General features: G+C 33.2%; 53 protein-coding genes, 5 tRNA genes and 1 rRNA gene. 48 read left to right on the forward strand and 11 right to left on the reverse strand.

Annotated elements, in window-relative coordinates:
* Positions 1-97: 97 nt before the first annotated feature.
* The 13 genes from PBV87_RS14730 (at position 98) to dnaB (ending at position 8,844) form a co-directional block, all read left to right on the forward strand.
* Positions 98-169 (forward strand) — tRNA-Asn (locus PBV87_RS14730).
* 7 nt (positions 170-176) lie between these two features.
* Positions 177-248: transfer RNA gene (locus PBV87_RS14735), tRNA-Glu, on the forward strand.
* Positions 249-250: 2 nt separating this feature from the next.
* Positions 251-368 (forward strand): 5S ribosomal RNA (gene rrf, locus PBV87_RS14740).
* A 4-nt stretch (positions 369-372) separates the two neighbouring features.
* Positions 373-443: transfer RNA gene (locus tag PBV87_RS14745), tRNA-Cys, on the forward strand.
* 136 nt (positions 444-579) lie between these two features.
* Complete coding sequence (locus PBV87_RS14750) at positions 580-2,256, forward strand: putative polysaccharide biosynthesis protein (protein ID WP_271012760.1); 1,677 nt, start codon at positions 580-582, stop codon at positions 2,254-2,256.
* Positions 2,257-2,445: 189 nt separating this feature from the next.
* The gene (locus tag PBV87_RS14755) at positions 2,446-2,640 is read left to right on the forward strand and encodes a DUF951 domain-containing protein (protein WP_053982789.1); all 195 of its coding nucleotides are present in this window, start codon (positions 2,446-2,448) and stop codon (positions 2,638-2,640) included.
* A 136-nt stretch (positions 2,641-2,776) separates the two neighbouring features.
* Entirely contained in the window at positions 2,777-3,067 is a 291-nt protein-coding gene (gene rpsF / locus PBV87_RS14760; RefSeq protein ID WP_053982788.1) for a 30S ribosomal protein S6, read from the forward strand.
* Between the two features lie 28 nt (positions 3,068-3,095).
* Positions 3,096-3,551, forward strand: a complete 456-nt coding sequence (locus tag PBV87_RS14765) for a single-stranded DNA-binding protein (protein ID WP_053982787.1) — start codon at positions 3,096-3,098, stop codon at positions 3,549-3,551.
* Between the two features lie 34 nt (positions 3,552-3,585).
* A complete protein-coding gene (gene rpsR / locus PBV87_RS14770) occupies positions 3,586-3,819 on the forward strand; it encodes a 30S ribosomal protein S18 (RefSeq protein ID WP_053982786.1) in 234 nt (77 codons plus the stop codon).
* A gap of 213 nt (positions 3,820-4,032) precedes the next feature.
* Complete coding sequence (locus PBV87_RS14775) at positions 4,033-5,013, forward strand: DUF2232 domain-containing protein (protein ID WP_053982785.1); 981 nt, start codon at positions 4,033-4,035, stop codon at positions 5,011-5,013.
* Between the two features lie 17 nt (positions 5,014-5,030).
* Positions 5,031-7,037, forward strand: a complete 2,007-nt coding sequence (locus PBV87_RS14780; protein ID WP_053982784.1) for a DHH family phosphoesterase — start codon at positions 5,031-5,033, stop codon at positions 7,035-7,037.
* A 1-nt stretch (position 7,038) separates the two neighbouring features.
* Positions 7,039-7,488, forward strand: a complete 450-nt coding sequence (gene rplI, locus PBV87_RS14785) for a 50S ribosomal protein L9 (protein WP_053982783.1) — start codon at positions 7,039-7,041, stop codon at positions 7,486-7,488.
* 24 nt (positions 7,489-7,512) lie between these two features.
* The gene (gene dnaB / locus PBV87_RS14790; RefSeq protein WP_053982782.1) at positions 7,513-8,844 is read left to right on the forward strand and encodes a replicative DNA helicase; all 1,332 of its coding nucleotides are present in this window, start codon (positions 7,513-7,515) and stop codon (positions 8,842-8,844) included.
* Between the two features lie 124 nt (positions 8,845-8,968).
* Here dnaB and PBV87_RS14795 read toward each other — a convergent pair whose 3' ends face one another.
* Positions 8,969-10,024, reverse strand: coding sequence for an NAD(P)H-dependent flavin oxidoreductase (locus PBV87_RS14795; protein ID WP_271012761.1), 1,056 nt, complete (start codon positions 10,022-10,024; stop codon positions 8,969-8,971).
* A gap of 178 nt (positions 10,025-10,202) precedes the next feature.
* Between PBV87_RS14795 and PBV87_RS14800 the strand changes: the two genes are divergently transcribed.
* Positions 10,203-10,862 carry a helix-turn-helix domain-containing protein gene (locus tag PBV87_RS14800; protein WP_271012762.1) on the forward strand — a complete coding sequence of 220 codons (660 nt, stop codon included), beginning with the start codon at positions 10,203-10,205 and terminating at the stop codon, positions 10,860-10,862.
* 44 nt (positions 10,863-10,906) lie between these two features.
* Here PBV87_RS14800 and pflA read toward each other — a convergent pair whose 3' ends face one another.
* Together pflA and pflB are read right to left on the reverse strand one after the other, a co-directional pair.
* Positions 10,907-11,635 carry a pyruvate formate-lyase-activating protein gene (pflA, locus tag PBV87_RS14805; RefSeq protein ID WP_053982779.1) on the reverse strand — a complete coding sequence of 243 codons (729 nt, stop codon included), beginning with the start codon at positions 11,633-11,635 and terminating at the stop codon, positions 10,907-10,909.
* Between the two features lie 73 nt (positions 11,636-11,708).
* Positions 11,709-13,937, reverse strand: a complete 2,229-nt coding sequence (gene pflB, locus PBV87_RS14810; protein WP_053982778.1) for a formate C-acetyltransferase — start codon at positions 13,935-13,937, stop codon at positions 11,709-11,711.
* Positions 13,938-14,304: 367 nt separating this feature from the next.
* Here pflB and PBV87_RS14815 point away from each other — a divergent pair, with 367 nt between their 5' ends.
* The 3 genes from PBV87_RS14815 (at position 14,305) to PBV87_RS14825 (ending at position 17,119) form a co-directional block, all read left to right on the forward strand.
* Entirely contained in the window at positions 14,305-15,114 is an 810-nt protein-coding gene (locus PBV87_RS14815) for a DUF368 domain-containing protein (protein WP_053982777.1), read from the forward strand.
* A gap of 74 nt (positions 15,115-15,188) precedes the next feature.
* Positions 15,189-16,820 carry a putative manganese-dependent inorganic diphosphatase gene (locus PBV87_RS14820; RefSeq protein ID WP_053982776.1) on the forward strand — a complete coding sequence of 544 codons (1,632 nt, stop codon included), beginning with the start codon at positions 15,189-15,191 and terminating at the stop codon, positions 16,818-16,820.
* A gap of 86 nt (positions 16,821-16,906) precedes the next feature.
* Complete coding sequence (locus PBV87_RS14825; RefSeq protein WP_053982775.1) at positions 16,907-17,119, forward strand: DUF1858 domain-containing protein; 213 nt, start codon at positions 16,907-16,909, stop codon at positions 17,117-17,119.
* 42 nt (positions 17,120-17,161) lie between these two features.
* Here the strand turns inward: PBV87_RS14825 and PBV87_RS14830 are convergent, their stop codons facing one another.
* The gene (locus tag PBV87_RS14830; protein ID WP_271012763.1) at positions 17,162-17,866 is read right to left on the reverse strand and encodes an adaptor protein MecA; all 705 of its coding nucleotides are present in this window, start codon (positions 17,864-17,866) and stop codon (positions 17,162-17,164) included.
* Between the two features lie 289 nt (positions 17,867-18,155).
* Here PBV87_RS14830 and PBV87_RS14835 point away from each other — a divergent pair, with 289 nt between their 5' ends.
* From PBV87_RS14835 to cwlD, 4 genes are all read left to right on the forward strand, one after another.
* The gene (locus PBV87_RS14835) at positions 18,156-19,832 is read left to right on the forward strand and encodes a glycosyl hydrolase family 18 protein (RefSeq protein WP_271012764.1); all 1,677 of its coding nucleotides are present in this window, start codon (positions 18,156-18,158) and stop codon (positions 19,830-19,832) included.
* 17 nt (positions 19,833-19,849) lie between these two features.
* On the forward strand, positions 19,850-20,839 hold the full coding sequence (locus tag PBV87_RS14840; RefSeq protein ID WP_271012765.1) for an aldo/keto reductase: 990 nt from the start codon (positions 19,850-19,852) through the stop codon (positions 20,837-20,839).
* 192 nt (positions 20,840-21,031) lie between these two features.
* On the forward strand, positions 21,032-22,204 hold the full coding sequence (locus PBV87_RS14845; protein WP_271012766.1) for an MFS transporter: 1,173 nt from the start codon (positions 21,032-21,034) through the stop codon (positions 22,202-22,204).
* Between the two features lie 77 nt (positions 22,205-22,281).
* Positions 22,282-22,995 carry an N-acetylmuramoyl-L-alanine amidase CwlD gene (gene cwlD, locus PBV87_RS14850; RefSeq protein WP_242847637.1) on the forward strand — a complete coding sequence of 238 codons (714 nt, stop codon included), beginning with the start codon at positions 22,282-22,284 and terminating at the stop codon, positions 22,993-22,995.
* A gap of 70 nt (positions 22,996-23,065) precedes the next feature.
* Here cwlD and PBV87_RS14855 read toward each other — a convergent pair whose 3' ends face one another.
* From PBV87_RS14855 to murC, 4 genes are all read right to left on the reverse strand, one after another.
* A complete protein-coding gene (locus PBV87_RS14855) occupies positions 23,066-24,394 on the reverse strand; it encodes an aminotransferase-like domain-containing protein (protein ID WP_271012767.1) in 1,329 nt (442 codons plus the stop codon).
* A gap of 110 nt (positions 24,395-24,504) precedes the next feature.
* Positions 24,505-25,557 (reverse strand): ATP-binding protein, encoded by a 1,053-nt coding sequence (locus PBV87_RS14860; RefSeq protein WP_271012768.1) that lies wholly within the window; start codon positions 25,555-25,557, stop codon positions 24,505-24,507.
* A gap of 3 nt (positions 25,558-25,560) precedes the next feature.
* Entirely contained in the window at positions 25,561-26,631 is a 1,071-nt protein-coding gene (locus tag PBV87_RS14865; protein WP_271012769.1) for a DnaD domain protein, read from the reverse strand.
* 182 nt (positions 26,632-26,813) lie between these two features.
* Positions 26,814-28,196, reverse strand: coding sequence for a UDP-N-acetylmuramate--L-alanine ligase (murC, locus tag PBV87_RS14870; RefSeq protein WP_271012770.1), 1,383 nt, complete (start codon positions 28,194-28,196; stop codon positions 26,814-26,816).
* A gap of 188 nt (positions 28,197-28,384) precedes the next feature.
* On the opposite strand from murC, the gene purR reads away from it, so the two are divergent.
* The 20 genes from purR (at position 28,385) to PBV87_RS14970 (ending at position 46,554) form a co-directional block, all read left to right on the forward strand.
* Positions 28,385-29,197 (forward strand): pur operon repressor, encoded by an 813-nt coding sequence (purR, locus tag PBV87_RS14875; protein WP_053982766.1) that lies wholly within the window; start codon positions 28,385-28,387, stop codon positions 29,195-29,197.
* A 220-nt stretch (positions 29,198-29,417) separates the two neighbouring features.
* Complete coding sequence (locus PBV87_RS14880; protein WP_271012771.1) at positions 29,418-30,680, forward strand: glucose-1-phosphate adenylyltransferase; 1,263 nt, start codon at positions 29,418-29,420, stop codon at positions 30,678-30,680.
* A 10-nt stretch (positions 30,681-30,690) separates the two neighbouring features.
* Positions 30,691-31,800, forward strand: coding sequence for a glucose-1-phosphate adenylyltransferase subunit GlgD (glgD, locus tag PBV87_RS14885; protein ID WP_053982764.1), 1,110 nt, complete (start codon positions 30,691-30,693; stop codon positions 31,798-31,800).
* 176 nt (positions 31,801-31,976) lie between these two features.
* A complete protein-coding gene (spoVG, locus tag PBV87_RS14890) occupies positions 31,977-32,282 on the forward strand; it encodes a septation regulator SpoVG (RefSeq protein WP_053982763.1) in 306 nt (101 codons plus the stop codon).
* 127 nt (positions 32,283-32,409) lie between these two features.
* A complete protein-coding gene (gene glmU / locus PBV87_RS14895) occupies positions 32,410-33,774 on the forward strand; it encodes a bifunctional UDP-N-acetylglucosamine diphosphorylase/glucosamine-1-phosphate N-acetyltransferase GlmU (protein WP_271012772.1) in 1,365 nt (454 codons plus the stop codon).
* Positions 33,775-33,888: 114 nt separating this feature from the next.
* The gene (locus tag PBV87_RS14900; protein ID WP_053982762.1) at positions 33,889-34,845 is read left to right on the forward strand and encodes a ribose-phosphate diphosphokinase; all 957 of its coding nucleotides are present in this window, start codon (positions 33,889-33,891) and stop codon (positions 34,843-34,845) included.
* Positions 34,846-34,964: 119 nt separating this feature from the next.
* Entirely contained in the window at positions 34,965-35,537 is a 573-nt protein-coding gene (gene pth, locus PBV87_RS14905; RefSeq protein ID WP_053982761.1) for an aminoacyl-tRNA hydrolase, read from the forward strand.
* 4 nt (positions 35,538-35,541) lie between these two features.
* The gene (gene mfd / locus PBV87_RS14910; protein ID WP_271012773.1) at positions 35,542-39,072 is read left to right on the forward strand and encodes a transcription-repair coupling factor; all 3,531 of its coding nucleotides are present in this window, start codon (positions 35,542-35,544) and stop codon (positions 39,070-39,072) included.
* Between the two features lie 73 nt (positions 39,073-39,145).
* A complete protein-coding gene (locus PBV87_RS14915; protein WP_271012774.1) occupies positions 39,146-40,204 on the forward strand; it encodes a peptidylprolyl isomerase in 1,059 nt (352 codons plus the stop codon).
* Between the two features lie 142 nt (positions 40,205-40,346).
* Positions 40,347-40,898 carry a stage V sporulation protein T gene (spoVT, locus tag PBV87_RS14920; protein WP_053982758.1) on the forward strand — a complete coding sequence of 184 codons (552 nt, stop codon included), beginning with the start codon at positions 40,347-40,349 and terminating at the stop codon, positions 40,896-40,898.
* 135 nt (positions 40,899-41,033) lie between these two features.
* The gene (gene mazG, locus PBV87_RS14925) at positions 41,034-41,831 is read left to right on the forward strand and encodes a nucleoside triphosphate pyrophosphohydrolase (RefSeq protein WP_053982757.1); all 798 of its coding nucleotides are present in this window, start codon (positions 41,034-41,036) and stop codon (positions 41,829-41,831) included.
* Between the two features lie 52 nt (positions 41,832-41,883).
* Positions 41,884-42,159 carry an HU family DNA-binding protein gene (locus tag PBV87_RS14930; RefSeq protein WP_053982756.1) on the forward strand — a complete coding sequence of 92 codons (276 nt, stop codon included), beginning with the start codon at positions 41,884-41,886 and terminating at the stop codon, positions 42,157-42,159.
* Positions 42,160-42,226: 67 nt separating this feature from the next.
* Positions 42,227-42,466 carry an RNA-binding S4 domain-containing protein gene (locus tag PBV87_RS14935; protein WP_053982755.1) on the forward strand — a complete coding sequence of 80 codons (240 nt, stop codon included), beginning with the start codon at positions 42,227-42,229 and terminating at the stop codon, positions 42,464-42,466.
* A gap of 65 nt (positions 42,467-42,531) precedes the next feature.
* Positions 42,532-42,810, forward strand: coding sequence for a sporulation protein YabP (gene yabP / locus PBV87_RS14940; RefSeq protein ID WP_053982754.1), 279 nt, complete (start codon positions 42,532-42,534; stop codon positions 42,808-42,810).
* Positions 42,811-42,822: 12 nt separating this feature from the next.
* Positions 42,823-43,341, forward strand: a complete 519-nt coding sequence (gene yabQ / locus PBV87_RS14945; RefSeq protein ID WP_082238543.1) for a spore cortex biosynthesis protein YabQ — start codon at positions 42,823-42,825, stop codon at positions 43,339-43,341.
* A 60-nt stretch (positions 43,342-43,401) separates the two neighbouring features.
* A complete protein-coding gene (locus PBV87_RS14950) occupies positions 43,402-43,677 on the forward strand; it encodes a septum formation initiator family protein (RefSeq protein ID WP_053982752.1) in 276 nt (91 codons plus the stop codon).
* Positions 43,678-43,848: 171 nt separating this feature from the next.
* Positions 43,849-44,718: a patatin-like phospholipase family protein gene (locus PBV87_RS14955; RefSeq protein WP_053982751.1), complete on the forward strand. Its 870-nt coding sequence runs from the start codon at positions 43,849-43,851 to the stop codon at positions 44,716-44,718.
* 88 nt (positions 44,719-44,806) lie between these two features.
* Positions 44,807-46,225 carry an MATE family efflux transporter gene (locus tag PBV87_RS14960; protein WP_082238541.1) on the forward strand — a complete coding sequence of 473 codons (1,419 nt, stop codon included), beginning with the start codon at positions 44,807-44,809 and terminating at the stop codon, positions 46,223-46,225.
* A gap of 178 nt (positions 46,226-46,403) precedes the next feature.
* A tRNA-Met gene (locus tag PBV87_RS14965) sits at positions 46,404-46,477 on the forward strand.
* Positions 46,478-46,481: 4 nt separating this feature from the next.
* Positions 46,482-46,554 (forward strand) — tRNA-Val (locus tag PBV87_RS14970).
* A gap of 52 nt (positions 46,555-46,606) precedes the next feature.
* On the opposite strand, the gene PBV87_RS14975 is transcribed toward PBV87_RS14970, so the two are convergent.
* From PBV87_RS14975 to PBV87_RS14985, 3 genes are all read right to left on the reverse strand, one after another.
* Positions 46,607-47,158 carry a copper amine oxidase N-terminal domain-containing protein gene (locus PBV87_RS14975; RefSeq protein ID WP_053982749.1) on the reverse strand — a complete coding sequence of 184 codons (552 nt, stop codon included), beginning with the start codon at positions 47,156-47,158 and terminating at the stop codon, positions 46,607-46,609.
* 66 nt (positions 47,159-47,224) lie between these two features.
* Positions 47,225-47,611: a hypothetical protein gene (locus tag PBV87_RS14980; RefSeq protein WP_053982748.1), complete on the reverse strand. Its 387-nt coding sequence runs from the start codon at positions 47,609-47,611 to the stop codon at positions 47,225-47,227.
* A gap of 135 nt (positions 47,612-47,746) precedes the next feature.
* On the reverse strand, positions 47,747-48,487 hold the full coding sequence (locus PBV87_RS14985; RefSeq protein WP_053982747.1) for a peptidylprolyl isomerase: 741 nt from the start codon (positions 48,485-48,487) through the stop codon (positions 47,747-47,749).
* Between the two features lie 110 nt (positions 48,488-48,597).
* Between PBV87_RS14985 and PBV87_RS14990 the strand changes: the two genes are divergently transcribed.
* The 7 genes from PBV87_RS14990 to PBV87_RS15020 all read left to right on the forward strand — a co-directional run.
* On the forward strand, positions 48,598-49,638 hold the full coding sequence (locus tag PBV87_RS14990) for an amidase domain-containing protein (protein ID WP_271012775.1): 1,041 nt from the start codon (positions 48,598-48,600) through the stop codon (positions 49,636-49,638).
* Positions 49,639-49,753: 115 nt separating this feature from the next.
* Positions 49,754-52,096, forward strand: coding sequence for a SpoIIE family protein phosphatase (locus PBV87_RS14995; protein WP_271012776.1), 2,343 nt, complete (start codon positions 49,754-49,756; stop codon positions 52,094-52,096).
* 71 nt (positions 52,097-52,167) lie between these two features.
* Positions 52,168-52,422 carry a hypothetical protein gene (locus PBV87_RS15000; RefSeq protein WP_053982744.1) on the forward strand — a complete coding sequence of 85 codons (255 nt, stop codon included), beginning with the start codon at positions 52,168-52,170 and terminating at the stop codon, positions 52,420-52,422.
* Between the two features lie 99 nt (positions 52,423-52,521).
* The gene (gene tilS, locus PBV87_RS15005; protein WP_053982743.1) at positions 52,522-53,892 is read left to right on the forward strand and encodes a tRNA lysidine(34) synthetase TilS; all 1,371 of its coding nucleotides are present in this window, start codon (positions 52,522-52,524) and stop codon (positions 53,890-53,892) included.
* Positions 53,893-53,911: 19 nt separating this feature from the next.
* Entirely contained in the window at positions 53,912-54,433 is a 522-nt protein-coding gene (gene hpt, locus PBV87_RS15010; RefSeq protein ID WP_053982742.1) for a hypoxanthine phosphoribosyltransferase, read from the forward strand.
* 35 nt (positions 54,434-54,468) lie between these two features.
* The gene (ftsH, locus tag PBV87_RS15015) at positions 54,469-56,439 is read left to right on the forward strand and encodes an ATP-dependent zinc metalloprotease FtsH (protein ID WP_271012777.1); all 1,971 of its coding nucleotides are present in this window, start codon (positions 54,469-54,471) and stop codon (positions 56,437-56,439) included.
* Positions 56,440-56,527: 88 nt separating this feature from the next.
* The coding region (locus tag PBV87_RS15020) for a helix-turn-helix domain-containing protein (RefSeq protein WP_271012778.1) at positions 56,528-57,087 on the forward strand (560 nt) is incomplete at its 3' end.

Genomic DNA, 57,087 nt, shown 5'->3' on the forward strand with positions numbered 1-57,087 from the left:
GGTTATGTTTAGTTTTGAAAGTATAATGCATAAAATAAAATTTATTGCATATACTTTAAGAGTAACCCCTTAATTAGTGGGCCTCTTAAAATAATATTCCTCGATAGCTCAGCGGCAGAGCATTCGGCTGTTAACCGAAGGGTCGTAGGTTCGAACCCTACTCGGGGAGTTTGTAAGGCCCATTGGTCAAGCGGTTAAGACACCGCCCTTTCACGGCGGTAACAGGAGTTCGATTCTCCTATGGGTCATTTTTGGTGACGATGCGACTTAGGGACACACCCGTTCCCATACCGAACACGTAGGTTAAGACTAAGTCGGCTGATGGTACTTGGCTGGAGACGGCCCGGGAGAGTAAGTGGTTGCCAAATTTACGGCGGCATAGCCAAGTGGTAAGGCAGAGGTCTGCAACACCTTCATCACCAGTTCAAATCTGGTTGCCGCCTTTAAAAACAGCTTAGATAATATCTAAGCTGTTTTTTGTTATGTAGAAAGTTATATTGGCTAGACATTTAAAGAGTACCATATTATAATCCATAGATAGAACTTGAAAGAAGATATAATTGGAATAGAGGCCAAGAGATGGAAGAGAAAATTACAGGTAAGCAAGTTGCTAAAGGTATTCTTATTTTAAGTATTGCAACAGTTATAAGTAAGATAATAGGAGTGCTGTATCGAATTCCTATTGTTAACATATTGGGGGATGTAGGAAATGCCATATATGGGCTTGCATATCAAGTATATATATTAATCATCACAATAAGTTGTTTAGGGATTCCCAATGCTGTTGCTAGATTAATTGCAGAATGTATAAGCCTTAAAGCTTATAATGATGCTAAGAAGATCTTTAAAATTACATTTATTTATACAGCTGGTATAAGTGTAATTTTAGCTTTAAGCTTATGGTCTGGAGCTGATAAAATAGCTCATCTTTTAAAAGGAGGGGAAGATATAGTCCTTCCTCTAAAAGCACTAGCACCAACAGTTGTTATAGTAAGTTTGATGGCAGTCATGAGGGGATATTTTCAAGGAATGGGTAATATGATGCCTACAGCTATTTCACAGACAGTAGAGCAACTTTTTAATGCTATTTTCAGTGTAGTATTAGCTTCATTGTTCCTTCCATATGGTGTTAAAGTAGCTGCTATGGGAAGTACATTAGGAACAGGAATAGGAGCTATAGCAGGAACTATAACGATAGCTGTTATATATAAAATGACAGCTTCTCAATATAATAAAATAGAAGATATAGGTGTAACTAAATCTATATATCCAACGAATAGACATATTATAAAGCAACTACTTATTACTGTTATACCTATCGTAATGACAGCGGCTTTATTTGCATTAATGACATTAATAGATAATACAATGCTCTTTCATTATTTACCTGGTACGGTAGAATATCTGAGGGGGGCAGGGGAGATTAGTAGGATACCGGTTACAAATGCTGCTCTCATGGATACACAGACGATAGTTACAAGTTTATCAGGGCAATTTCTAAGTAAGTATACGCAGTTTATTAATATACCAGTAGGGATTATTGTTGTAATTGTAACTTCTACAATTCCTGCTATAGCAGGTGATTATGCTAGAAAAGATCAACAGGGACTGACACACAAAATCAATAGAATACTAAAGATGGGTATGCTTATTGCAATGCCAGCAACAGTTGGCTTAACCTTATTTGGAGAGCCAATTATGCAATTGATTTATGCTTCAGCTCCGGATGGTGGTAGCCTATTTACAGTAGGATCAATAGCTATTATATTTATGACCATATCTCAACTTACCACAGGTGTATTACAAGCAATAGGTAAACAATATTATGTAACAATATATGTAATGATAGCGTTGGTGGTAAAAATAATTTTAAATATAGCATTATTATCTAATCCTGCTATTCATATTTATGGAATAACTATTAGTACAACTATTTGCTATATGATTTATACAATACTTAACCTAATAGCTATTAAAAGAATATTGAAGGTTAAGATAGAATGGAAACAAGTAATCACAAAACCTATGATTACTTCAATAGGTATGGGTGTAATGAGTTTCTTCCTATATAAAGGGTTTATAATAGTTACACATAGTGTAATAAGATCCACATTAATTATAGTTCCAGTAGCAGTTTTAATTTATGGTATAGGATGTATATTAACTAAAACAATTACATTAGATGATATTCAATATATCCCACTAGCTAATAAATATATAAAGAAATTCAAAGATAGAAATGTAAAAAATATATAAGTTAAAAAGTAGGCTTAACAGTCTACTTTTTAATATTCAAAGGTAATTACATTATAAAGTTAGATAATGAGATTATTTTTATAATAGTGAAGTTCTCTTTTTTATTATAAAGGGATTTAATTTATAATTCTTGAGGAATCATGTATAATAAGAATTAAAAATGGTAATTAATCAAAGGAGGGTAAAGAAGTGAACTATCAAATTGGAGATGTAGTGCAAATGAAGAAGCCGCACCCTTGTGGAACTAATGCCTGGGAAGTTCTACGAGTGGGAGCGGACTTCAAATTGCGCTGCCAACAATGTCAGCATATTATTATGTTGCCTCGCGAGAAATTTGAAAAAAGTGTAAAAAAATTAATTAAAAGTGCCGACATACAAGCTTAAAAAGTAACATTATCCAGTATTATTTTTATCTAAAGTGCTTGTATAAAGAATATAATTATGATATCATATTAAACTGTAATGTTAATCCTTGCTCTACACACAGATGTAGGGCCAAAGTCCAAAAGGAGGTGCCAAGATGAAAAACTACGAATTAGCACTAGTATTTATCCCAACTTTAAGTGAAGAAGAAAAATTAGCTAACCTTGAAAAAGTGAAAGAATTAATCACTCGTTTCGGTGGTGAAGTTACTAATGTTGATGATTGGGGCAAAAGAAAACTTGCTTACGAAATCAACAAACAAAAAGAAGGTTTCTACTACTTTATCCAATTCAATGCTGAAACAGCTACACCAGCTGAGCTTGAAAGCAGACTTCGTATTACAGAAACTGTTCTTCGTTACTTAATCGTACGTCTTGACGAAAAATAATAAATAACCATGAGAAGGAGGTTATGATATGAATAAAGTTATCCTTATGGGACGCTTAACTCGTGATCCAGAAGTTCGTTATTCACAATCAGCCAATCCAGTTGCAGTAGCAAGATATGGACTAGCTGTTAGAAAACAATTTGCAAAACAAGGAGAACCCGATGTGGATTTCTTCAATATAGTTGCTTTTGGAAAAGCTGGCGAATTTGCCGAGAAGTTCTTTAGAAAAGGACAGATGGTTTCAGTCGTAGGTAGACTCCAAACTAATAGTTGGGAAGACCAACAAAAAGTTAAACATACATCGGTTGATATCGTTGTTGAAGAGCAGCATTTTGCAGAGAGTAAAAATTCAGCTGAATCAAGAGGCGTTATGACAAATAGCCCACTTGATACTATGTCACCTGTGTCTACTCCTCCTTCAACTAGTCCGGTAGATGGGTTTATGCCTACTACTATGGAAGAAGACGACGATTTACCATTTTAACTAAAACATTTAAAATGTAAAGGAGGGAAATACAATGGCAATGCAAAAAAGACGTGGTCGTAGAAGACGTAAAGTTAATCAATTTGCTGGTGATAATATCAAAAAGATTAATTATAAAGATATTAATACACTTAAAAAGTTTATCTCTGAAAGAGGTAAAATTCTTCCTAGAAGAATTACTGGTAACTCTGCAAAAGCACAACGTAAACTTACAGTTGCAATCAAACGTGCTAGACATATCGCAATTTTACCATACACTCAAGATTAATTAGTAATTATTAGATTCAATTCAGCACTATATAGAGAGACAAATAAGCGCACACACAATATGCACACGCACTGCCTTTGGCAGTGCTTTTTTTTATTGTCTAGAAACCCTAAAACACAGGGGGTATATATAATTTCTGATTTATGATATAATATGAAAATATATGAGTAGATACATGGCAACTTATACGCAGTATAGGAGGCTTAAGAGACTATGAATCAACAAGTAAAGCAAAATTTAAAATTAGTATTGATGATAACAATATATATTTTATTAGGAGTAATAGGGATATACTCTACTACTTTGATCTTTTTGACACCAATACTCATGGTGCCTATGGCAATCTTTTTAATGAGTAATAAGAAAAACTATAAAAGAGACTTACTTATACATTTGATTATTTCAATTATGTTATACCTTTTAACAAGAAGTATAGCTGAACCATTATTATATATTATAAGTGTGGCAGTTCCTGCTCATATATTTGTAACTTGTTATAGAAATAAATTAGCACTACCACAAGTAGCTATGTACACAGGTGTTTGTACGGTAGGAGTATTTTGTTTTTATGCTATAGGAATGAAGTATTTTAACATTGATTATATACAAATGTATAATACTTTTTTAGATACTGCAAAAGAGCAATATACAGCTTTAATTAATCAAGCAATGAAGATACAAAATCAACCTATATCTAACGATATGGAAGAGCAACTTTTACTTATGAGAAAACAATTTAGTATGAGTGTAGATATGCTAAAATATTTGTATCCATCATTATTACTTCAGATAGGAATAATAATAGGGGTTGTAAGCACAATATTTATGACACTCATGGGGCGTATTAAAAAGTGGAGAATGTTACCACTTAGCCAATTTGTACAGTTTAAGTTTTCTAGATGGATGGGTATCCTTTTAGTAATATCTAGTTTTATTGCATTATTCGTGGGGGAGGACTCTATGACTACAGCAGCATTAGCTATGAATCTATATTCCTTTACAGTATATTTATTACAGATAGTAGGCTTTATAGCTTTAATTATGCTGATTAGAAAAAGCAAGCTCAACAGTACAACTAAGACAATGAGTATTGTATTGTCTGTATTAGTATTCTTTATGATGCCTTTTATAATGATGCTAGTAGGCCTTGCAGATACCTTATTTAATTTTAGAAAAGTTGATATTATCGTTTAGTTAGGAAGGTAGTGAATATGAGTACAAAGAGAAAGAATTCGTTAGGTTATATGGCATATATCCTAAGATTTACTCAAATTGGCTTTATTATAGGGATTTTACAAGGAATCATAAGTATTTATTTTAATACTTTTATTGGAATATTTACTGCATTAGTATTTGTAGGGATGCTAGCCTATAGTTTTATACTAGAAAATAGGCTTATGCTCAAAATGCAAAAGGAAATTACCAATCAGGTAGATGTATTAAGCAAGATAAAAAAAGATATGTTCGTTGATTCTCCTATACCAGTAGTGGTACTAGATAAAATAGGAGCCATATGTTGGGGCAATCATTCTTTTAAAGAAATGATAGGAGAAGAGGAAGTAGCAGACAAGCATATTCGATCTATTTTTTCTGATTTGCAAATAGAAAATTTCCCTAAGCAAGATGAAATATATGAACGAGAAGTGATTAAAGACAGTAAGCATTATCAGCTCATCTGTAACAAAATTCTTTGGGATGCCAATAATACAGGTTATCAATATGTCATTTATTTTATGGATACAACAGACCATAAATTATTGGAAGAAGAAGTTCAAAAACAACGTTGTATGATTGGTTATATATATGTAGATAATTATGAAGAGATCATGCAAAGTATTGAAGAAGTAAGAAGACCAATGCTAGGTGCGATTATTGATAGAAAGATTAATGTATGGTTTAAAAACAACGATGTTGCAGTATGTAAGTTTGATAGGGATCGTTATATGATCTTCTTTACTCAAGATAGCTTAGAGAAAATGCAAAGTCGTAAGTTTGATATACTAGATGAACTGAGACATATTCAAGTTGGAAATGATTTACCTGTTACCGTAAGTATTGGGATAGGACGTAACTTTAATTCACTTACTGAATCAAAAGATGATGCAAGAGCTGCATTTGACCTTGCTATAGGTAGAGGTGGCGATCAAGCTATTATCAAACGTAGTGATAAATATACATTCTATGGTGGTAAAACAAAAGAAGTTGAAAAAAGTACACGAGTTAAGGTTAGAATTAAGGCATATGCTTTTAAGGAATTACTTCATGATGCTGATAAGGTTCTTATCATGGGGCATAAAAATATTGATATGGACTGCCTTGGAGCTGCTATGGGTGTTTATAGAGCTGCAACGCTTATGGGCAAGAAAGCACATATCATATTAAATGAATCTACCTTTGCAGTACAAGAGCTTTACAACCGTATTATGGAACAATCTGAGTACCAAGATTTATTTATTACAAGTGATAAGGCAGACCAGGAATTAACTAAGCAAACATTACTTGTAATGGTAGACGTGCATAGAAAGAGTTATGTAGAACATCCAGAACTTATTGATAAAGCGGAAAATGTAGTTGTATTTGACCATCATAGGTTAAGTACGGATTATATTGAAGATGCAGTGCTCACATATATTGAGCCATTTATCTCTTCTACATGTGAGATGATTTCTGAGATTCTTATCTATCTAACAGATAAGGTTAAATTAACACAAATAGAAGCAGATGCCCTTTTAGCAGGTATTACAGTTGATACTAAGAACTTTGCTTTTAAAGCTGGAGTTAGAACATTTGAGGCGGCAGCGTTCTTGAGAAGAGCAGGGGCTGATAGTACAAGAGTGCGTATGTTGTTCCAAAATGATATGGAAACTTACAAAATAAAAGCAGCATCTATTAAAGAAGCTGAAATATGGGAAGAAGATACAGCGGTAGCTGTTGTATTAGGCAAGCATGAGCATTCTAATATTATAGCAGCACAGGTAGCAGATGAACTTCTAACCATAAAAGGTATTCAAACTACATTCGTTATTACTGAAGGTGGTGAAGGACTTATGATTAGTGCACGAGCATTAGGAGATACTAATGTTCAACGTATTATGGAGATGTTAGGTGGCGGTGGTCACAAAAACATTGCTGGTGCACAGCTTAAGGACTGTACAATTGAAGATGTGAAGATTAAACTAAAAGAAGCGATTCAAGATTATAAACAGGAAGGTGAATAAGATGAAAGTTATATTAACACAAGATGTAAAAAAAGTAGGTAAAAAAGGTGATATTTTAGAGGTTAAAGATGGATATGCACGTAATGCTCTTTTCCCAAAAGGGTTAGCAGTAGAAGCGAATGCAGTTAACATGAATCAAAGAAAAGTAGAACAACGCTCAGAAGATAAGAAAAAGCAAGAAGAATTAGATCATGCGAATGAATTAAAAGCATCTATTAATGATAAAAAAGTAATCATTCCTATTAAAACAGGTGAAGGTGGAAGAGTATTTGGTTCTGTAACAACAAAAGAAATTGCAGAAAGTATTGAAGCTGTATTTGGAGTAAAAGTAGATAAGAAAAAAATTCAACTTTCACAACCTATTAAAGCAATTGGTACTAAAACTGTAGAAATTAAATTACATGCAAAAGTTACAGCTGAAGTAACAGTAGAAACAGTTGAATCTAAATAATAAGGAAGAAAGTGAGGAACGTTTATGGATGAAACACAAATAATGCGTATTCCTCCACACAATATAGAAGCAGAGCAATCTGTTCTTGGTGCGATTATTATGGACCATGAAGCCTTAATAGTGGCAACAGAAAGTTTAAAACCAAGAGATTTTTATAGACCTGATCATCAACAAATTTATGAAGCTATGGTAGAACTACATACTTCTAATAGCCCTGTAGATTTGGTAACAATACAAAATAGATTAGATGAAAAAGGTGTATTAGAACAAGTTGGAGGAATTAGTTACTTAGCAGAGCTTGCAACCATAGTACCAACTTCAGCACATATTAAAGAATATGCTAAAATTGTTCAAGAAAAAGCGATGCTTAGAAGGCTTATTAAAGCCAGTCAAGATATTAGTGCTAAGAGTTATGAAGGCGATGAAGGTATTCATGATATCATGGGATTTGCTGAAAAGCAGATTTTTGATATTACACAAAATGTACAAACAGATGCCTTCTCTCACATTAATGAAATTGTTGTAACAGCAATTGACAAAATTGAGGAAGCCCATACAACCAAAGGTGGTATTACAGGTGTACCTACTGGATTTATAGATTTAGACTATAAGACAGCAGGGATGCAACCTTCAGATTTAATTCTAGTTGCAGCTAGACCATCTATGGGGAAAACAGCCTTTTCACTTAATATAATTCAAACTGCGGCAGTTAAGTATAAGAAAAAAGTTGCTGTATTTAGCCTGGAAATGGCGAAGGACCAGTTAGTAAACCGTATGTTATGTGCGGAAGCATTAGTAGATGCTCAAAAGGTAAGAACAGGTAACTTAGATCCTGAAGACTGGGACCGTATCGCTATGGCTATTCCTAATCTAAGTGCAGCAGATGTATTTATAGATGACACACCAGGTATTTCTATAATGGAGATGCGTGCAAAATGCCGTAGATTAAAAATGGAAAAAGGCCTCGATTTGATCATGATTGACTACTTACAATTGATGTCAGGAAATGCTAAAGGAGATTCTAGACAACAAGAAATCTCTGAAATCTCTCGTGGACTTAAAGCACTTGCTCGTGAGATGCAGGCACCGGTAATAGCACTATCTCAGCTTTCTCGTGCCTGTGAAGCCCGTGCAGACCATAGACCTATGTTATCTGACTTAAGGGAGTCAGGAGCGATTGAGCAGGATGCTGACGTTGTTATGTTCCTTTATCGTGATGAATATTATCATGCAGATTCTGAGAAGAAAAATATCGGTGAAGTTATTATTGCTAAACAAAGAAATGGTCCAACAGGTACAGTAGAACTTGTATGGCTTGGACAATATACTAAGTTTGCCAATAAAGACCGTGAATAATAAAAAGATAAGCACTCTATAGCTATATTGTATAGCATAGGGTGCTTATCTTTTTATTAATAATATTATTTGCGAGAGATCATCTTATACAAATAAGTAATAAGAGTATTTAAGTGAATGAAAATTAGGCGATTACAAGAGCAGATTCAATTTCATTAAAGATATCTTCAACATATTCTAACTTAGTAGCTTTATAAGCATTGCTACCACAGAAGAGAAGAGCGTTATCAACATCTCCTGTAACAGCATTAATAAGTGCTTTAGAGATACAGTAGGGAATATCTGTTACACCACACTTATGAAGGCAATCAAAGAAACAAGCTTTATTACCTTGTGGAGAAGTAATATAGGTGTTAAGGATAGCCCTTCCTGGCATTCCTACGGGACTTTTAACAATACCTATAGTCTCTTCAGTAGAGTTAATATAAGCTTCTTTAAAGGCTAATGAGGCATCACATTCATGGGTTGTAACAAAGCGAGTAGCCATTTGTACGCCATCAGCCCCTTTTTCTAACATCTTAGCTACATCTTCGCCATTATAAATACCACCAGCAGCAATAACAGGGATAGATTTATTGTATTTTTCACTGTATTCTTTTACTACTTCTTTAACTTCTAGAATAATATCTTCAAGTAGTGGAGAATTTTCTAAGTGAGCAGCTGAGAAACCTAAATGTCCACCGGCAAGAGGACCTTCCACTATAATTGCATCGGGTGCAAAATTATATTTACGGTCCCATTGTTTACAGATGATAGTAGCAGCTTTTGCTGAGGAAACAATAGGTACAGCTTTAGTATCACTATCTTTTGTATATTTAGGAAGGTCTAGAGGAAGTCCAGCACCTGATATAATAAGGTCTATTTTAGCTTCTACAGCAGCTTTTACATACTCAGCATAGTGTTTCATGGCTACCATTAAGTTAACGCCAATAATGCCGTTAGAAGCAATTTCACGCGCTTGCTTAATTTCTTGTTTTAAAGCAACTAAATTGGCATGTAGAGGATCTTTTATAAAATCTTTATCTCTATAACCGATTTGAGCACCAGAAATAATTCCAATGCCTCCACACTTAGCTACATGACCTGCAAGTGAGCTTAGTGAAATACCAACTCCCATACCGCCTTGAATGACTGGAAATGTCGGTTTAAGATTACCTATAATAAGTTGTTTATTAAACATAAATCACCTCAATTAATAAAATTTGATTTACAAATAATTTGAAATTCAAAGTATATAACTAGTATAAATACTAAATAAAAAGATGATATGAAGAGAAAAAGTAAATAATATTGAAAAAATGGAATAATATGGTATAATTTAATAAAAGAGTGTGTTACTAAAGCTGAGGGGGATTGAGATGAACGAAAAGATTTATACTATCAAAGAAGTAGCTACAATTTTAGACATTGAAGCGTATGTATTGAGGTATTACGAGAAAGAGTTAGATTTACAAATACATAGAAATCCACAAGGACATCGTATTTATACACAAAAAGATATAGTAGTACTACAACAAATTAAAGAGTTACGCGAGCAAGGGTTAGAATTAAAGGGAATTAGAAATGTGATTCATACATTAGATGAAGAAGGGATTGAATCATTATCACAAGTAAGTGCAACATCGATAAAAGGAATAACACATCCACGTCCAGCAACAGTTGCAGATATAGATATAGATATTACAGATAAAGATGATCAAAAGGTAAAACAGTTTAGTTTAATTATTAAAGAAATGTTAAAGCAGACATTGGTAGAGTATGGGGAAGAGAATAAGATACAGCTTAAAAATGAATTAAGTCAAGAGATGGATATTATGATGAGCAAGAAGATTATGGAACTTGAAGAAGCACAACAGCTCAAAGATGAAGAGTATTATAAGAGAATAGATGAGACAATGCGAGAAATGCAAGTAATGAGAAAGCAATTAGCAGATTTAGAGCAAGTCGGACAAAAGACATCAGTATGGAAGAAAATTTTTAAAGGAAAATCACCAGGAATAGAAGAAAAGAGTATGTAGGGGCAAACTACATACTCTTTTCTTTTTAACATATTAAAAGGTTTTTATACAAATACAGGTAAGTTATGCTTTTTAAAGATACTTTTAGCATGTTCAACTGATTCTTTTGAAGGTTGCTCAGTATCCATTAAGGAATACTCATATCCAAGTTGTTCCCATTTAAACTCACCCATTTTGTGGAATGGTAAAATATCTACACGTTGAACGTTATTTAGTGTAGTTAAGAATTGTGCTAAATCTTCAATGTCTTGTTCATTATCTGTTATATTAGGAACAAATACATAACGAATCCATACAGGAATATTACGTTCATTAAGATGTTTAGCAAAAGCTAATGTAGGGTCTAAAGGAACCCCTGTTAATTCTTTAAATACAGTAGGGTTATATGACTTAATATCAAGTAACACAAGATCAGTATAATCAAGTACAGGATTAGCTTTTTCGATATCAACAAATCCAGAGGTATCCAAACAAGTATGAACACCTTCTTGTTTACACTTCATAAACAGATCTTTTACAAAGTCTGGTTGAAGAAGTGGTTCGCCACCGCTTACTGTAAGACCGCCACCAGAAAACTGCATGAAAGACTTGTATTTTACAATGTCTTGAATCAGATCTTTAGTATCTTCTTCCTTTCCATCATTCATTTTCCATGTATCAGGGTTGTGACAATATTTACAACGAAGGGGGCAGCCTTGTGTAAATAAAATGTAACGAATCCCAGGACCATCTACAGTACCGCAGGTTTCTACTGAGTGAATTCTGCCTATCATGTCATATACCTCCCGTAATGTAACAAGATAAGAGGATAAGTTATCCCCTTATCTTTATAAATTTATTTATCTATTAGAATTTTTCGTGGAATGTTCTGTTGATAACGTCTAATTGTTGTTCTCTTGTAAGACGAATGAAGTTAACAGCATAACCAGATACACGAATTGTTAATTGTGGGTATTTTTCTGGGTGATCCATAGCATCAAGTAATGTTTCACGGTCAAATACGTTAATATTTACGTGGTGACCATCTTGAACGAAGAATCCATCCATCATACCAACAAGGTTGTTGATACGTTCGTCTTCTGTTTTACCAAGAGCACCTGGAACAATTGAGAATGTGTAAGAGATACCATCTTCTGCATGTTGGTATGGAAGTTTAGCAACTGATGCAAGTGATGCAACAGCACCTTTTGTATCTCTACCGTGCATTGGGTTAGCACCTGGAGCAAATGGTTCACCAGCTTTACGTCCATCAGGTGTATTACCTGTTTTCTTACCGTAAACTACGTTTGATGTAATTGTTAAGATAGACATAGTTGGGTAAGCATTTCTGTAAGTTTTGTGTTTTCTAATTTTGTTCATGAATGTTTCTGTAATTTTAACAGCAATATCATCAACTCTGTCATCGTTGTTACCATATGCTGGGTATTCACCTGTGATATCGTAATCAACTACAAGACCATCTTCATTTCTGATTGGTTTAACTGTAGCATATTTGATAGCTGATAATGAGTCAGCAGCTACTGAAAGACCAGCAATACCTGTAGCAAATGTACGAAGGATTTCTTTATCATGAAGAGCCATTTCTAATTTTTCGTAGCAGTATTTATCATGCATATAGTGAATGATATTTAATGCGTTTACATATGTTTCAGCTAACCAATCCATTACGTTATCGAATTTAGCCCAAACATCATCAAAGTCAAGTACGTCTGTAGTAACAGGTGCAAATTGTGGAGCAACTTGGTCACCGTGTTTTTCATCTTTACCACCGTTGATAGCATAAAGTAATGCTTTTGCAAGGTTAGCACGAGCACCGAAGAATTGCATTTGTTTACCAATTCTCATTGCAGATACGCAACATGCGATACCGTAGTCATCACCCCAGTAAGCTCTCATAAGGTCATCATTTTCGTATTGGATTGAGCTTGTTTCGATAGAAACTTTAGCACAGAAATCTTTGAATCCTTTTGGAAGGTGTGTTGACCAAAGTACTGTTAAGTTTGGTTCTGGAGCAGGTCCTAAGTTAACTAATGTGTGAAGTACACGGAAGCTTGTTTTTGTAACAAGTGTACGTCCATCAAGACCCATACCACCGATTGATTCTGTTACCCAAGTTGGGTCTCCTGAGAATAAATCATTGTATGCTGGAGTACGAAGGAAACGTACCATACGTAATTTCATTACGAAATGATCCATTAATTCTTGAGCTTCTTCTTCAGTTAAAGTACCAGCTTTGATATCTCTTTCCATGTAAATATCAAGGAATGTAGATACACGACCAAGTGACATAGCAGCACCATCTTGCTCTTTAATAGCACCAAGGTATGCAAAGTATGTCCATTGAACAGCTTCTTGAGCTGTCTGAGCTGGAGCAGAGATATCGAAACCATAACCTGCTGCCATTGCTTTAAGTTCTTTTAAAGCACCGATTTGTTCTGTAATTTCTTCACGAAGTCTGATGATGTCTTCTGACATGTTAGGTACTTCAAGAGAAAGTTTTTGAGCTTCTTTATCTTGGATTAATCTATCTACACCGTATAATGCAACACGACGGTAGTCACCGATGATACGTCCACGTCCGTATGCATCTGGAAGACCAGTGATGATACCTGAGTGTCTAGCTTTTTTAATAGCTGTTGTATATGCAGAGAATACACCATCATTATGTGTTTTACGATATTTAGAGAAGATTTCTTGTGTATCTTTATCTAATTCATAGCCATAAGCTTCAAGTGCGTTTTTAACTGTACGCATACCACCGTTTGGCATAATATTTCTTTTTAAAGGTGCATCTGATTGGAAACCTACGATTTGTTCTAAATCTTTATCAAGGTAACCAGGACCATGAGAAGTGATTGTTGAAGGAATTTTTGTTTCAACGTCTAAGATTCCTTTTTCACGTTCCACTTTCATAAGTTCAGCTACTTCATTCCATAATTTTGTTGTTCTTTCAGTAGCACCTGCTAAGAAAGAATCATCACCTTCATATGGTGTGTAGTTTTTTTGAATAAAGTCACGTACGTTTACTTCTTTTTGCCATTCACCAGCTGCAAAACCATTCCATTGTTCAAACATGCTAAGGTCAACTCCTTTAATATTTAATATAAGCTTATTATTTGATTTCACCATAGATATATTCTTAAATATGGGAACTAATAATAATTATTAGCTAAATCATTTTACCTTTTTATTATATAATGTATACTGTATACACGTCAATAGTAATACAAAAAAATATTATTATAAATTTTCTATACAAATATAAAAATTAATTTATAATTATTAAAAATTTTGAGTATAATTTAATCAAATAAAATAAGATTCTAAAAGAACCTTATATAAGGAAAGAAAAGCATAATTAAGAAGGATATTATTGTAAAGGGAATAGACAGGCATTATAATAGTAAAGCATATATAGTACATATTTTTAAAGGAGCCAAGTATGATTAAACATATTATGAATGTATTGTATGGTGTTATTTTAGGTGTATCTAATGTTATTCCTGGAATTAGTGCGGGGACAATGGCGGTTATCCTAAATATCTATGATACATTACTTGATGCAGTAAGCTTAAAAAAGGATAAGTTAAAAAAATACTTTCCTTTCTTAATGGCAATAGGTATAGGAATGTGTGTTGGTATTATCCTATTTAGCAATGCAATCACATTCTTATTTGAAAATTACAATATACCTACAAACTTTTTATTTATCGGTATCATAATAGGAAGTATTCCGATGGTAGTTAATCATGCAAAAGAAAAAGATAAAATTAGACCAATTAATTGGATTCCATTTGTAGTATGTTTGGGACTTATGATTATAATGGCTATTACAGATAATGTGGAAGGGAGTACTCCTATAATAAGAGAGATTGACCTGACCATGGGATGTTGGTTAATTATATCAGGAATGATTAGTGCATTCTCCATGATTATCCCAGGAATAAGTGGTTCATTTATTATGCTTACATTAGGTGTGTATACTTCTGTTATTACTGCAATCGCAGAATTTAATCTATTCATATTAATACCTGTTGCAGTTGGTGTACTAATTGGTTTAATTGGTGGAATTAAAATTGTAAAAATATTATTATCAAGATATAATCAAGCAACGTATATGGCTATATTAGGTCTAGTAATAGGTTCAGTGTTTGTGATATATCCAGGATTTACATTTAATGCAACTGGCTTTTTTGCTTTAATATGTATGTGTATAGGTATAATTAGCACTTATTGTTTTTCGGATAAATGATTTGAAAAGAATAAGGATATACTAAATTTAGTACAACAGTGTAGAGATGTACGTGATAAATTAAGGAGAGAATTATGGGAAAAGAAACTTATGTATTCGGACACAGAAATCCCGATACAGATTCTATATGTTCAGCAATTGCTTATGCACATCTTAAAAGTGCATTAGGTGATAGTAATGTAAAAGCAGTTAGATTAGGAAAAGTAAGTAAAGAAACAAATTATGCATTAACTCATTTTAATGTAGAAGCACCAACTTTAATAGAGCATATCAAACCACAGGTTAGTGATATGAAATACTATGCAATTCCACCTATCTATGTAGTGGATTCTGTAAAGAAAGCATGGGATGTAATGACAGAGCATAGAAGACCTATGATTCCTGTTCTTTATCCAGATCATAAATTAGCTGGAGTTGTATCTATTTCTGATATAGCTAAAACTTATATCGGTTTAACAGATGGTTCTGTACTTAAAAATCATCGTACACCATTTGTAAATATTCCAGCAGTACTTGAAGGAAAACTTATTTATGGTGATTACCCACAACCATACGTAGAAGGAGATGTATATACTACAGCTTCTATAACAGATGAGGACAAGCTAAATGATGTAGATATTGTGATTACAGGTAATAATAAAGCACTTATTCAAATGGCTATTAATTCTGGAGCAGGTTGTGTTATCATCACTGACCAAGATATGGAGCAAATTGACTTTACACAAAAACCAGAAAATGAATGTGCAATTATCTGTACACCATACTCATTCTTTAAAACAATAAAAATGATTTCACAAAGTATTTCTGTTAAGAACCTTATTGGAAATCAAGATCTTATCTATTTCCAAACAGAAGATACAATTGATGAAGTTAAAGAGATTATGCTTAATACAACACATAGACATTTCCCTATTGTTGATGAAGAAGGAAAAGTTAAAGGGATTATCTCTAAACGTCATATCTTAGATATTCAAAAGAAACCAGTTATCTTAGTGGATCATAACGAGAGAGACCAAAGTGCAAAAGGTATTGAACAAGCAGAAATTCGTGAGATTATCGATCATCACCGTATTGCTAATATTGATACAGTAGGGCCTGTTTATTTAAGAGCAGAGCCAGTAGGTTGTACATCTACAATTGTAGCTAAAATGTACGAAGAGCATAATATTATGCCACCAAAAGAAATTGCTGGATTAATGTTAAGTGCTATTTTATCAGATACACTTATTTTTAAATCACCAACTTGTACACCAACAGATGAAAAAATGGCAAAACGCTTAGCTAAGATAGCAGAAGTAAACTTAGAAGAGTATGGTATGGACCTTATTGCAGCTGGTACATCATTAGAAGGCGTTCCAGCAAGTGAGTTATTAGAAATGGACCGTAAACCATTTACATTAGGTAAATATAGCACAGCTGTAGCTCAAATTAATACAGGGGATTTCAAAAGCATTTATAAAATGAGAGATGAAATCTTATCAGAGATGGAAGCACTAAGAGAAAGAGAAAATCTTGATCTTGTTGTACTTATGGTAACTGATGTTATTGTAGGTGGAACAGAATTATTTGCTGTAGGGCCAGAAAAATGGGTTGTAGAGCGTGCATTTGAATTACCAAAAGGTGACGATAGTATTTTCTTAAAAGATGTTTACTCAAGAAAGAAACAAATCATCCCTCAATTAACAGCTGCAAGTCAAAATAATTAATACATTTAAAGTTGATAAATAGGACAATTGTATTATAATGAAAGAGTAAGAAAAATTATTTTTTACATTAAAAGGAGAATAGAAAAATGGCTAAACAAGTTTCAAAAGACATGGTAATTGGTCAACTTATTCAAGTAGATAGAGGAATTATTCCAATTCTTATGAGAGCAGGTATGCACTGCCTAGGCTGTCCATCAGCTCAAATGGAATCTATTGAAGATGCATGTGCAGTTCATGGAATGGACGTAGATGTTCTTATCCAAGAAATCAATGATTACCTTGCAACAGTAGAAGAATAAAATAAAAAGAAAGACCTAAAAGTAACTACTTTTAGGTCTTTTTTATAAATAATTAGCTAATACATCAAGTGCATTAGATTCAATAATAGCTTTGCCGTGTTCTTTTAAGAACATCTCATTTAGGTCACTAAAATTACCTGGTTCTCCAAATTCATCTAATAAGCTTTTTACAAATTCTATATTCCCGTTATTGTTATTATTTTCTTTAAGAATAACATAGTAGCGGTTTTGGTACTTGTAAAGAGAAGTTTCCCCAAAATAAAGATGATTGATATGATGAGATACCGCACTTACATCATCTAAATTTCTAAATGCATACATGAGTGCAGCAGGAGCAAGTTTAGTTGGATGAAGAGGTTGTTTAGTAGATGGAGCTGTAGTAGAGGTAGATGAAGAGGCCATCATTTCAAGCTCAGCTAAATTTTTAGCAATAGAATCTTTGAAAGTACGATGAGTCGGTCTTTCGCCTATAATCTCTAGTTTTTGTTCTATTTGTGTAGGATCTTCTACTTTGGTAACAACAATCATAATGCTATCAGTAGAAAGAGGTACAGCTTCTATCATAAGAGGAACATTCTCCGCTTCAAAACCAAAATCTTCATAAGCTTGTGCCATCATGTCCCTAAAAAGAGCCTGTGCCTTTGTAGAGCCGTAGGCAAGTTCGCCTATTTTAATATCTCTATTTTGCAAATCAGAATGATTTAGAGTGACTCGGATTTGTGTATCGCTAATTTTTTCGATTTTCATACAACTCACATCCTTTCATACAGTCACATTAAATGTAGGATAAACCTTAAGATATAAATAAGTATAAGATAATGCTAAATAAAAGTAAAGAGGATAAATCTATCAATTCTTGAAATGACCATAAAGAGTGTCTAATGTATTATATGATAGTTGAAGTATTTTTATTGCCAGTTGATTCATTATACCTAAAATATTATTTTATTAAAAAGTCCTATGGTAAAATTATAAAACAGGCTAGGAGGATATTTTAAGAGTATGTTATACTTATCAGAGTGAAGGAGGCAAAATGATGCTGAAAAAAATATTATTAGGGATGTTAATGTGCATGATTTTAGGAGTTGGTGCTATATTTACTTTTATTATGATGCCGGGGAAAGAACAAGTAGATCCTCTTACATACTTTAATGAGTTTAAAGAAGGACAGTTAAATGCAGTGTATGAGGATGTGAGAGTAGATATAGAAAGACCAGTTATTGAGCAAGATGGATTATTATATGTATCATATCCTTTTGCTAGAGAATATATAGATGAGAAAATTTATTATGATTATAATGAGGAAACTATTACCATCACTAATTTAGAGGAGTTAAGAAGAATAAAACCTAATGATAATAAGATGGTAGTTAATAAGCAAGATAAAGAATTAGTAACACCATTTTTAACTTATCAAAATGAATTATATATTCCGGAAGATTATTTAGAAGAAGAGTATGGCATTGATATTCAAATAGGGAGAGATGAAAGATTAGTATGTATCTCAAATCTTAATATACAAAAGCAGATAGGTACAGTTAAAAAGAAAGAATCAGAGCTTCGTACCCATCAAGATAGAAAGGCTCTCATTGTAGATAAGGTAGAAAAAGGCCATCAACTTACTGTATATAGTGAAGAAGACGGTTATATGAGAGTACGTGATGAAAATGGAGTGATTGGATATATTCCGAGTAGTGATGTTAAACTAGGAGAAATGACTTCAATTAGGAAAAATAAGGTATATACATTAGCTCCAATGAGTAAACCAATAGATGGTAAGGTTAAATTGGCATGGGATCAAATGACAAGTAGAGGAACAGGAGACTGGTCTACACCTAAATATAGACACATTAATAATGCAAATATTATCGCACCAACTTGGTTTGAGTTTGCAGATGAACAAGGAAATCTTATAGATAGAGGTTCTAAGGAATATGTGAATACTGCGCATGCAAAGGGACTTCAAGTATGGGCACTTATTAGCCATAACTTTACAACACCTGAACTTACTAGAACGGTATTAACAAGTACAGCTAAACGTCAATATGTGATTAATCAATTATTAGAAGCTGCGAGAGAATATGGATTTGATGGTATTAACGTAGATATAGAGAATATCCAAGCTGACTTTGGGGTAGAATGGATACAGTTTATGAGAGAGCTATCTGTGCAAGCTAAGCAAGAAGGGCTTAGTGTAAGTGTAGATGTTTATATCCCATCTGCTTGGTCAACGCACTATCAACGTGATAAGTTAGCTGAAGTAGTAGATTACTTCTGTGTAATGGCTTATGATCAACATTGGGGTGGGTCAGAACAAGCAGGTCCAGTAGCAGGACTTAAGTGGGTAGAAGAAGGTATACAACTGAATTTACAGGAAGTACCTAAAGAAAAATTAGTGTTAGGCATACCGTTTTATACACGTATCTGGCAAGAAACTAATGGTGAGTTGACTTCTAGTGCATATGGAATGGGGGCATCTCAAAGCGTTATTGGAAAATGGAATGTAGATCCAACCTATGATGATGAACATGATCAATATTATGTACAAAAAACAGAAGGTGACACAGTTTATCAGACATGGATAGAGGATGCATCAACTGTTTTAAAACGTGTAACCTTAATTAATCAATATGATTTAGCAGGTTATGCAGGATGGAAATTAGGGTTAGAGACTCCTGATGTATGGGATTCGTTAAAACAAATGAAAGAGTGACGTAACGGAGGCTAGAAATGATTAGTGATGATAGATATGAGAAGATGATCTATAGAAGGTGTGGTAATAGTGGTCTTTTGTTACCGGCTATTTCTTTAGGGTTATTAAAGAATTTTGGAAAGACAAATAGCTATGATAATAGTAAAGAAGTAATTATATCAGCTTTTAATCATGGGATTAATCATTTTGATTTGGCTAATAATTATGGGAATCCACCTGGCTCAGCAGAATGTACATTAGGACGTATATTAAGAGAGGAGCTAATAGGGTATAGAGATGAACTGCTTATCTCCACTAAAGCAGGCTATACTATGTGGAAAGGACCATATGGGGACTGGGGTTCAAGAAAACATTTGCTATCCAGTTTAAATCAAAGTTTGAAAAGATTAGGGCTTGATTATGTAGATATCTTTTATTCTCACAGAAGAGATCCCAATACACCTCTTGAAGAAACAATGGGAGCATTGGCAACTGCTGTTCATCAAGGAAAAGCATTATATGTAGGGATTTCTAATTATAATGCTTTAGATACGAAAAAAGCAGTAACTATTCTAAAGAACATGGGGGTACCATGTCTCATTCATCAGCCATCCTATTCTTTGCTTAATAGACGGGTTGAAGATGGATTAATTGATTTATTCAAAAAAGAAGGAATGGGAGCTATTGCATTTGGTTCATTAGAACAAGGATTATTAACAAGCAAGGGATTAGATGAAGAAACATTAAAAGGAGCTAGAGCATTAGATTCAGAAGTACTAAAAGGTGAAGAAACACTAGATGAAGTGCTTCATAAAATACAGCAATTAAACGAAGTAGCTGAACATAGGGGACAGACATTGGCCCAAATGTCTATAGCATGGACACTTAGAGAAGGTGGTGTTACATCTACACTTATTGGAGCAAGCTCTAAGGAGCAAATTGAGGAAAATGTTAAAGCTCTAGACAATTTAGAGTTCACAGAAGAAGAACTTACAATAATTGAACGTATTTTAAATAAGTTAATATAGAAAAACTAAAGGGTATTGGACTAGAAAATTAGACAGTACCCTTTAGCTATATATTTGATATGAAAATAGATAGTATAGGAATTTAACTAAAGAATAGACATAAAAGTAGTGGTAGAGATATTTTAACATACCAATAAATGAGTATAATAGAAGATGCAAATGAAGTAATTATAAAACAAAGTGAGGAGCGTCATGAATAAGAAAATCAATGTAAAACTAGCGAGTGTTCAATTCTTTTTAATGGCTGCATATGCATCCTATTTTAATTTTTTTATTTTATTTTTAAGTGAACAAGGCTATTCAAAATTTGAATGTGGTATTATACAGGCTTGTATTGCTATTGTAAGTTTTATTTATCAACCAATATTAGGATATATTACGGATCACTATTTTTCTTATAAGAAATCAGTCTTGCTAAGTATAGGATGTGTACTTATTTTAGCTGTATGTATACCGAGTGTTGCATCGATTCTATTTCTATTAGGATTATTTGTAGTTATTCATGCAGCAACCACTAGACAACTTCCAGTTTTACTTGATGGCTGGATTGTATCTATAAGAAACAAACACCCAGAAGTAGATTATGAAAATACAAGGGGGATAGGATCAATAGGAGCAGGGATTGCATCTATTGTGATGGGAGTTGTTATAGGTTATTTAGGATATGATAAGGTGTTTTATTTTAATGCCTTGCTGATGAGTCTTGCAGGAATCTTGCTTGTTACTTTAGAAGATATTAATGATGAATATAAGCAAGAAGCTAAGAAAATACCTCTTAAAGGAACGATTAACCATTTAGTAACTAATAAAACATACATGTGCTTTATGGTGAGTGCATTTTTCCTTAATGTTGGGATTAAAATGGTCAACACTTTTGGACCAATTATGATGCAAGAAGTAGGTGGAAATAGTGTTTATTATGGCTATGTAATGTTTATATGTGGAATTGTGGAGGCAGCTACATTTGCATTAGTTGGGAAAATGTTAATGAAGCGTAGCTTAGAGTATATATACATATGGGCAGTGATTTCGCTAGGTGTTGGTAGCATATGTATTTTTATGGTTCATAATTTAGTTTTATTCATAATAGGGAGAGTCATTATGGGGGCTACGTATGCTATTTATACAGTTATGGCATTATCCTATGTAAATAAAGTTATTGCACCTTATTTAAAAGCTACAGCTATGGGCGTATTGGTAGCTGGAACAGGTGGGATTGCTCAGATTTTATCTAGTTTATGTGGTGGATATATATTGGAATATTTTAATATGACGCAAGTGACATATGTGATGATAGGACTAATCATTTTAACAACGGTTACCTTTATTCCTAATTTATTGAAAGAGAAAAGGACAACACAATAAGATAATGGCATTTTTTCTTAACCTCTCTAATACAATAAAAGTAGAACTAGTACAAGTAAGAAAAGAGAGGAAAGAACATGGGGCGTATCATCAAAAAAAATAGTCTAAATATGCTAGTATTAGGTTTAGCTTGCTTGATTGCATTTTGCACTTACTTGAAGTTTGCTAATGGGTCTTTTGAAACTTTTAGCTTATCTACAGCTTCTAAAGTAGTTGTCATTGATGCAGGACATGGAGGGTTCGATCCTGGTAAGGCAGGAGCAAGTGGAACAAAAGAAGATGAGATTAATCTAGCTATAGCATTTAAATTAAAGAGTTATTTGGAACAATCAGGCGCTACAGTTATTATGACAAGGGTAGATGATGAGAAGTTACAAGGAGAAAAAGGAAATACACATAAAAGAAGAGATATGAATTATCGTAAACAGGTTATTCAAGAAAGTGACGCAGATATTTTAGTAAGTATTCATCAAAATGCATTTACACAGCCACAAGTAAAAGGCGCTCAAGTATTTTATTATCAAGACTCTGATAAGGCAAAATTATTAGCTAACTGTGTACAAAATAGCATTAAAGCATATGCCGATCCTGAGAATAAGCGTAAGATAAAAAGTAGTAAGGACTACTATATTCTTAAGATTAGCCAAATGCCAGGAGTAATTGTAGAATGTGGCTTTTTGACTAATCTAGAAGAAGAGGCAAAACTTGCAAGTAATAGTTACCAAGATAAAATAGCATGGTCGATTTATGCTGGAATAGTAGAATATTTTGAGGCACTAGATGCTCAGTAGAATACATACCAAATAGAAATAGCTCTCCAATGTTATATTTATAAACATTGGAGAGCTATTTCTATAAATCTTATAATGTTACCATACCTTGTAAGGCATCAATAACTAAAGGGAGTGTTGTATCATTAAGATGAGCAAGAGAAAGTCGAGAATAAGAACATTTAGACTTCATAGTAAAAAGTTCACCAGGAGCTAAGATGATATGTTGCTGTAGTAAATATTTTTCCATAACAGATGAGGATATAGCCTGAGGTTTAAACCAGAAGAATAGACTACCATGTTCGGAATATAAGTTAATAGTATCTTTCAATTCTTTTAAAATAGGCATAATCACTTTAAAGTATTTGTAATTATGTTCTATAATTTCTTGGCGAATAGAAGAAAAAATAGAAGAATCTAAATAATACTGTAAAAAGCGTTCATTAAAAGTAGACTGCATAGGTTCATTAAATTTCTTGGACAGTGCTGGAGGCAAAGCGATAAAGCTATACTGTAAAGTTGGTAAATAAAGCTTAGAAAAATGATAAATATAAATGACATGATTGTTATGATCTAAGCTATAAAGTGGCATAAGAGAGGTTTCAGTATAAGCAAAATCAGAGAGGGTGCCATCTTCTATAATATAAAATTGATGATGTTCAGCTAGTTCAAGTAAACGTTTTTTGTTTTCTAATGCATAAGAAATACCTGTCGGATTCTGAACATATGTAGATACCCATATAAACGAAATATGTTCTGTTTGTAATACTTTTTCTAAATGATCAAGGTCTAATCCATTTTGAGTAAGAGGAAGCTCGATCACTTTAAAGCCTAAAGAGCGCAAGAAAGAGCTGTAGCTTAAATCGTGATAGGCCTCGATACCTATTGTAGAGTTAGGATGGATCTTGAGTAGGTCAACTAGAAAGCTTAAGAAATCTTTTGTATAGCGAATTTGACTAGGATTAGAAAGAAGTCCTACTGATTTGAAGAATTCGCTAATACTTTGTTTTAATAAAGTATGTCCTCGATAAAGTGGGTCAGAGAAGACATTCCAACCTTCAGCAGCAATCATGTCATTAGCAAGTTCGTTAATAAGTGAAGGTGGAAAATAGCTTTTATTAAAAAATAGGCTACTACAAGATATGGTTTCTTGAGATTCAGATGGTTGACTAACTTGGGAAGAAGAAACATAGGTGCCACTTCCAACATAAGCAGTTACTAAGCCTTGGTTTTCTAATAGTTTGTAGGCATTTACAACAGTATCCCTATTTATATTAAGTTTTTTTGAAAGGGTCCTAATAGTAGGTAGTTTAGTGTGATTAGGGAGCTCACCTATTTTAATGAGATGAGCCAAAGAATTGGCAAGTTGAATATATAAAGGAGTTGGATCAGATTTTGATAAATGAATGGTGCAAAACATAAGAGCCTCCTTGGAATGAATATTTTATAAAAAATCAAGCTTTATAAAGTATATTAACAAGCTAAGAAAAATATCCATAACAAGACAAAATCAAAAAGCTGCATACCCAGTTATTTGCGGGTTGCAGCTTTTTGATTCCATTTTTTTAAAAGGCGAATATCTTCTCCGAAGAATCTAAGAATACTATATTCACCAAAAATACGAGAAATAATACGTTCAGAATATAGGCTACGCCAGTCACTAAGTGGTAAGTTAGTAGAAATAATAGTAGAAGTTTTATTAAGTGCTCTTGTATTAATAACATGGAATAAATCAGGACCTGTAAAACTATTAGTAGCTTCAGTGGCGAAGTCATCAATAATAAGAAGATCTACAGTGAGTAGAATATCTAAATTATTCTTTTCATCTTCCTCCATATCTTCACGGTGGAAGCGAGATTCTTCAAATAATTTAAAGAGTTCTTGAGCACTTAAATAGAGAACACTGTATCCTTGGTTAAGAAGTTCCTTGGCAATACAATTACACAAGAATGTTTTTCCAAGGCCAGTAGGACCATGCAATAGCATATTATTTCTCTTATAGGCAAATTGCTCTACAAAGTTGATGCATTCTTGATAAATAAGCTCCATATTTTTTCTAGGAGATTTATTATACTCTTTATCTACTTGATCAGAATAATAATTAAAATTAAAGTTAGAAAAACTTTGATCAGCACCAATAGATTTTAAATTAGATTGATCATAAGAGAGATTAATAAGAGCTTGTTTGAAACATTTACAAGGTTGATGATGTGCATATTCATTAGCAATGCTATCTCTATGACTAACATCACTAATAAAGCCTGTATCTTTACATACAGGACAGTCATGGTGCATATCTAAGTAATCAACAGGATAACCATATTCAACTAAAAGTTGTTTTTTTAGACGACGTAATTCTTCATTTTTGTGACGATAATTTTCAATAAATTCATCAGGGGAAGCATTAAGAGCACTTTTGACAAGACTAATTCCTAATTTATTAAGAGATTGATCTATTCTTTCAATATCAGGGATTTTTTTATAAATTTCCTCTTCACGATTACGTTTAGCTTCTGCAGCACGTGTACGTTTCTGATCGTATTGTTTTAACAGTAATTTATACTGAAGTTCTTTAGTAGTCATCTATTAATTTCCTCCATAAATCTTTTGCTCTAAAAATTGGCGTTCACGTTTTTCCAGTTCATCTAAGTCCCAATTATGTGAATAAGTTGTTGTAAAGTGAGGGTTTTTACTTTTAGCAGTTTTATTTCCTTTTGACTTAGCAGCTTCTTGCTCCTTAGAATGGTTTTGATCAAGGGTTGCAACTTCTTCCAAGGTGCGAATACCTTTTTCTTTCCATTTATCTAAAATAGAACCTAAATAATTTAAGCTAGGAGAAGAGGAATAAGTAACTGTTCTATTGCATGCTTCTAGTATTACCCCTATGTCGAAGGCATAATCATTAAGCCATTTATCTATGAGTTCTTTCTGATGTTTCGTAATAGTTTCACCTGTCATACCTAAAGCTTTTAAAATCGTACGATATTTTTTTGTAATAGAAGCTTGAGCTTTAGCGTCTTCAACTGTTTTAATACCTTGGTCAACCCAACCTAAGGCAACTTTTTCAATATAACGAATATGGGTATGATTATTTGAAGCACAATATTGAACGAGATATTCTATAAGATCTAGTGGTAAATTAAGCCAATCATATAAACCATATAAAACTTGTTGGTCTGTTGAAGAAAGAAGACGTCCTAGATGTTTTTCGCATATAGTGAATAAGTTAGCAATAGAAGTATGCTCTTTACAATATAGAGTAAGTTCATCAGAAGTATAATGAGGTCTTGTTTGTTGAATAAAGGTACGTTGAGTTTTTGTTTCTACAGAGGCAGTACGTCCTACTGTAGGAGCACTAGTAGGCTTGTCTAATTCAAAGGTAAGTTCAAAGTCTTCATCTGAGAGCATTTTAAATTGAAGTACTCCGTGAGTATTCCAATATTCTAAAGCTGTAGTGAGTTCAGAACAAAGCATATTTAGCACTTTAGCAGAGTCTTCAAGAGATATACCCTCTATAGAAGGATCATGATAAAGTGCAAAAATATAAAGATAAACTTTAACATAGCCACCTAATGCTTGAGGCATATAATCTGTAATAAACCAATATGGAATGCTAATGGATGTTGGGGGATTTGAAATAAATTTTACATATGCCAAAGCAAGCGCCTCCTTTAATCTAAATACTATCGTGTTAGTATTATAGCACAAAAAATAAAAAATAGTATGTGGCAAAAAACAAAATCCCCTTAATAAAAAGGGGACTTTGAGGATAAGCTGTTAATAAGTTATTATATTATTCACATGAGTTATAAACAGGCGACTGTGGATAATGTGGATAACTATTTTCCTAATAAGATATCTGCTACTTGATTAACATTTCCAGCACCCATAGTAATGATTAAATCACCTGGTAGACAATGTTCTAGTAAATAATCTGCGATTTCGCTAAAATCTGACAAGTAAACTGCATTGGTATTAGGATTGTGGATTTTTTTGACGATATCTTGTGCATGAATATCCCCAGGATTTTTTTCCCTCGCAGCATAGATATCTGTAACAATAAGAAAATCTGTGTTTGAAAGTGCTTCAGCAAACTCATCTAAAAAGGCTTTTGTACGTGTATAAGTATGAGGTTGGAATACTACAAATAAACGTTTATGTGGATAAGCCTTAGCTACTTTAAGGGTTGCAGCAATTTCTGTTGGATGATGTGCGTAATCGTCGACTATTGTAATATCATGGATACGTCCTTTAATTTCAAAACGTTGATCTGGTCCAGTAAAGAGTGTTAATCCTAAATTAATTTGATCAATATTAATATTTAAGAAGTGACAAACAGCACATACTGAAAGACAGTTAAGGACATTATGCATACCAGGTACACGAAGGTGGATACGTCCTTGATATTTTTCTTTATAATAAACATCAAAGGCAGGACATGCATTTGCATCCATTGTAATATTTTCTGCATACCAATCAAAATGATTTTCTAGGCCAAAGGTTTCAACTTTACAAGTCATATTATCAATAATATGTTTTACGTGATCAATATGTCCATTAATAGCTAAGAAACCATCCCATGGAATTAAAGTACCAAATTTTTTGAAGGAGTCACGAATTTGGTTAATATCTTTGAAGTAATCCATATGGTCTTCTTCTACATTAAGGATAATACCTATCTTTGGGAAGAAGTTTAGGAAACTATCGCAGTATTCACAGGCTTCAGTGATAAAATATTCACTCCCACCTAAGCGGATATTTCCATCAATAGATTTTAAGATTCCACCAACTGTTATAGTAGGGTTAAGACCTGAACTAATAAGTACTTCTGAAAGCATAGAAGTAGTAGTTGTTTTACCATGTGTACCAGATACACAGATTGGATAATCATAAGATTTCATAAGACTACCTAAAAATTCTGCACGTACTAGAACGGGAATATTATGAGCGCGTGCAGCCATTAATTCAGGGTTATCATCATGAACAGCAGCAGTATAAACAACTAGGTCGATATCAGGTGTGATGTTTGAAGCACTGTGAGATGGGAATACTTCAACACCTAAAGACTCCAGATGTTTAGTAACGGGAGAAGACTTCATATCAGAACCAGTTACTTTATTCCCTCTATCGTGCATAATTTCAGCAAGGCCGCTCATACTAATGCCACCGATACCAATAAAATGAATATGATGTTTATTTGAAATTGTATTAAAATCAATCATGTAATTATCCTTCCAATCTTTATTAATTGTTTCTATAATTGTATTATACTATAAGCAATCCTTTACGTGCATCATTAATTATAAAAGGTTTTTAAATATAATTCGAATGTTTTGGTTTAAAATTATTGAAATATTCGGCTTTTGATGTATAATAAAGCTATTCAAAATGAGAAAGGAATTAAAGGGTGATGAAAAAAGTACAGAAAAACGGTAGAATCGGTATCATATCTAGTATATTAACAGATAATCCGAATCAAATATTTACGTTAACACACTTTTGTGATGTATTTGATTGTGCCAAGTCAACCATTAGTGAGGATATAGATACAATACGAGAGCTATTTCAAAATTATGGATTGGGTAATATTGAAACAGTTTCAGGTGCAGCAGGAGGCGTCTATTATAATCCTTTAATGAATGACGAACAAATTAAAGATTTTACAAAAGAACTTTGTTCTATTATTGACCAACCAGATAGAATGATTCCTAGTGGCTATATTTATACAAATGATTTGTTATACTCCCCTCAACTTTCTAAAAAAATAGGAGCTGCATTAGCCAGCATGTTTAATGGGCAAGAAATAGATTATGTAGTAACTGTAGAAACAAAAGGTATACCTATTGCGCTTATGACTGCACGTGCCCTTAATAAACCAATGGTAGTAGTAAGAAACCAAAGTAAATTAACAGACGGAACAGTTATCTACATGAACTATATTACTGGTAGTAATAACCGGATTAAAACAATGTGCTTACCTACACGTGCTATAAAAAAAGGTTCTAAAGTACTTTTCATTGATGACTTTATGAAAGCTGGAGGAACAGCTAAAGGTATATTAGATCTTATGCAAGAATTCCAAGCAGAACTTGTAGGTGTAGGTGTGCTTATGGCTACTAAAGAACCTGAACGTAAATTAATTGATGATTTTAAAACTTTAGTATGGCTAGATACCGTGGATACTATAAATAAAAAAATTAATATCTATAGTGCGTTTGAATAAGAGCTAATGAAAATTAGCTCTTATTTTTGTTTAAATGATTTCTTTATAGTATACGAATGCTTATTAAAAAAGATACATATATAAATCCCACAGGAAGCCAAAAAAAATATTTTTAGATAAAAATGTTAAAAACTTGAAAAAATTATACTTAAATGGTATATTAAATTATGATTTATTTAAAAAATAAAAAATATATTAGTCAAGCTGTGGAGGGGTGCGCATGAATCAGCCAGAGATGATGGCCATGTTATTAGCAGGTGGACAAGGAAGTAGACTTGGAATTCTAACTAAAGAAATTGCAAAACCTGCTGTAATGTTCGGTGGTAAATATCGAATTATCGATTTTCCATTAAGTAATTGTATTAACTCAGGGGTATACACTGTAGGGGTTCTAACTCAATATGAGCCACTTATCTTAACGAAACATATTGGTATAGGAACACCTTGGGATTTAGACAGAACAAATGAAGGGGTGACTATGCTATCACCTTTTGTAAAAGGTAATCAAGGGGAATGGTACTCAGGAACAGCTAATGCTATCTATCAAAATATCCGCTTCATAGATAGTTATAATCCAGAATATGTACTTATTTTATCAGGGGACCACGTATATAAGATGGATTATAGTAAGATGCTCGACTTCCATAAAGAAAATCATGCTGATGCAACGATTGCAGTAATGGAAGTAAGTTATGAAGATGCTAAGCAGTTTGGAATCATGAACACAAATGAAGAAGGTCAGATTATAGAGTTTGAAGAAAAACCACCTGTACCGAAAAGTAATTTAGCATCTATGGGAATTTACATTTTTACATGGAAAGAATTGAGACAAGCTCTTATAAGGGATCATGAGCAACATGAAGATAGTGACTTTGGAAAACACATTATTCCAATGTTAATAGGGGAAGAAAAGAAATTGTTTGCTTACAGATTTAAAGATTATTGGAAAGATATTGGAACAATTGATGCATATTGGAAAGCGAATATGGAACTTACAAATACCTTGCCTGAATTTAATTTATACGATGAGTTCTGGAAAATTTATACTAATATTGAACATCAACCACCTCAATTTATTAGTGACACAGCCATTGTAGAAAAAGCACTTTTATCTGAAGGGTGTGAAATCAAGGGGAAAGTTTATAATTCAGTTATAGGACCTAGAGTTATTATAGAAGAAGGAGCAATGGTAGCAAATTCTATTATTATGCAAGATACAGTGGTAGGATCAGGGGCAGTTATTGAACGATGCATAGTATCAGAAAAATGTGATATAGGGGAAAATACATATATAGGTCAAGGGGAAAATATCCCACATGAAACGAAATCACATATTTATTATAGTGGAATTACTGCAATAGGTGCATATACAACGATTCCTGATAATGTAGTAGTAGGGAAAAATTGTGAGATTAGTGGAGACACAAAAAAAGAAGATTATCAAAACGGTAAGCTTGAAAGCGGCCGTTCACTAGTTTTGTAGGGGGGATATTATGAAAGCGGTAGGAATTGTATTGGCAGGGGGAAAAAGAAATGCACTTGGTGCATTAACAATGCAACGTAATGTTGCAGCAATACCGGTAGGTGGATCATATAGAGCAATAGACTTTGCTTTAAGTAATCTAAGTAACTCAGGAATTAAAAAGGTAGCTGTTATTTCACAGCATAATACAAGATCATTAACAGACCACATTTCATCATCAAAATGGTGGGGATTTGGTCGTAAAAAGACAGGATTATTCCTTTTTACACCACATATGATTAGTGCGGAAACATTTAGCTATAGGGGAACAGCAGATGCAATTTATCAAAATGTGGATTTCTTAAAAAAGAGTAATGAACCTTATGTAGTGATTGTATCTGGTGAACAAGTTACTAAGATGGATTATGATAAATTGATCCAATACCATATTGAAAAAAATGCCGATATTACTATCATGTGTAAAAACATGCAAGGTGAAGATGTAAGGGATTATGGAGTAGTTAAATTAGATGAAGAATTAAGAATGGTAGATTTAGAGGAAAAACCATTAGAGCCTCAAGGTGACACAGTCTCACTAGGCGTTTATGTAATTGGTCGAGAACTACTTATTCACCTTTTAGAAGAATTAGAAAGTGAAGCAAGATATAATTTTGTAAGCGATATCCTAATCCGCTATAGACGTAAACTTAAAATATATGGATATATGTTTGATGGATATTGGAAAACCATTAAAGATATTCCTGCATTTTATGAAGCTAATATGGATTTCTTAAATCCAGAAGTTAGAAAGTTCTTATTTAATACAGCACCTCATATTTTTACAAAGGCTAAGGACGAGCCACCTGCAAAATTTAATGATCATTCTAACATTGCTAATAGTATTATTAGTGGTGGTGATATTATAAACGGTACGGTAGAGCAGTCAGTATTATTTAGAAAAGTTTTTGTAGGAGAGAATGCTGTTATTAAAAATAGTATTATTATGGAAGGTTGCACCATAGGAAGAGGTGCTGTGCTTGAAAATGTCATTTTAGATAAACAAATTTATGTTTCTGAAGGTCAAAGACTGATTGGTACGCCAGAAGATATATTAGTATACCCTAAACGTAGTATTATTTGATGACTGATGACGTGCAAAACTTACAATAAGACTAAATTTTTACATCATTTTATATACAATCTTTAAAAAAATATTGATTATTGTTTAAAAATCGTATATAATTTAAAATATAATACACAGGTTAGCTTAAGGATGGGGACACCTTGGCTCGACTTAAAAACAGGAGGGTTTGCTAAATGGAGATTACAGATATCAGAGTAAGAAAAATCAATAAAGAAGGAAAGATGAAAGCGGTAGTATCTGTTACTTTTGATAATGAATTTGTAGTTCATGATATCAAAGTAATTGAAGGAGATAAAGGTAGCTTTATTGCAATGCCTAGCCGTAAAACTCTAGATGGTGAATTTAGAGACATCGCTCATCCAATTAACTCTGAAACTCGTGATCGCATCCAAAAGACAGTACTTGAAAAATACGAAATGGTATTGCTTTCAGATGATGATGCAGTAAGTGATGAAGTAGCAGTTTCAGAAGAATACTAAGACAAGCTAAAATAAACCTCTTAAAAGCCTAGGCTTTTAAGAGGTGTTTTTTTGGTAGTATGCATCTTGCATAAAACGTAAATAAATGAGAAAATAGAACCAGTTTAATCGAGAGGATGTGCAGTTTGTGAAAACAAAATCTATTATATTAGCAGCAGGACAAGGAACAAGAATGAAGTCAAATACTTCAAAAGTTTTACATGAAATTTTCCATCAACCACTTGTTCACTATCCGATAGAAGCTGCTAGATACGCAGGAGCAGAGGAAGTATGCTTAGTTGTAGGACATAAGGCAGAAGAGGTTATGGCTACATTTGGAGAGACTGTACAATATGCACTTCAGACAGAACAACTTGGAACAGGGCATGCAGTAATGCAAGCTATGGATTTTATAGAAGATGAAGGAGAGGTACTGATTCTTTATGGAGATACACCTCTTATCACAGCGGAAACAATAGAAAAAATGCTTGCTTTCCATAGAAGAAAGAAAAATGCAGTTACAGTTCTTTCTGCTATTGTAGATAATCCAACAGGATATGGTCGTATTGTAAGAGATGAAAGCAAACACTTTGTAAAAATTGTAGAACAAAAAGATGCTACAGATGAAGAAAAACGTATCTGTGAGATTAATGGAGGAATGTACGTTTTTGAAGCGAAGTTATTAAAATTTGCACTCTCTAAAATCACCAATAATAACGTGCAAAATGAGTACTATTTAACAGACACAATAGAGATACTTCTTCATGAAGGGTATAATGTAGATGCAATTGCTATTATGAATCCAGATGATATTTTAGGTGTTAATTCTCGTGCACAATTAGCAGAAGCTACCGCAATTATGAAACATCGTATCAATACAAAACATATGGATAGTGGCGTAACTATCATTGACCCACAAAATACTTATATTGATCCATCTGTTGTCATTGGAAAGGATACTATAGTAGAACCTGGATGTATTATTGAAGGTAATACATCGATTGGTGAAAATTGTGTTATTGGATTTAATACAAAAATTAAAAATTGTGTTATTGAAGATGAGGTATGTATTGAATCTAGTGTATTAACAGATAGTAAAGTAGAGAAGAATGCACATATTGGACCATTTGCATATATTAGACCAAATAGTACAATCGGTGAAAAAGTAAAAATTGGAGACTTTGTTGAAATTAAAAATGCTTCAATAGGTAAAGGGACAAAAGTATCTCACTTAACATACATTGGAGATGCAGATGTAGGAAGTGGAGTAAACTTTGGGTGTGGTACAGTTGTTGTTAACTATGATGGGCAAAAGAAACATCGTACAACAATTAAAGACAATGCTTTTATAGGATGTAATACAAATTTAGTGGCACCAGTAACAGTTGAAGAAGGCGCATATACGGCAGCGGGTTCTACTATCACAAAGACAGTTCCAAAAGATAGCTTAGGCATAGCTCGTGCGCGTCAAGAAAATAAGGAAGAATGGGTTACAAAAAAACGCCAAAATTAACCGGAATATTTGCTAAATGTGTATAAAAACGTTCATATAAGTTGCAATTTATCCTCAATATGGTATAATGTTGTCGATTTAGTGGACGTAGATTCTTAAGGAGGACTTAATCAAATGATTAGAAATTATGCTGATATCAAAGTGTTTACCTGCAACGCCCATCCAGCATTAGCTGAAGAAATTGCTAAGTGTCTTGGTGTAACATTAGGTAAATCTGAGGTTTTAAGATTTAGTGATGGAGAAGTTTCCGTAAAAATTGATGAGAAGGTACGTGGTACTGATGTATTTATTATTCAACCTACATCAACACCTGCCAATGAACATCTTATGGAATTACTTATTATGATTGATGCGATGAAACGCGCATCAGCAGGCCGTATTACAGCAGTTATTCCATATTATGGATATGCAAGACAAGATAGAAAAACTAGAGCGAGAGATCCAATTAGTTCAAAACTTGTTGCAGATATTCTTCAAACAGCAGGTGCTGATAGAGTTCTTACAATGGACCTTCACTGCTCACAAATTCAAGGATTCTTTAATATTCCTTTAGATCATTTAGTAGGTATGCCTTTACTTACAAAATACTATACAGATAAATTAGGCGACAATACAGAAGATGTAGTAGCTGTTTCACCAGACTTAGGAAGTGTAGGTCGTGTTAGAGGATTTGCTACAAAATTAGATATTCCTATCGCAATTATCGATAAAAGAAGACCAAAAGCTAATGTATCAGAAATTATGAATATCATTGGTGAAGTAAATGGTAAAAGAGTTATCTTAGTTGACGATATGATTGATACAGCAGGTACAATTTGTAATGCAGCAAATGCATTAAAAGAAAGAGGTGCAACAGCAGTTTATGCTTGTTGTACACATGGTGTATTATCAGGTCCAGCATTAGAAAGAATTGAAGCTTCATCTATTGAAGAACTTGTAGTATTAAATACTATTGTTCTTCCACAAGAAAAGAAAATCTCAAAAATTAAAGAGATTTCAGTAGCAGAAATCTTTGCAGATGCGATTAGACGTATACACGAAGACTTATCAGTTTCTAAATTATTTGATTAATAGAGCGTTAAAAGGGTTTAGATTTTTATCTAAACCCTTTTTGTTATATCTATAAAAATGTATAATATAAAGTACAACAATACAATGCTATACATAAGCAATAAAATTGGAGGAACAAAATGAAATTAATCGTAGGACTAGGAAATCCTGGCATGCAATATGAGACTACAAGACATAACATAGGATTTATAGCAATAGATAGATTAGCTGATAAATATAACATTAGTGTTAATAGAAGTAAATTTAAAGCACTTGTAGGAGAAGGTACGATAGGTGGAGAGAAAGTTATATTAATGAAGCCACAAACTTATATGAATTTGAGTGGAGAATCTATTTCAGCGTGTAAAAGTTGGTATAAACTAGAAAATGAAGATATAATTATAATGTATGATGATGTATCTTTAGGGGTAGGAGATATTCGTATCCGCAAAAATGGAAGTAGTGGTGGACATAATGGAATTAAGAGTATTATTGCCCATTTAAGTTCAGAAGTATTTCCAAGAGTGAAAATTGGAGTAGGTGAGAAGCCAAAAGGATGGGATTTAGCAGACTATGTATTAGGCAAGTTTACTCCAGATGATACAAAGGTATTAGATGAAAGACTAAAAGTAGTCTGTGATGCTGTAGAGACAATGGTTGTTAAAAATGTAGATACAGCTATGAATAACTATAACGGTAAAATGAGACGGTGATCATATGAATTATGGCAAACAAACACTTATTAAACCATTAGAAGAATTAGAAGGGTTTAATAAATTTGTATATGATTTTAATAGTACGCACACAGGGAAAATAGTGGGTACAGTAGATGGATGTAAAGGACACTTGATTTATGCATTAACAAGTGAAACAAATAGGATTCCAACAATTATCACTGCGGATGAAGTAAGCGCAAAAAAACTTTATGAAGATTTGCAATATCTATATGAAGGTCGTGAAGTATATCTCTATCCTGCTAGAGATATACTCTTTTATAATGCAGATGTACATAGTACAGATATTACTGCAGAGCGTATGAAAATCATAGAGAGTTTGCTACAAGGGGAAGAGGCTGTCATTATTATTCCGGCAGAAGCACTTCTTAATCCTTTATCACCTAAAGAGACTTGGCTCTCCTATCAAAGAGTACTCAAAGAGGGACAAGTTGTTGATTTAAAAGAACTTAATAAGTATTTGGTTGAGATAGGGTACGAACGTGTTGCAAAGGTGGAAGCAATAGGGCAGTTTGCCATAAGAGGGGGGATTATAGACTTTTTCCCACCTAATGTTATGATGCCTTATCGTATTGAACTTTGGGATGATGAAATAGACTCTATTCGCACGTTCAATGCTTCTACGCAGCGTTCTGTTGAGAAGGTAGAACAAATTATTATTATTCCTAATCAAGAGATTATTTTCCCACTTAGTCTATTACAAAAGGCTGCACCAGATATTAAAGCAGACTTGAAAAAAGTAGTAGAGACATTAAGAGGAGAAGGTAAGAAAGAAAGTGCAAAAAGCATAGAAAGTCAAGTAAAGGAACATTTAGAGCAAATAGAAGAAGGTATAAGTATTGAAGGATTAGAAACGTATATTCCTTATACTAACCTACAAACGGTTAGCATATTGGACTATTTGCCTAAAAATACAGTTGTGTATATAGATGAACCAGTTAAAGTTAGAGATAAGTGTGAACGTCTATATGAAGAATATGAGATGAGTATGCTAGATCGATTAAACTATGGCCATCTTTTGCCTAAACAACTTGATTTTATCTTTAAATATCAAGATGCAGCCTTTAGCTTAATTCAAAAGCCTTTTATCACATTAAATAATTTTATTACTAATGAAGAACATTTTGAAACGGATAATGAGCTTTCTATTGCTGTATATGAAAATACTACGTTTTATAATAGCCTAGAGTTATTAGAAAAAGATGTTAAGGATTGGAAGGCTGAAGATAAGAAGGTTTTAATCTTAGCAGGCCTTAAAGCTAAAGCTATGCGCCTTATGGAAGAACTAGAGGAAAGAGGGATTTTAACAACTTACTCAGAAACCTTACAAGATCCTATTCAGTCAGGACAAGTAATTATATCAAAAGGTTCACTTAATAAGGGATTTATGTATGAAGGTGCGGGCTTCCACGTAGTCGCAGATAAAGATTTGTTTGGGAAGGAAAAGAAAAAGCCTAAAGCTTCTAAAAAGCATAAAGGAAGCAAGATAGATAGCTTTTTGGACCTAGTACCAGGAGATTATGTGGTGCATGAAAATCATGGTATAGGCGTTTTTAAAGGTGTTGAACAAATTGTTATAGAGGGTATAGCTCGTGATAATTTAAAAATAGAATATGCAAATGACTCAACTCTGTACGTAAACATCAATCAAATGGATATGGTCCAAAAATATGTAGGGGCAGAAGGAAAAGCACCTAAGTTGAGTAAGCTAGGTACAGCTGAGTGGAAAAAAGCAAAATCTAAAGTTAAAGGTGCAGTACAAGATATTGCAAAAGACTTAATAAAGCTTTATAGCAAAAGACAGCATGCTAGGGGATTTGTTTACGAGCCAGATTCTATTTGGCAAAATGAATTTGAAGAGATGTTTCCATATGAAGAAACAGGGGATCAAATTAATGCCATTGAAGAAGTAAAAGAGGATATGGAAAGTGATAAAATCATGGACCGACTTGTATGTGGAGATGTAGGATATGGCAAGACAGAGGTTGCTATAAGGGCTGCTTTTAAGGCTGTACAAAACAATAAACAAGTTGCCTACCTTGTACCAACTACTATTCTTGCACAACAGCACTTCCAGCGATTTGAAGAACGAATGGCTAATTATCCAGTGAATGTAGGTGTGCTCTCAAGATTCCGCACACCTAAGCAAATTAAAGCAACTTTAGAAGGTATACGTAAAGGAACTATAGATATCGTTATAGGAACCCATAGGCTATTATCTAAAGATGTACAATTTAGAGATTTAGGGTTATTAATTATAGATGAAGAGCAACGATTTGGTGTAACACATAAAGAGAAGTTAAAACAGATGAGAACAGAAATAGATGTTTTAACTTTAACCGCTACCCCTATCCCAAGAACGCTTCATATGAGCCTAATAGGTGTAAGAGATATGAGTGTTCTAGAAGAGGCGCCGTTGGAAAGACGACCTGTTCAAACCTATGTATTAGAGTATAGTGAAGACTTTATAAAAGATGCCATACACAGGGAATTAGCTCGTGATGGTCAAGTTTATTTCTTATATAATCAAGTAAGAGACATAGAAGAAAAGGCTGTACAAGTACAAAAGATGATACCAGAAGCAAAAGTAGGCTTTGCTCATGGGCAGATGAGTGAGCGTGAACTTGAAAGTATTATGCTTGCATTTATTGAGAAAGAAATAAATGTATTAGTATGTACAACCATTGTTGAAACAGGTCTTGATATTGCTAATGCAAATACGATTATCATTAATAACGCAGACCATATGGGTCTTAGTCAGCTTTATCAATTAAGAGGGCGTGTAGGAAGGTCTAATAAACCAGCCTATGCCTACTTGATGTATCAAAAAGATAAGGTGCTTAAAGAAATTGCAGAAAAGAGACTACAGGCAATTAAGCAGTTTACCCAATTAGGAGCTGGATTTAAGATTGCTATGCGAGATTTGGAAATACGAGGAGCGGGGAACCTTTTAGGTGGACAACAACATGGACACATGGAAACTATAGGATATGACTTGTATTGTAAGATGCTTCAACAAGCAGTGGCATTAGAACAAGGAGAACCGCTTAAAGAAAACTTTGAAACAACAATAGAGATGAAGATAAATGCTTATATACCAAGCGAGTTTATTACAGATGAAGTTCAAAAACTAGATATTTATAAGAAGATTGCCTCTATACAGGGTGAAAAGGACTATTATGAAATGCAAGAGGAGATAGAGGATAGATATGGAACTATGCCACTATGTGTCCAAAATCTGATTGATATAGCACTTATTAAATGGGAAGCTAATCAATTAGATATTACTCTTGTTTCTGAGAGTCCAGAAAGTATTTTATTTAAATTTAAAGAAGATGCAGCTTTAAATCCAGCGGTATTACCTGAGATCGTAGCAGAATACCCTAGAAAGGTAAATATTCTAACAGGTAAAGAACTTAGCCTTAAATTTAATTGTGGGGATGTAATCAAAAAAGATAGAATCACTTATATTAAGAATGTGTTACATTCCTTGAAAAAATTGAAGCAGTCATAATTTTATTTTATAATGAGGAAGAAGATAATGGATGAATAATAAAGTAAAATTGACAGGCTAAGGAGAGATGGCAGTGAAAAAACTAAAAAGAATAATGGCACTAATGCTTGCAAGTACTCTGCTAATGACTGGCATAACAGGATGTGCATTTGGAAAGAATTCTACAAGTAATGCGATAGTTGCGATAATAGAGGGTGAAAAGATTCCTGAATCTTTATATAGAATATATTTATGGTATACTCAGCAATATTTTGAGCAAATCTCAGGTCCAACTATATGGAATATGCAAATAGAAGGACAAAATACGAGTGATTTAGCCAAACAGCGTGCTTTAGAGTCTACTATTTTATCAGTAGTAGCAGCTAAAAAAGCAGAAGAATTAGGCGTCCAAGTAACTAAGGACCAAGAAAAAGCGGCTAAAGAAAATGCGGAGAAATTTGTGAAAAATAATTCTGAGATTATTGAAACCTACCATTTTGGTGAAAAAGACATTGAGAAATTCTTATTGGCTACAGATTTAGTGAGTCTAGTTGAAGAAAAACTAGGACAAAATTATATGCCTCAAGAAGCTGAAATTACTAAATTTATTGAAGACAACAAAGGGATTTATGAGCAAGTTACGGCAACACATGTTCTCTTAAAAACAACAGATGATGCATCCAATGAACTTCCAGAAAATGAAAAAGCTAAAAAATTAGCACAAGCAGAAGAAGTACTTCAAAAAGCATTAAATGGAGAAGATCTCTCTAAGCTTGCAACTACGTATTCTGATGATGCTGGTTCTCTTAATCAAGCAGATGGAACACCAGATGGTCAGTATACTTTTAGAAGAGGGAAAATGGTTAAAGAGTTTGAAGAAGCAGCATTTGCAGGAAAAGATGGTCAAGTATGGCCAGAACTTGTAAAAACTGCTTATGGCTATCATATTATTAAAACAGATGCACATATTCCAGCAGATGAAGAAGTAATGCGTAATGAATTTATTAGTGCTTCAAAACGTGAATTTACCAATAATGAATTTAATACAATGATTAGTAATGCACAAGTTGAAAAAACCGAGCTTTATGAGGAAATCAATATTATAAATGCTACTGAAGAAACTATAGAAACTGATAGTGCTAGCAAAGAATAAAACCGCCTTTTATAGGTGGTTTTTTTATATGTAAATGTGAAAGTCTTACTAAAAATGTATATTCTAGAAAAAATAGTAGCATAATATACCTAAAGATAAAAGAACATTTATTCCAAATCAGACAATTAAGGAGGTTGTTTACTTGAAAGCAACAGGCATCGTTAGAAGGATAGATGATTTAGGACGTGTAGTTATCCCGAAAGAAATTCGCCGTACTCTACGTATTAGAGAAGGGGATCCACTTGAAATATTTACGGATCATGATGGACAAGTGATCCTTAAAAAATATTCGCCAGTAGGAGAATTAAGTGCGTTTGCAAAAGAATACGCAGAAGCTCTTGCTCAAGCTACAGGTCATATTACATGCATTTCTGATAAAGATCAGATTATTGCTATTTCAGGAGGCTCAAAGAAAGAATTTTTGGATAAAAGCATTAGTAGTAACTTAGAACGCGCTATAGAAGCACGTAGTCTTTTACATGCAGATAAAGAGGATTCTAAGTTTGTACCTATATTATCAGAAGGTAGTACAGAAGGTTATCACTCTGAGATTATTTCTCCTATTATTTGTGAAGGAGATGCTATCGGAGCTGTAATTTTCTTATCAACAATTAAAGGAACCCATATGGGCGAAGTAGAAGAAAAGCTTGCACAATCTGCATCTGGTTTTTTAGGACGCCAAATGGAACAATAATAAGATGCCAGTAACTATTTTAATCTAGTTGCTGGCATCTTATGTGTTACAATATAAACAGATTTCTTAGTTAGAATGGAGATTTAATACCATTTAGACTATGGTTATCGGGTAAATAGCAAAGGGGTGATGAGTATGGAAAAGAAAAAATATACATACCAAGATTTGAAGGATATTATTGAATTACTGAGAAGTGAAAATGGATGTGCCTGGGATAGAGAACAAACTCATGAATCCTTAGTACCTTCTCTGATTGAAGAAACATATGAACTAGTAGAAGCGATACAAAACAAAGATACAGCTAATTTAAAAGAAGAATTAGGCGATGTACTAATGCAAGTAATGATGCAATCACAAATTGCTAATGAAGCCAGTGAATTTACTATGGAAGATGTAATAGATGGTATTGCGTCGAAACTAGTATATAGACATCCTCATGTGTTTAAACAGGGAGAAGAAACTAATAATACCAAAGAAATCTTAGAAAATTGGGAGAAACTAAAAAAGAAAGAGAAAAAACAAGAAACTCAGACGGAGTCCATGGATCAAGTAGCACGTGCCTTACCTGCCCTTATGCGTGCCTATAAAGTGCAAAAAAAAGCGGCAGAAGTCGGATTTACATGGGATAGCTATGAACCTATACTGGATAAGGTTTTTGAGGAAATTGAAGAGTTGAAAATAGAGATAAAACAGGGAAGATTAGACAAAATGAATGAAGAATTAGGTGATGTTTTGTTTTCTATGGTTAATTTATCTTATTTTTTAGAAATAAATCCTGAATTTGCCTTGACAAACAGTACGGAAAAGTTTATAAATAGATTTAGATATATTGAAAATTCGGCGTTTGCTAAGGGAAAACAACTATCGCAAATGACATTGGAAGAGATGGATCAGCTATGGAATGAATGTAAAAAAGTTGAATCAAACATCTAATTTTCAATACATAATATCCATGTAAATGCATGAATAGAGGAGGATTTTTATTATGAACAAATCTGAATTAGTAGCAGCTATGGCTGCAAAAGCAGAAATTAGCAAAAAAGACGCTGAAAAAGCATTAAAAGCTTTCGAAGATGCAGTTATGGAAGAACTTACAAATGATGGTAAAGTTCAATTAGTAGGATTCGGTACATTCGAAGTTACAGAAAGAAAACCACGCGTTGGTAGAAATCCTAAAACAAACGAAGAAATCCAAATTCCTGGTGGAAAAGCTCCTAAATTTAAAGCTGGTAAAGCTTTAAAAGATGCTGTAAACCAATAATAAATGAGAGATAGGAGAATCTACACATTTGTGTAGGTTCTTTTTATCATTATGGAGGAAATGGTTAATGAGAATTGATAAATACTTAAAGCTTACGCGTATTATTAAAAGACGTACTATTGCACAAGAAGCATGTGACCAAGGTCGTGTGAGTATTAATGATAAAGTAGCCAAAGCATCAACCAATGTAAATATGGGTGATATTATTCAAATTCAATTTGGTGAAAAACTATTAAAATATGAAGTTTTAGATATTAAAGAACATGTAAAAAAAGAAGATACAGAATCCTTATATCGTATGTTGTAATAAAACTGAGTCCACCTCAATATAAATAAGTAGTAAGAACTTATTATAAAGGGGTGGATTTTATTATGGAGGAAAAGATCGCTAAAAAACATACTTTAACTCTGTTAGACCGAACTAGGCTTAATATGACAGGTGTAACCGATGTATTTGCGTTTGATGAGAAAGTGATAGAGCTTGAAACGTCTCAGGGATACTTAGATATAGAGGGTGATGACTTACACATTGTCAAAATGAATTTAGACAGTGGGGAATTAATCGTAGAAGGGCATGTATCAGGATTAATCTATCAAGAACAAAATAACTCTAGCAAAAAAGGTTCATTGCTAGGCAGATTATTTAAGTAGCAGGTAGATGATATGAATCAAGTAGTAAATACTCAGAGCGGATTATTCCTAACCTGTATCCTAATAGGAGTAATTATGGGCATGCTCTATGACCTTATAAGGATTTTTAGAAAGATTATTCCTCATCCTAACTGGAGTGTACAAGTTGAAGATACAATTTATTGGATATGTTGTGCACTCATAGGTTTTTCTATTTTATACATGCATAATTATGGACAAATTAGATTTTTTGTATTTATAGGTATTATATTAGGAGCTATATTTTATTTTTGCACGTTTAGCATTGTATTTATGAAGTTTGCCACCTGGCTTATAGAAGTCGTCAAACATATTCTAAGAACTTTAATACATATTATAAGTATTCCTATTAAGTGGATGATCAATGTTGTTAAAATACCACTTAGAATGCTTAAACGATTTGGTATTCAATTAGATAATAAACGTAAGTGGAAAATGAAGAAATTGCAGAGAAGATTATACTTTAAAAATGCAGATATTAAGAGTGGAGTAAAATATAAGCGCACAAAGTGATTTACAACACCTGTTAAAAATATTAAGATAGAAATAGAACAATTAATAGGTGGGATACACATGATAAATAAGAAAATAATATGGCGTATAACCTTTATAACAAGCATGGGCATATTACTTTATTTAGGAGCAAGAACAATTGAGTTAAATAAAGTTATCAATAAGCTAGATAATCAGCTTGTTGAAGCTACAAAGAAGCTAGAAGAAGAACAGAATGAACTAGAGGAGCTTAATAAAGAAAAGGACAATATGGAGACTCTAGAGTACATAGAACGTGTAGCCAGAGACAAGCTAGGGATGGTTAAGAAAGATGATATTGTATTTAAAGAAAAATAAGGGCTGTTGCAACTAGAGGGTAGTGTGCAAACAGTCCTCTTTGTTTGCCAAAAGAATTGGATAAGGACTAGACAATAGCAGTTGTTTATAGGTAGAATCAAGCATAAGGGTATAATGGTAATATCTACAATATGAGTATAAAGTTAAATAAAAAGAAAAGAGATGATGAGAGTGAGTAAGGTAGGACTTGTATTAGAAGGCGGAGGAATGCGAGGCCTGTATACAGCAGGAGTTCTAGATTATTTTTTAGATGAAGAGATATATTTTCATAATGTAATAGGTGTTTCAGCAGGAGCATGTAATGCAGTATCATATATTGCAAAACAAAGAGGAAGAAATCTCAAGGTTAATACAGAGTACATTGGAGATAAAAGATATCTAAGTATGCAAAATCTAATAAAACAAGGAAGCTTGTTTGGGATGGATTTTATATTTAAAATGATCCCGGATGAGTTAGTGCCCTTTGATTATGATGCTTATTTTAATTCACCAATGCATCTTACTATTGTAGCAACTAATTGTGAAACGGGAGAACCAGAGTATTTAGACGGAAGAAATACACAATTAGTTAATGAGTATTTGAGAGCTTCAAGCTCTATTCCTATGTTTGCACCTATAGTAGAGCTTGAGGGGAAGAAGTTGTTAGATGGTGGAACTGCAGATTCAATTCCAATTCAATATTCAATTAAACAAGGACATGACAAGAATATAGTAGTAGTAACGAGAAATGCAGACTATATAAAAAAACCAGAACCATTTAAACACATTTATACACATAAATATAAACAGTATCCAAAGCTTATTCATACGATTGGTAATAGACATGAAAACTATAATAATACATTGAAATCTTTGCAAGAATTAGAAGCAGAAGGTAAGATTATTGTTATAAGACCTACTAAGCTTATTAAAATTGATAGATTTGAAAAAGATAAAAATAAGTTAGAAGAATTATACTATGAGGGATATGAAGATGCAAAAACACTTGGGAATAAAATTAAGCTATATTGTAGTAATTGCGATAATGTAGATATGAGATAGGTGTTTATACTTTACTCATAATCCTGTAGTATAGTACATTGAAGTAGGTATTCAATGAAATGAACTATACTTAAAAGGAGTGAACAAATTGAAAAAGAATACAACAGATTTGGGTAAGGATAGTATTGGAGGGTTGCTTTTTAAGTTAGCGCTACCAGCTATTATCGCACAAATGGTAAATGTACTTTATAACATTGTAGATAGAATGTACATTGGTAGGCTTCCAGATAGTAATGCAATGGCAGGGGTAGGGATTGCGTTTCCTGTTATTATAATAGTATCTGCTTTTAGTGCATTAGTAGGAATGGGGGGCGCTCCTTTAGCAGCTATTAAGCTAGGAGAGAAAGATAAAGATGGTGCAGAGCAAATTATGACCACTAGCTTTTCTTTACTTTTAATAGTCGGAGTTGCTTTGATGGGATTACTTTTGATTTTCAAAGATCCAATTCTATGGGCATTTGGAGCTAGTGATGCAACTATTGAATATGCATCTGACTATTTAACGATTTATTTAATTGGTACGCTTGCAGTACAGTTAGCACTAGGGATGAATTCATTCATCAATACGCAAGGTTTTGCTAAAATAGGTATGTGCACAGTTATGGTAGGTGCAATTATTAATATTGTTTTAGACCCAATCTTTATTTTTGGATTTGGTATGGGCGTAAAAGGTGCTGCATTAGCAACTATACTTGCTCAAATGGCTTCAGCTGTATGGGTAATCTATTTCTTCTTTGGAAAAGAAAAGCATTTTAAAAATGGTATTTTAGATGAACTACTTGGACAAAAAAGTACAATTAAAATAAGAAAAGAATATTTAAAGCCTAATATGTCAGTAGGATTTAAAATTATGGCATTAGGTATTTCACCATTTATTATGCAATCAACAGAAAGTTTAGTGCTTATTAGTTTAAATAATCAATTACTTACATATGGTAATTTACTAGGTGAGGGAATTGGAAACTTAGCTATTGGATCAATGACAATTATGAGCAGTATTATGCAAATAGTAAGTTTACCAATGCTAGGATTAACACAAGGGGCACAGCCTATTATCAGTTATAACTATGGTGCTAGACAAATGGATAGGGTTAAAAAGACATTTAAATTATTACTTACATGTTGTTTAACTTATACAGGTATAATGTGGCTAGTTGTTATGTTTGCACCACAAATACTTGTAAGCTTATTTAATAATGATCCAAATGTAATGGAAATGACAACATGGAGTATGAAAATATTCTTTGCAGGACTCTTTATGATGGGTGCACAAACAGCGTGTCAACAAACTTTCTTAGCATTAGGGCAAGCTAAAATTTCATTATTCTTAGCTTTATTAAGAAAAATTATTTTACTTATTCCTCTTGTATTTATTTTACCATTATTTATGACAGATCAATTAGCAGGTGTATTAATGGCAGAGCCAGTAGCGGATATCTTAGCTGCACTTACAACATTAACTTGCTTTATTATCTTCTATAAGAAAACTTTTGCAGAAGATAAATAGAAAATAAATAAAATGAAAAGAGATTTAGTCGTATTATAAAAAGACTAAATCTCTTTTTAATAAAGGAAAGAAAAAAACTAGAAAAAAACCAAAAAAAATTAAAAAACTACTTGCATTATGACAAGTAATAAGATATACTACAGAAGTGCTTGAGGCAAGGCTTCAAGAAAATGAATATGGCGGAATAGCTCAGTTGGCTAGAGCACATGGTTCATACCCATGGTGTCGGCGGTTCAAATCCGTCTTCCGCTACTTTGGTCGCTTAGCTCAGCTGGGAGAGCACCTGCCTTACAAGCAGGGGGTCATAGGTTCGAGCCCTATAGCGACCATTTTAATTTTGAAAAAAGCTCTGATATGTTTAGGCATATCAGAGCTTTTTTGTTATGGTGTTGTAAAGTATACGGAAGATGTAGCATCATCGTATTTAACATTAAAGCCTAGTGATTCTGCTGTAAAGCGAATAGGTAAATAAGTTTTACCTTCATAAAGCATAGTACGTACATCTAGACTAGTTTGATCTACATTTACAGTAGAGGCTTTTGATGGACTATTTTTGAGATAACTTATGGCTTTACGATATCCTTGGGGCATCTCTAGACGTTTTGAAGCAGTTTCTACAATAGCTACTTTGTTAGAGCCATTCCAACCGATTTCAGCTCCTAGGATTTCTCCAACTTCACGAAGTGGAAGATACACGCGACCTTTGTAAGTGAATGAACGATTAGATAAAGTAATAGGCTTTTTGTCAAAATAAACTTTAATGGTTGAAAAACTTGCGTCTTTGCCTACATCTACAGATACTGCTTGTTGCTCTTTGAGTAATTTAAGAGTAGTAGTATTAAGTGTAGTATCTACTTTATCACTAGGAAGACCAAATGTTATGTTTGAAGTGCAAAGTAGACAAATTAATAGTATAAAGCTGTATTTTTTCATAATCTCCCCCTAAAATAATAATATTCACTTATAAGCTTAACATTAATTAGAAAAAAATAAAATATTCTAAACTAAATAATCGCTTAATAGAACAGAAATAGGGAAGACATTATCGGTTATCCAAGAATTAAACTCACTAGCATGAGCTTCTTTTTCTAAAAAAAGTTTATAAAGGACAATAGGGATGTGTTCGGTGCGAATATCTCCAAAAGGAGTACCAAGGTGAGTATTAGTTTTTTCGAGAGATCCATTTAGATATAATGTAAATACATCACATAGATGGCCATTGATCCTTTTTTGATGACCAACTAAACCTATTGGTACAGCATAATTTGGTGTACAAGAATTAGAGATATAAATAGATGATAGAAAGTCTTTTTTATAATTGTGTGAATCAAAATAGTCGGTAATACTTTTAAGTAGAACTTCAGGAGTGTGTGTAAATAGATTCATAATATTTGCCTCACCATTTTATATTTTTTTGTAGTCTTTCCATATGATGAAGAAGCTATACAAATGGTAAGAGTTATAAAATAAGAGAAACTAAAAATAGGAGGGCTGTCATAGACAGACCCTCCTATTTTTAAATTATTTCATTTCTACTGTGTATTTAGCTTTAAGTTCAGCTTGTTTTGCAGAATAAACGTCATTGTGTTTAACTGACATTACAAATTGTTGAACTTGATCTTTAACTTTTTCAAATTCTGCTTCTTCACCATTGTTAATAGAAACAAGTTTAATTAAGTGGTAACCAAATTGTGTTTGAACTGGTTCACTTACTTCATCAGCTTTCATAGTAAAAACAGCATTTTCGAATTCAGGAACCATTTGGCCTCTACCGAATTCACCTAAATCTCCACCACGTTCGCTAGATGGGCAGCTTGAGTATTTTTGTGCAGCATCTTCAAATGCAAGACCAGCATTGATTTCAGCTAAAATTTCTTCTGCTTTTTCTTTAGAATCTACTAAAATGTGTTTTGCACGAGCAGTAGCAGCAGAACGGAAAGTATCTTTGTTGTTATTGAAGTATTCTAATGCTTCTTCGTCTGAAACAGTTACAGTACCTAATAATTTGCTAAGTGCATATTGTTTTAAAAGGTTGCTGTACATACTTTCAGCAGCTGTTATAAATTCTTGATCTTTATCTAATCCATTTTCAATAGCATCAGAATAGAAAAGCTCTTGAGTAATAAGTTCTTCGATAAGTTTTTGACGACCATCCTCAGATGCAAATCTTGCAGCATTTTGTCCTAAGCTGTGAACTAAGCTAACAAGATGACTTTCAGTAATTTCACGGCCATCAACGATAGCAATAACTTTATTTTCCATAATAATCTCCTTTTAATAAGTAGTTATAGTGCTATTGCTATTGTACCATAAAACAAAGCCGGTCATAAAGTATATTTATTTTGTATAAGATATTAGAAGGGGGTGGGTAAATGAAGGAGGAAGTAGATCAAATAAAAAATACAATTACAAGGTATATAGAAACGTATTATAGAATGTTAGGAAATCAAGATTATAATCCTTATCTTTTGAAAGATTATTTTGCCTATAGCTTAAAAGGAAATCATAGTTTTGTCCAAGAAGAAATAGCACTTAAAAATCGAATTAACCATAATAGTCAGTTAGCAAATTATTTATTATTTGAGCAGCCTGAGATTGATATAAAATGGAGATTAATCAATAAATCAGGTAGGCAATGTCAGGTACACATGGGATTGGATATAAAAATGCAGTATAGAGGAGTAGAGGACTATACAACTATCAAGAATCTAGAACACTTTTTTACATTAACACAAGAAGGAGCAATATGGCGTATAGAAGAGGATCGATATGAAAATGAATTTAAGTGTATAGAGATAGAGGATGGGAAGAAAGAGAAAAAAAAGAAAAATAGAAAGAAAAATAGAAAGAATAAAGAATGGCTTTTAATGGAACGTGAGGAAAAATCACAACCAAAAGGGATTTATATGAGAGAAAAAGCTGTTGCCTATGCCAAGAAGTATGCTATTACTCCTAATACAAAAGAGTGGAAAAACTATGAAGAATGGGGAGGAGATTGTACTAATTTTGTATCACAATGTCTATTTGAGGGGAATATACCATTCGACCACCAAGGAAGATATATAAATGATAAATGGTACTGGTACTCTGATCATTATCGTACACCCAGTTTTACAAGTGCCACAGCTTTTAAGGATTATATGCTTAGAAATAAGGGGTTTGGATTAGTGGCAAGGTTGGGGAGTTTGCAAACGATGCAGCTAGGAGATATTGTACAATTAGGCGATTTACAGGTGACAACGCATAGCATGATTGTAGTGGATATAGTAAAAGATGAAAATGATATAAATGTGACAAAAGATTTACTCATAGCCCAACATTCGGGAGTGGGGGGGATAAGAGGTTACAATATTCCACTTAGTAGTAAGCCTAATGCGCGAGTTTACTATAATATTTTAGGGTATAATCCTTAAATGTGCTAAAAGGTTAGCTGAATTTGTCTAAAAGTTTTTTGAAAAAAATTCCAGTTATTTACAAATATTTCAACTTATCTCTTCTATAATAAACATTACGTAGGAGGGAAGATAAATGAATGGTGTAGAGACGAAAGAAAAAAGCCCAATGGGGTTAAAAGTGAAAATTCCAGAATTAATAATGGTTTTAATGTCGTTTGCTTTTGCAAGAGTAGGATTTTATGAGTATTTTTATACTGTAGGAATTGCATATGTTGGCAGTTTGTACGAAAAAATAGAAATACGAAAATGGTCTGTACTTTTTGCGACTTTAGGCGTTTTTTCTTTAATGCGTTTTGATGTAGGTACTTTGAAATATGTACTTATGATCGGTCTCATTAGTTTAGTACGTAAATGGTTAGAAATGAATCACAAAGAATGTACATTGCAAAATCAATTAGTGAGTACATTTGCAAGTATTTTCTTGGTGGATTTATTGAGTACACTCATCCAAGGATTTAATCTTTATACATGTGCTATTTGTATTGTAGAAGCATTAGTTGGGATGGCATTGACTTATATATTTGCATGTGGTACTTCTATAATCTTACAACGTAGACAAACGCCTTTAACAAGTAAGGAAAGTATAAGCATTACAATCATGCTTGCATTAGCAGTTGCTGGAGCATTAGATTTCTATATTAGTGTACCTATATGTAAAGAAATTTATTTTAGGGATATGGTTGCATATATAATCCTTATTGCAGTTACTTATTTAGGTGGAGCAAATAAGGGTGTAACAATGGGAATTGTAATGAGCAGTTTACTTGTAATAATAGGATACATATCTCCTGCATTTGTAGCTATATATGCCTTGACAGCGTTAGTAGGTGGAGTGTTCTTGCCTATTGGCAAATGGGGAGTTATACTTGGAGGATTAATAGGACAACTTGTAGGATTCTCTATTTTTAATGGAGGAAGATTAGACTGGAGTTTGATAGGAGCTTATGGTATAGCAGCAGTTATTAGTTTTATTATTCCTAAAAATTATTTTGGAATTGCAAGTTGGTTTTTGGAAAAGAGTATAGAACAGAATGAACAAATTCACTTAGAACGCATTCAAAGGATTATGACTACTAGATTAAAACATATTGTAAGAGGATTTGAACAACTGGGAGATAGTTTTGAAAAAGTACGACCTAAAAGAATGGAATTTACGCCTAAAGATATGCGAAATATCATTGAAGACACGGGAGAAAAGCTTTGTGTTGATTGCTCTATGAAGCAGTTTTGCTGGGTTCAAGATTTGAAGACAACTTATCAACATGCTTATGAAATGATTGATACATTTAAGGATAAAGGGTTCATTTCTGAAGCAAGTATACCTCCTCTTTTCAAAGAACACTGCCCTAATGCATCTAATTTTGCTTATGTAATGAGTTTTAAGTTAGATTTATTGCGTCAAAATACAATGTGGCATAACAGATTCATAGAAAATAGAGCATTAATGGCAGAGCAACTTAAAGCGGTTTCTACTACTTTGAATAGTTTAGTAAATGAGATAGAAAAAGAAATTTACTTTAATAAGGAAGAAGAAAATCTTTTGAAGGAAAATTTACTAGCACAAGGGATTCACTTAAAAGATGCAATGGTACTAGAGAATAAAGGGAAAATCCAATCTATTGAAATTTATACAAGTAAACAAGATGATGATTACCCTGATATTATGGCTAGTGTAATTGAAGATACCTTAGGGTATAAAGTAGCACTAGAAAGTATGATGAGTAGAGAAGAAAATTATGAGTATAAGTGGAAAATTAAAAATACCTATCGTGTAACAGCAGGTTATGCAATTTGTGCTAAAGAAGAAATTAGTGGAGATGTTTATACCTTTATGGAAGTAGATGATGATCAATATTTACTTGCTTTAGCAGATGGTATGGGAAGTGGAAGAGTAGCTTATGAGGAAAGTGCAGCTACAATTGAAATGCTAGAAGATTTTATGGAATCAGGATTTAGAAAAGATTTAGCGGTAAGAATGATTAATTCTGCTCTTATTCTAAATGATGATGATGAAGTATTTTCTACTGTAGATGTAACGTTAATTGATCGTAAGACAGGTATGGCAGAATTCCTTAAAGCAGGGGCAGCGACAAGTTTTATTCTACATGATGGAGATGTAATGCCAATTAGGATGAATAGCCTGCCAATAGGTATAGTAAAAGATGTAGATTTAGAGATAAAACATGTACAACTTCATGATGGTGATATACTGATTATGATTACTGATGGAATCCTAGAGGCTTCAGGAGATATACTAGGAAAAGAAAAGACATTTAAACATTTTATCTTAGAATGTAAAGGACAAGCACCTCAGTATATGGCAGATTATTTAATGGAAAAGAGTAGAGACTTATTAGGAGTTCAAGTTGGGGATGATATGACAATCATTGTAGCGCGTATCTGGAAAGAGCATTAAAATGAAATGGAAATGAATATTTCCTTGAGATTATGGCATACTTTAAACACAAGTATGTAATGGGAGGAAATATGAGTAGAAAAGTAGTCGTTAATGGTAAAAAGAGTGATTGGTATGAAAGTGCTACTTTTGTATTGAAAGATACTACACAAGGATGTCAATACCCGCGTGATTTAGAGAATTATGCAGAAGAACTCATAGAGAATTATTTAAAAAAAGGTGGGAGGTCACATCAGAATACAGACTCCTATAAATGGATTGATAACTTTTTCTTTATAAGTATAGGAATACTTATTTTTATAAGCATCATAGGGCTTATATTTTGACTTTAAGGTGTATGATAAATATGCCTTTTTTTATTGTATTTTAATTTTAAATATGTTCTAATACACATAGAAAATGGCAAAATTAAAAGAGGATAAAAGATGGTAAAAGACATAGAAGAAAAGGTGAAACGATATATTATAGAGAATCAACTCATTTCTCCGGGGGATACTATAGTAGTAGGTGTATCTGGAGGAGCAGATTCTATGATGTTATTACACTTTTTAAATGCATATAAAGATTATTTTCAAATTCATTTAAAGGTAGCTCATATACATCATGGTATTAGAGAAGAAGCTAATGAAGATAGAGATTACGTAATACAAGTTGCAAAAGATATGGATCTACCGTGTTATGTTCATCACTGTAATATAAAGACGCTAGCAAAGGAAAAAAAACAAAGTGAAGAAGAAATTGGAAGAGAAGAAAGATATAGTTTCTTTATATCTTTAACAAATCAAAATGATAAAATTGCTACAGCACACAATACTAATGACCAAGCAGAAACACTTATTATGAGATTTTTAAGAGGAACAGATATAAAAGGGCTTGGAGGTATCGGGGCAAAACGGGATAATATTATACGCCCTATTCTTTGTTTATCAAGGAAGGAAATTGAAGCGTACTGTGAAGAAAAAGGTATTAAATACAAAAATGATCACACAAACTATGAAACAGTATACACGAGAAATAAGATTCGACTAGAATGCATTCCTTATATTCAACAAAATATTAATCCTAATATTGTAACAACGTTATTTGAACATAGTCAAACTTATAAAGAACAAGAAATATTTTTAGAGGACTATACAAACAATATCTTTAATAAAATAGTAAAAGTAACTACTCATCAGATAGAAATTTTAATAGAACCTCTTTTAAAAGAGAAGACTTATATTCAAAAGAGAGTTTTATACAAATGTGTGTCTACTTTTATGGGACATAGTAAAGATATTACTCTAAAACATATTGAGCAATTGGTTGATCTGCTAAGTATGCAAAATGGAAAAAAAGTTTATTTACCATATGAAGTTATTGTATATAAGAATTATGAAGTGCTTTTGATAAGTCATCCAATTAAGGTAGGAATTTCTAATTATGAGTATACCCTACAACTGGGTATAAATAAGATAGAGGCTTTAGACTTCACAATTCAGTTACAGTTTGTTGACAGGAAAACATTTGAACAAAGCCAGCAAAATATGTATACTAAATATATTGATTATGATAAAATAAAAGATAACCTATGCTTACGTACAAGGCAGTTAGATGACTATATTGTCTTAAAGAATGGGTCTAAAAAGTTGAAGAAATTCTATATTGATGAGAAGATTCCACAGCACCAAAGAGACTTATATCCTATTATATCAGATGGGAAAGAGGTCATATGGGTTTTAGATTCAAGACTGAATATCAATTATTTTGTCACGAATCAGACTGATAATATACTAGAAATCAAAATGATTAAATGACAAAAGCTCAGGAGGGATTATGTTGAAATTAGAAACGCTCATAGCAGAACAAGATCTTCAAAGAAGAATAGAGGAATTAGGAGCGCAAATATCAAAAGACTATGAAGGTAAAGAAATCATAATGCTTTGTGTGCTTAAAGGTGGCGTTATGTTTATGACTGACCTTTCAAAGCGTGTTACTGTACCTATGAAGATGGAGTTCATGGCTGTATCTAGCTATGGAGATGAGTACAAAAGCTCAGGTATCGTAAAAATTATTAAAGATTTAGATGAGCCAATTGATGGAAAAGATGTATTAATTGTAGAAGACATCATTGACTCAGGTCGTACACTAAGTTATCTGAAAAATATCTTAGAAGGTAGAAATCCAAACAGTATTAAAATCTGTACATTATTAGATAAACCTGATCAACGTGTAGTTGATGTTGAAGTAGATTACGTAGGGTTTACTATCCCAGATAGCTTTGTTATAGGTTATGGTCTTGATTATCATCAACTTTATAGAAACCTTCCTTACATTGCAGTCAACAAAGGAGAATAAGTGCCGGGTTTAAAGCCAGGAAGGAGGAGAGAAGAATGAAAGGTAAAATGAAAGGTGGTATGCTCTACTTAATTATTGTAGGTGTACTTCTTATTGCCATATTATTTGGTGCTAATCAAAACTTTGCACCAAAAGAGCAATTATCACTTGGACAGTTAATGACTAACTTATCTGAGGGTAATGTAGATCAGATGACAGTTAGATGGTCTGGAGATGATATTGCTTATGTAACATTTTCAATAAAAGGTTCAGAGAATGAATCAACTATTCCAGTTGTACAAAGTGAATTTGCTGAATACTTAAGAACGTTACCAAATGATGTTATTGCAAATATGAAGCTTGACAGTTACGTACAACAACAAAGTATGTTCTGGCCAATCTTCCAAATTGTAATTACAATTGGTATGTTTATCTTTATCATGGTATTCTTTATGCAACAGATGCAAGGCGGTGGCGGCGGCGGTGGCCGTGGTGTCATGTCATTTGGTAAGAGTAAAGCTAAAATGACTGTAGATGACAAAGGTTCCACTACTTTTAAAGATGTTGCAGGTTTAGATGAGGAAAAAGAAGAGGTATCAGAACTTGTAGACTTCCTCAAAAATCCACGTAAATACACTGAGATTGGAGCAAAAATACCAAAAGGTATCCTACTTGTAGGACCTCCAGGAACAGGTAAAACACTTCTTGCAAAAGCTGTTGCAGGAGAAGCTCAAGTACCATTCTTTAGTATTTCAGGTTCTGACTTCGTAGAAATGTTCGTTGGGGTTGGGGCATCTCGTGTGCGTGACTTATTCGAACAAGCGAAAAAGAACTCTCCAGCAATCGTATTTATCGATGAGATTGATGCTGTAGGTAGAAAGCGTGGAGCAGGTCTTGGCGGTGGACACGATGAAAGAGAACAAACATTAAATCAATTATTAGTTGAAATGGATGGATTCGGAGTAAATGAAGGGGGTATTATTATCGCTGCAACTAACCGTGCGGATATTCTTGACCCAGCGCTTCTTCGTCCAGGTCGTTTTGACAGACAGGTAGTTGTAGGAAGACCTGACGTAAAAGGTCGCGAAGCTATCCTTAAAGTACATGCAAAAGGTAAGCCACTTAATGAAGACATTGACTTAAAAGTTGTAGCACGTACAACTCCAGGTTTTACAGGGGCAGACCTTGCTAACTTAATGAATGAAGCTGCATTACTTACAGCTCGTCATAATAAACGTGCTATTGATATGGAAGAAGTACAAAAAGCATTTATTAAAATTGCTGTAGGTACAGAAAAGAAAAGTCATGTTGTTACAGAAAAAGAAAAACGTATTACAGCATTCCATGAAGTTGGGCATGCACTTATTCATGAGTTATTAGATGATATTGATCCAGTACACAGTGTATCAATCATTCCAACTGGATTTGCAGGTGGTTATACAATGCCACTTCCTAGAGAAGATAGATTATATAGAACAAAATCAGCTATGCTAGATGAAATTGTATCTTTATTAGGTGGTCGTGCAGCAGAAGAAATTACATTTGGTGATATCACAACAGGCGCATCAAACGATATTGAACGTGCAACACAAATTGCTCGTGATATGGTTACAAAATATGGTATGAGTGAACTTGGCCCAATCAAGTTTGGTGATGAACAAGAAGAAGTATTCTTAGGACGTGACTTCTCACATCAACGTAACTATAGTGAAGATGTAGCAACTGCTATCGATCAACACATTCGTGCAATTGTTGAAAATGCTTACCAAAGAGCAAAACAATTACTTAATGACAATATCGATATTTTAAATAGAGCATCTGAAATTCTTATAATTAAAGAAAAAATCACAGGACATGAATTTAGAAAAATCATGCGTGGTGAAGAGATTAATATGGAAAAAGTTGAAGAACAAAGCATTTTCAACTTTGATGAAGTAGAAAAAGAAGCAAAACAATTCTTCCAAGAAGAAGCAAAACTTGAAGAGGCAACTCATCAAGATGTAATGGATGAAGATGAAGAGATTTAATAAAAAAGCTTAGGGTAGATTGATATGCTCCCCTTAAGGTAGGCAGTTTAAATAATAAAACTGCTACTTTAAGGAGGAGCATATTTTTATGGGAAGAAAATCAAAATTTTCACCTGAACAAAAACTATGGGCACTTAATAGAGTTATAAGTGGTGAAGACTCTATACTTCATACTGCTAGCTTATTAGGTTGTAGTGATGTAACTATCCATGATTGGCTAAGAAATTATGAAGCTGGTGGTGTAGATGGAATTACTGTAAGTTCTAAAAACACTATCTACACTACTAGCATTAAGTTAGCTGCAGTTAAGGATTATTTACAAGGAGTAGGTTCACTACGTGAAATTTGCCAAAAATACAGTATTCGCTCATCTACTCAACTTCGTAAGTGGATTATAAAGTATAATAGTCATGAAGAATTAAAAGCTTCTGGAATGGGAGGAGTACCTATCATGACTAAAGGTAGAAAAACAACTTATGATGAGAGAATAGAGATCGTTCAACACTGTATAGAAAATCAAAATAATTATGCTGAAACAGCTGCTAAATATCAGGTATCATATCAACAAGCGTATTGTTGGGTAAAGAAATATGAATCTAAAGGAATAGACGGGTTAGTTGATAAACGTGGAAAAAATAAAACACAAGA

This window comes from Holtiella tumoricola, assembly GCF_027857615.1.
Classification (GTDB): domain Bacteria; phylum Bacillota; class Clostridia; order Lachnospirales; family Cellulosilyticaceae; genus Holtiella; species Holtiella tumoricola.

Bases quoted from the DNA above. Each gene is read 5' to 3' on its own strand.
- yabP (WP_053982754.1), top strand. From the start codon at position 42,532: ATGGAGGAAAAGATCGCTAAAAAACATACTTTAACTCTGTTAGACCGA.
- PBV87_RS14835 (WP_271012764.1), top strand. From the start codon at position 18,156: ATGCTGAAAAAAATATTATTAGGGATGTTAATGTGCATGATTTTAGGA.
- PBV87_RS14930 (WP_053982756.1), top strand. From the start codon at position 41,884: ATGAACAAATCTGAATTAGTAGCAGCTATGGCTGCAAAAGCAGAAATT.
- PBV87_RS14840 (WP_271012765.1), top strand. From the start codon at position 19,850: ATGATTAGTGATGATAGATATGAGAAGATGATCTATAGAAGGTGTGGT.
- pflB (WP_053982778.1), bottom strand. From the start codon at position 13,937: ATGTTTGAACAATGGAATGGTTTTGCAGCTGGTGAATGGCAAAAAGAA.
- PBV87_RS14975 (WP_053982749.1), bottom strand. From the start codon at position 47,158: ATGAAAAAATACAGCTTTATACTATTAATTTGTCTACTTTGCACTTCA.
- PBV87_RS14880 (WP_271012771.1), top strand. From the start codon at position 29,418: ATGAATCAGCCAGAGATGATGGCCATGTTATTAGCAGGTGGACAAGGA.
- dnaB (WP_053982782.1), top strand. From the start codon at position 7,513: ATGGATGAAACACAAATAATGCGTATTCCTCCACACAATATAGAAGCA.
- spoVG (WP_053982763.1), top strand. From the start codon at position 31,977: ATGGAGATTACAGATATCAGAGTAAGAAAAATCAATAAAGAAGGAAAG.
- ftsH (WP_271012777.1), top strand. From the start codon at position 54,469: ATGAAAGGTAAAATGAAAGGTGGTATGCTCTACTTAATTATTGTAGGT.
- mfd (WP_271012773.1), top strand. From the start codon at position 35,542: ATGAATTATGGCAAACAAACACTTATTAAACCATTAGAAGAATTAGAA.
- mazG (WP_053982757.1), top strand. From the start codon at position 41,034: ATGGAAAAGAAAAAATATACATACCAAGATTTGAAGGATATTATTGAA.
- PBV87_RS14750 (WP_271012760.1), top strand. From the start codon at position 580: ATGGAAGAGAAAATTACAGGTAAGCAAGTTGCTAAAGGTATTCTTATT.
- PBV87_RS14990 (WP_271012775.1), top strand. From the start codon at position 48,598: ATGAAGGAGGAAGTAGATCAAATAAAAAATACAATTACAAGGTATATA.
- PBV87_RS14820 (WP_053982776.1), top strand. From the start codon at position 15,189: ATGGGAAAAGAAACTTATGTATTCGGACACAGAAATCCCGATACAGAT.
- PBV87_RS14780 (WP_053982784.1), top strand. From the start codon at position 5,031: ATGAGTACAAAGAGAAAGAATTCGTTAGGTTATATGGCATATATCCTA.
- PBV87_RS15000 (WP_053982744.1), top strand. From the start codon at position 52,168: ATGAGTAGAAAAGTAGTCGTTAATGGTAAAAAGAGTGATTGGTATGAA.
- PBV87_RS14825 (WP_053982775.1), top strand. From the start codon at position 16,907: ATGGCTAAACAAGTTTCAAAAGACATGGTAATTGGTCAACTTATTCAA.
- PBV87_RS14775 (WP_053982785.1), top strand. From the start codon at position 4,033: ATGAATCAACAAGTAAAGCAAAATTTAAAATTAGTATTGATGATAACA.
- purR (WP_053982766.1), top strand. From the start codon at position 28,385: ATGAAAAAAGTACAGAAAAACGGTAGAATCGGTATCATATCTAGTATA.
- PBV87_RS14900 (WP_053982762.1), top strand. From the start codon at position 33,889: ATGATTAGAAATTATGCTGATATCAAAGTGTTTACCTGCAACGCCCAT.
- cwlD (WP_242847637.1), top strand. From the start codon at position 22,282: ATGGGGCGTATCATCAAAAAAAATAGTCTAAATATGCTAGTATTAGGT.
- PBV87_RS14985 (WP_053982747.1), bottom strand. From the start codon at position 48,487: ATGGAAAATAAAGTTATTGCTATCGTTGATGGCCGTGAAATTACTGAA.
- rplI (WP_053982783.1), top strand. From the start codon at position 7,039: ATGAAAGTTATATTAACACAAGATGTAAAAAAAGTAGGTAAAAAAGGT.
- PBV87_RS14980 (WP_053982748.1), bottom strand. From the start codon at position 47,611: ATGAATCTATTTACACACACTCCTGAAGTTCTACTTAAAAGTATTACC.
- PBV87_RS14800 (WP_271012762.1), top strand. From the start codon at position 10,203: ATGAACGAAAAGATTTATACTATCAAAGAAGTAGCTACAATTTTAGAC.
- PBV87_RS14815 (WP_053982777.1), top strand. From the start codon at position 14,305: ATGATTAAACATATTATGAATGTATTGTATGGTGTTATTTTAGGTGTA.
- yabQ (WP_082238543.1), top strand. From the start codon at position 42,823: ATGAATCAAGTAGTAAATACTCAGAGCGGATTATTCCTAACCTGTATC.
- PBV87_RS14995 (WP_271012776.1), top strand. From the start codon at position 49,754: ATGAATGGTGTAGAGACGAAAGAAAAAAGCCCAATGGGGTTAAAAGTG.
- glgD (WP_053982764.1), top strand. From the start codon at position 30,691: ATGAAAGCGGTAGGAATTGTATTGGCAGGGGGAAAAAGAAATGCACTT.
- PBV87_RS14935 (WP_053982755.1), top strand. From the start codon at position 42,227: ATGAGAATTGATAAATACTTAAAGCTTACGCGTATTATTAAAAGACGT.
- murC (WP_271012770.1), bottom strand. From the start codon at position 28,196: ATGATTGATTTTAATACAATTTCAAATAAACATCATATTCATTTTATT.
- rpsF (WP_053982788.1), top strand. From the start codon at position 2,777: ATGAAAAACTACGAATTAGCACTAGTATTTATCCCAACTTTAAGTGAA.
- PBV87_RS14845 (WP_271012766.1), top strand. From the start codon at position 21,032: ATGAATAAGAAAATCAATGTAAAACTAGCGAGTGTTCAATTCTTTTTA.
- tilS (WP_053982743.1), top strand. From the start codon at position 52,522: ATGGTAAAAGACATAGAAGAAAAGGTGAAACGATATATTATAGAGAAT.
- PBV87_RS14795 (WP_271012761.1), bottom strand. From the start codon at position 10,024: ATGTTTAATAAACAACTTATTATAGGTAATCTTAAACCGACATTTCCA.
- rpsR (WP_053982786.1), top strand. From the start codon at position 3,586: ATGGCAATGCAAAAAAGACGTGGTCGTAGAAGACGTAAAGTTAATCAA.
- pflA (WP_053982779.1), bottom strand. From the start codon at position 11,635: ATGATAGGCAGAATTCACTCAGTAGAAACCTGCGGTACTGTAGATGGT.
- PBV87_RS14830 (WP_271012763.1), bottom strand. From the start codon at position 17,866: ATGAAAATCGAAAAAATTAGCGATACACAAATCCGAGTCACTCTAAAT.
- pth (WP_053982761.1), top strand. From the start codon at position 34,965: ATGAAATTAATCGTAGGACTAGGAAATCCTGGCATGCAATATGAGACT.
- hpt (WP_053982742.1), top strand. From the start codon at position 53,912: ATGTTGAAATTAGAAACGCTCATAGCAGAACAAGATCTTCAAAGAAGA.
- PBV87_RS14950 (WP_053982752.1), top strand. From the start codon at position 43,402: ATGATAAATAAGAAAATAATATGGCGTATAACCTTTATAACAAGCATG.
- PBV87_RS14860 (WP_271012768.1), bottom strand. From the start codon at position 25,557: ATGACTACTAAAGAACTTCAGTATAAATTACTGTTAAAACAATACGAT.
- PBV87_RS14765 (WP_053982787.1), top strand. From the start codon at position 3,096: ATGAATAAAGTTATCCTTATGGGACGCTTAACTCGTGATCCAGAAGTT.
- PBV87_RS14855 (WP_271012767.1), bottom strand. From the start codon at position 24,394: ATGTTTTGCACCATTCATTTATCAAAATCTGATCCAACTCCTTTATAT.